The following is a 57,671-nucleotide window of genomic DNA, read 5'->3' on the forward strand; positions in this document are numbered from 1 at the left end:
GCATCGCCGTACAGCTTCAATTGGGCTGATGTACCTGTTGGAAGTTTCTCATTGACAGCAAAAGCCACTGACAACAAAGGGAGTGTTACTGTTTCAGGCGTTGTAAACATCTTTGTTAAGGGAAAAGAATCTGATGAGGATCCTGTCGAAGCAATTATTCCAGAAGTGATTATACTTAGCCCTTTCAATAGTCAGGAATTCGACCCGGATACCAATGTAGACTTGACAATCATGTTTCTGAGTTCGGAAGAAGCTGTTAAAAAGGTGGAATATTACAGTGGTAGTCAGCTTATCGGATCTTCTTCAATTAGCCCATTTGGCTTAAAGTGGCAAAATCCTACTTCGGGTAAACACATCATAACAGCAAAAGCGATTGGAGAAGGTTCGGATAAGTTTAAAGTATCACCACCTGTAATTATAACTATTAAAGAAAAAAACCAAACAATCTTCCAGATCATAGATCCAATCAAGGATGCTGAATTCATGACTGGAGATAAAATTACCATCAAGGTGGAAATCCCAGAGATCAGTAATCCTATTAATAGGGTAGATTTTTTCAACGGGAATAAAAAGATAGGCAGTTCAACTACAGCGCCATACGACTATAGATGGGATAATGCAGGTGAAGGTGATCACACTTTGGTAGCGCAGTTGATTTATATTGATGGAACAAAAAAACTTTCGACTCCTATTCCAATAAAGGTTTTGAAAAAGAAACATGCAATCGTGAAATTAGTAGTTCCCGATAATATCACAGAAGTTCAGTCAGGAGAAAATATAGACCTGAATGTAGAACTTGTTGAATTTGAAAACGAGGTAAAAATTGTAGAGTACATAGTAGAGAGTAAAAAGTTAGGAGAATCGGAGGAGAATCCTTACGGGTTCCAATGGAAAAATATTCCAGAAGGTGATCATAGGATAGTTGCACGTGCTATTGATGTCAAGGGGAAATCGTATTACTCGGAACCAGTTATTTTCAGTGTTGTTAAGGATATTGCTAATCCGCAATTGGACTATGTAATCGGCCCAAATCCTACTACAGAACACCTCAATGTAATCTTTACCAATTTAGATGGGATTTATGACTTTGAATTTAGAGTAGTTTCTATGAATGGGGAAGTTGAAAAAACTGTTAAGGTCAATTCGGAGGAATCAACTATTACAATTGATGTTTCAGACCTGATGACTGGAGTATATGTTTTGCATTTGACTTCTAATGGGAATCAACTTACAAGTAAAAAGTTTATTAAAAATTAATTGCAAAGAACATTCCTGAAATGGAATGTTCTAACGCTGGATGGCTAATGGTATCTCAAAATTATGATGATACTAACTTAGTTGATATGCAGTTGAATATAATAGTGGAAAAGGTCAAAAAGAAAGGAATTAATTTAAGAAAAAGCCTAAGTTGAACTTGGGGCCAAAATCCACAATATGGGTCAGTTTGTGGATGTGTAGGGTGAGTACCGCATTACATAGTGATTCTACGAAAACCACGCGCTTTAAACTGCTTTATAAAAAAGTAATAATTATAAGGACATAGTATGACGTTCCTACGAACGTAGAGATTCATATTTCGTGTCCTTTGAAATCTGAATGTTGAAGTGAATTCGTTAATTTGAGGGTTTTAAGGGTATTGCTTTAACAAATCAAAATGGATTTCCATTATAAATTTATAAGATTAAGAAAGCTTTTTTAATAAGTATTTTTTAGTCTATATATTATTGTTTCAGTATCATTTATGATACTCTTGCTTCGGCATGATGATTGAAAATATGCGGCTCAAGAACAGAATTTCCTTTGCCAAAAGTAGAAATTGAAGTCGAAATAATATTGTTTTATTTTTATTGAAATTTTATACAGCATCTAAATTTTGTTTCTTCCCCTGGTTACCTAGTATTCCATATCCCTAAACTATCCCCCAACTGATTAGGTCTTTATTATTAGACCTTAAAAGAAATTATTTATGAAAAAAATAGTTACTGTCAAGTTAATTCTGAACCTTTTTTTTGCATTAATAATCGAAAATTATTGTTTCGGCCATTCATTTTTAAGTTCTGATTATTATCTGATCGAGGAAAGAACAGCATCTTTAAAACGCCTTGTTGAAGTAAGCTTTTTGAAAAAAATTGAAGGGGAATCAAATCATCTACTTAGAGAGAAATCTGCTTTTTATGATGGTGAATTATTTGGTGAATCTGATGATATTTATTTGATATCCAATGGTATAGGTCGTTCCGCTCTGAGTGGTATAGAAAATGAAAGCAATGAAACAGTTTACTCGCCAGGAGAAAAAATAACTATAACTGCCGAAGCTAATCCTGGATTTAAATTTTTTAATTGGACAATAGATGGGAAAGAAGTAAGTAGAGCTCTTACTTATGAATTTATAATGCCTTCAAAAAATATAAGTATTCGGGCAAATTTTGTAAAGGAGTATGAAGTGCCTTCCAAGCCGGATACGGATGCGGATACGGATACGGATTCGGAAACCGATACGGAAACAGGAACGGGATTACTGAACGGATTGGTAGCATTTTACGAGATGAATACTAATTTGTCTTCAGTTCTGAAAGATTCCCATGGTCAAAACCACGGGATAAACTCGCAAATCAGCCATGTCCAAGGGTTCAATATTAAAGGAAATAAGTACGATCCGAAATCATCGATTTCAAGTGTACCGCATGCCAACAGTCTTAACCTTGACACTGAGTTTACCCTTATGGCTGATATTTTCAGGGAGGGAAACGGTAAGCCTGATGGCGCAGTTATTATTGGCAAAACATATTCAAGCGCTTGGCCGGAAAACCAGGCTTACTCGTTGGCGATTACAGCGGACAACAGAATAAGAATCCGTACAAACAGTTCGGGGCTCCGGGATTGGTTTTCTATCCAAACAGTTCCCATGGGAAAATGGGTGAGGGTAATCGCTACCTATAAATCGGGTGAAGGATATAGGTTGTATCTGGATGCGTTGACTCCTGAAAAATCCCCCCAGTTTTCCGGGGCCATTGCCAAATCAGATATGAAATTGACCATAGGCTCAGCGTCACTACTAAGGAATGCAGCATATGCCAGAAGGTTTGAGGGGGTATTGGACAATGTCGGGATCTGGAATAGGAAGCTTTCTCAGGAAGAAATAGCAGAACTCATAACATCTAAATTAACTTATCCTGATTTTGGAAGTGTACAGGAAGTCTCCAAAGTCAGCGTTATTTCTCCGGTCCAACACGCAGAATTTGATGCACTGAGCACTATTCAGATTGATATTGAACTAGAAAATAAAAACGGGGAATTCAAAAAAGTTGAGCTATACAGTGGAAGCTCTTTAATCACCACACTGGCTGAAGGTGTGTCCACCTATACCTGGAAAGGGGTGCCAGCCGGGCAATACAATATAATGGCAAAAGCGTTCCACAGCAATGGCACATTCACTGAATCAGCCCCTGTTGCCATCAGTGTAGTTGAAGAGGAGAATATAGTATCCAAGCCGGGAACGGGAACGGGATTGCTTGAGGGATTGGTGGCATTTTACGAGATGAATACCAATCTATCCTCAGTACTGAAGGATTCCCATGGCCAAAACCATGGAGTAAACGCAGAGATCACCCATGTGCAGGGGTTCAAAGAAAAAGGGAATAAGTACAACCCGAAATCATCAATTTCAAGTGTGCCTCATAGTAACAGTCTGAACCTTGCCACTGAGTTTACCCTTATGGCTGATATTTTTAGAGAGGGAAATGGACAAAGCGGTGGTAGCATTGTAATTGGCAAAACCTATTCAAGCACTTGGCCGGAGAACCAGACTTACTCGTTGGCGATTACAGCGGACAACAGACTTAGAATCCGGACAAACAGTTTTGGGCTCCGGGATTGGATTTCCTCCCAGACAGTTCCCTTGGGAAAATGGGTGAGGGTGATCGCCACCTACAAATCGGGGGAAGGGTATAGGTTGTACCTGGATACAGTGGTTCCGGAAAAATCCCCTCAGTTTTCCGGGGCTGTCACCAAATCAGATATGAAATTGATCATAGGCTCAGCGTCACAACTAAGGAATGCAGCCTATAATAGAAGGTTTGAGGGAGTGTTGGACAATGTTGGGATCTGGAATAGAAAGCTTTCTCAGGAAGAAATCACAGAATTGATAACAACTAAAATAACCTATCCTGACTTTAAGGGTAATGAGCTGTATAGAATTACCGTGGTTAAAACTACTGAAAATCTATCAGGTGAAATCACTGTTGCTTCGGATTCTACCCATGCAGAGGTAGGTGAAAAACTGGTGTTCTTGGTTGAAGAAGAGGAAGGAGTCGTATTTGATCATTGGAGTGTAAATGAAGTTCAGGTTGGCAACTCAACTTTTTACGAACTTGATGTACCGGAAAAAGACCTAATACTTACCCAACACTTCAGAACGTTTGTTGCTCCTGAAATCAATTTAGTGTTACCTGATGAAAGGTCTGAATTTGATGCATCTGGTGAAGTTCACATTGGGCTTGAGATAAAAAATAACGATGCTGAAATTGAGAAAATTGAGATTTTCAACGGGTCCGATTTAGTTAAGGAACTTACTCAAGACTCCTCAGGGTTTGACTGGAAAGATATACCTGAAGGGAGTCATCGACTCGTGGGCAAGATCACTGATAAAAATGGTAAAACGTATTTCTCTGACCCGGTGGTAATAAAGGCAGTGGGTTATCGGTCAAAAGACATCCCTGATGTACTCTTGGATTATGTAATAGGACCAAATCCAAGTAGCGATTATCTCAATATAATCTTTACCAATTTGGATGGAAGCTATGATTTTGAATTTAGCGTAGTCTCGATGAACGGAACAGTCCAAAAAACTTTTGAGGCTAGGCCAGAGGAGTCTAAAGTAACTATTGATGTTTCCGATTTGGTAAACGGTGTGTATGTTCTGAAGTTGACGGCAAATGGGCATGCTATTTCAAGTAAAAAATTCATTAAAAAATAAGTTGATAGAACTTAGAGTTTTGAAAAAAACACCTATAAAACGATAGGATGTCATGAAAGGAATGCAGATGTTTACTTATAAAGGTACTTGTGATCAAACTTGTGAAGTTTTTCAACAGTTTGTAGATAGGTAGCTGGATATGAAATATAATTTTATTTAATTGCAGGTTAATAAAGCCAGAATAGAAGATTGTTCATTTTAATGAAGTCAAAATTTATTCTAATCAAAAGTAAACTCGTGTGTCTAATGGGTAGTTGTCCCTAGGCACACGAACTAATAAAAAAAATAAGAAGGTAGAAAATTTAACAATAAGTTATCATGAAGTTAGTAGCGATGAATGGAGATTTCAGAGTAATGTGGGGATTTATAAGTAGAGGAGCCCATCTTTCAATGTTTATTTTATTTTGGACTTGCATTTTTAGTGTTAAGGCATCACCCATAGCGCTGTCTCCCGAAAATGATGGTGGGTCTGGGTTGTTAAAATATTTACCAAAAGAATTCGTCGAAAATCTTTATAGATTAAATGAAAATAAAAACCTGAACCAGCCTAATTCTCAGGTGAATTTGGATAATTTTATTATTATACAAAACCATGATTTTGAGAATAATACTTTAGGGAGTTATAACAAAGAAGAAAAAGTAAGAGATTGGGGGACACTCGATTATGATAACCGTCCAGGCTTCCCCCAAATAGTGAATTTTGATGGAGGGAAAAGGGCTAAACATTATTTTCCACAAGGAAGCAGCAATGGCCAAAATGGAGCTGACTTTGGAGCAGTAATCAAAAATCCTTCAGAAGAAGTTTATTATAGTTTTAGAATGTATTATGAACCTGGGTTTGATTTTTATATTTCCGGGAAATTACCGGGTTTCCGGATGTGGCCTTCCATTAAGGCTGGGTCAGGACTGAACCCGGGGGACAATGGTGGGGTAGTATATCTGCAGGTGGATGCATTTGGCCGGATGAACTGGAATGTCTATCATCACCGAATGACGACCCGATATGGCGAAAGGATGGGATCACCTTATAATTTTCATACTATTGAAACAGGTAAATGGACTGAAGTGACCTATCGGGTAGTATTAAATACGCCTGGAGTAGCTAACGGTATACTCCAGGTATGGATAAATGGTGAATTAAAAAATACGGCAACCGGTGTATTGCTAAGAACTAAAACGAGTGTTCAGAACTTGAACCAACAGGTTATTATTACCGCTATGGATTGGGATGTTCCTGTGAGGAAAAACCAATCCATGTATATGGATGATTTCTATACATGGAAATACAGTCCTGAATATCTAAATAGAAATCCTTCGGTTGCAAAGGGATTGCAAGTTCACCCTGCCAGCCATAAACTTGTCACCCCGTTGGATCCAAACGTAGCTGAACCATCAAAATATAAAATAGAGGTTTCTGCAACTCCATCTGAAGGAGGGAAAGTGTATATAAAATCCTCAGGTAATGAGTAATAGCGGCGGAGTAGATTTTGCAGGGGTAGGGACTGAATAGGCAGTAATAAAAAGCAATATTTTGTAAAAAAGGTGGCAGCCGGGACTTGATTATGCCTATTCCGCTACAATAGGCGCAGGTCAAACTCTTCTTATCCAGAAGGCACCCGGCTCCCTTCCCGGTTGGGAGTTGAAAACCGGACATTTTTGCCCGAGTAACTGTCTATGATTATGACTGAGATAATTTACGGCTCCTATAATTTCGAAATTCTGATTGAATGAAAGAAATGCTTCTAGGAGGTATTGTTCATTCCAAAGCTTTTTATCTTCGTATATCCATTCATCCAGATAATCTTTTGGGGAGAAAATATCATGAATATGGATAAAAACACCTGGGTTAAGAATAGGTAGAACTTCCAATATTTCAAACAAAACATCTCCCTGCGGCCTTATCACATGAGAAGAATCTATAAAAAGAATATCATTTTCTTTTAAGGTTTTGAAGAAAGAAAGGTCAATTTCTTCAACTTTTGTTCTTTTCAGTTCTACATCTACTTTCTCAAGCCACGGCTGTTCGTAGGGCTCTACACAAATATGCTGACATTGGTACTCCGGATGTTCTTCTTTGTTCTTTTTAATAGCGTTGATGACCATTAAGGTGGAATTTCCGCTTCCGATCTCGATGATTTTAGTTGGTTTAACTAGTCTAACCATATTGTAGAGATATTCAGAATCTCCTGAAGCATACATAGTATTGTTATAATAGTACTCTGTATCTTTCTGTTTTTCCAATGGAAACTTTGTTAATTCTTCAGAAAAATGAAATTGATTTAGTATTTCAAGTTGCTGCTGGATATTCCAATCAATTCCTTTCAGATTCCTATCCTCTCTCAAAGATTTCTTAAGATGTTTTCTGGGATTCGTGAGCGGTTGATAGTAATGATCTAAAACTGGTAGTAATCCCAATTCTGAGAATATTTTTTCATGCGATTGAAGGCGCTGTCCACTGCTGATATATCTTAACCATAATGTAGAAAAATAGGTTATTGGCAACCCTAAGGACAATAGACTTTTTTTGAGTTCCTTTTTCATATTAATTTGTTTAATAAGTGAAATCGACTTTTTTTAGTAATGTGTATAAATTTCCTCTCAAAATTTCTTGCTATGCCTACTTGATTTCTGGTTGTTGTAAAAGTGACTTATTTATGTATTAAATTTATTGTTAATTGTGGTGTGTTTTACTAAACCTTATGCGCTTTCATAATTTCATCCACTTTTAAATAAGTTAATAGCAAGGATAATTGTCCAGTAGAATAGGTGTTCAAGTTCCTGGAAATATTTTTTTCATCTAGCAGCGTGTTGACTGGAAGTAGTTTATTTATTTCCATAATATATTGTTTTGCACTGGCATTTGGTGAAGAACTGCTTTTGAAAATTGCTTTTAAGTATTCTTTAGATTTTCTCGACAGGTATCGATTAGACAGTTTTTTTATGAATGAGTATAATCCTTTACCTATTTGAAGCTTTCCTTTCGAATAATTTTCGTTTCTAATAGATGCAACATCATGGTTGATATGAGCTATAAAATCAAAATAGAAGTTTTTCTGCCTTTTTATTTCTGGATCAAGACGCATCATTAATGAGAAAAATTCTTTACTGAGGAAAGGAGTGGTAGACCAAAAATAATTTCTGTTTCTATCCTCTCCCTCAAATATATATCTCTTCATGCGTGCCCTTAAAGTAAATTGCTCCAGCTTACCCGCACTTGTTGTTGCCGGCAAATCTTTTATGTATGAGAATATTTGATTTTCTAATTCTTTTTCAGATACTCCAATGATTTTTGCTGCTTGGTTAATCGTAAATTCATGATTTTCCTTAATTATCAATTTGAATAATTTCAGATCATTATCAAATTTTAAATTTTTACTTAGATCAGGGAAAACTTTATCCCCCCCATCACCTGTAAAAAAAGTAATAGTGCTGCCGAATCTTTTACTTACTTCATTACAGAATTGATAAAGAAAATAAAATCTACAAGGTTGAATACTCATTTTTACTTTCATCAAACTGTCTATGTCGCAGTTAAACGACTCTCGGGTCAGCGATATTTTCTGCCATTTTATTGTTAGAGCATCAGCAATTTCTTTAGCAATAATTCCGTCATAAAGGGCAGTTTTTTCTGCATTTTCAAATGTCACACCTAAAAGAGGCTTTTTGCCTTTAACAAGTCCTGCTGCGACCGATCTAGAGTCCATGCCGCCACTCATGGACAGAACGTTGGTAGTCTCCGCTCTATTAGAACAGGCCTTGGTAAAAATTTCAGCCATTTCCTCTAGCAGGGCATTGGTATTTTTAGTCTTAGTTTTATCTTCGAAATTATAGGTTGTCTTTTTTTTCTTGACCTGCAGAATATTGTTGAGTGCATCAATTTGAATATAATCATCCAGTTGTAGACAGAATATATTTTCGAACCAAGTTCTGTCAGCAAGATTGTAATCGAATACCATGAATTCAGCTAGGTTCAAGCTACTTATTTTGGGTTTTAAGAAAAAATATGCAATTTTAATCTGCCTTGAAATTACCCATTGTTGGTTCTCACTCCCATAATATAAAGGTAATCTGTTAAGATGGTCTCCGAAAACAGCTATTTGACTTTTCGCGATATCAATTTTGTAAAAGTAAAATTCTCCGTCAAGATTAAAGGCATATGAACTCAGCTTTTCATCAATATTCTCGGCACTAAGTGTTTTAAGTTCAGCGACAATAGATTCAAAGGTTTCTCCATAAATCTTGCCTTCTAATATTAGAATGATATCTTGATCAACCCTTAATGTGGAAACAGGATAATTGTATTTTGTAGAATTTAATACAATAAAATTTTTATTTCTATAAATCACATCTTGATCTTCTAGAATAGAAGACAAATTGGGGCTATAAGAACAAATGGATATACCTACCATGTTTGAATTGTTGATTCTGTTTTTTTAATCAAGTTTTTTGAGATCTTTCTTTTAGCTCTATGTTTAAAAAAGTTTAGTGCCTGAAGTTTTATAAGGATTGGTAGAATGTGAAGGCCGGAGGTTTTAACAATAAATTCATCTAAGTTATCGGTATCATTTGGATCCAATCTTTTCAATCTATAAGGATCGGAAAGAATAGAATTATATCCTTTATCTATACTTAGGCAGTATTTATAACCTGCCTGCTTTGCAATTTCAATTTCCCTTTCAGTGTAATCACCATTCGGATAGGCAAGCGAATTTATTGGATATCCATATTCGTTTTCTAATGTTATTTTACAATTTGTAATTTCAAATTCAGCCTCACTATAGTCACATTTCGGAAGGCAGGGATGAAAATAAGTGTGGGATTGCATATCAACATAATCACTCATCTCCACAATCTGAGCTTTGCTTAAAGCCTGTGGATAGTCATATTCTTCATCTTGTTTGAAGCCGTGTCTATGCATCAATTCCAGTCGATCTTTATTGGAAATTTTTTTTAAACTTTCATTTGATAGAAGGTCTCTGTTATATCGAAACCAATAATGCCGATTGGTGTTGATGATTCCTGAGTTTAAAAATATAGTCACTGGTATTTTAAGCTTTTTAAAAATTGGTAAAAGGCTATAGTTACTTATCCTGCCATCATCGAAGGTGATGATCAATGATTTTTTTGGTAGGAGGTTTGAATCATTATTTTCAATTGCTTTATAGAAATTTTGTAAGGATATGATGTTGTAATGCTTTTTTAGATAAGTGAAGTTCATTTCGGCAACTTCTGGGGTCATTTCGTGGAAAACAAGTATAGTTACTTTCTTTCTTTGAAAAAGCATTCTCATCATAGCAGGAAGTCCTGAATAGCGCAAGATCTTATATACTAATGCGGCCATAGCTTAAATGCTTTCTGTGAAATCTATCCGGTAAAAACTTGCGAGTCTTTTTGTAATTGCTCTGCTGCTAAAGTGTTTTTTTAGTAAAAAAGATTCTCTTATTCCCGTTGTACCATTGTTGAAACTTTTATCTACCAATTTTGCCAATTCTTTAGCGTTATGGGCAGAGGATACGTAACAGTTGGGTACTTCTTTTACCATTTCCGCTACATCGCCAACAGGAACTGAGACTACAGGTAAACCGCAGGATAGCGATTCTTTTATAACCTGAGGTGACCCCTCTGTTGTTGAGGTAAGCAACAGACAATCCGATCCGTTGAGCAGTTGCTTTACCTGAAACCGATTGACATTTTCTAGTGTTTGGATAGCTATTTTGTGGTGGTATTGTTCTTTCAATTCTTTGATTACCTGAAGAAACAGCGGATAATTTTTAACATTTCTTAAGGGGCTGCTCGGAAACAGGATCGTTTTTTTATTCTGTTCTATCTTTTTTCCTTCAGGCTTAAAAAAGTCTGTATCTACACCACAGGTAAGTATTTCTACGCTTTTATTATATTTTAAAGCATTATCTCTCATGGTAGCATTTTGGACAAATACGGTGTCTACTCTCGAAATTATCCTTCTACTTAACCATACCTGTAGGTAGTTGCTTCCCCTGTTATTAAAGTCACTGCCGTGCAGAGTCAAGAAAGTTTTGGCTTTAGGCTTGAAGAAGAGTAAGAAGAAACCTGAAATTCCGTAATGGATATGGATGATGTCGGGACGGTATCTGTTTATATGTCTGGAAATTGAAAATACACTTTTAAAATATTCCAGTTTAGTTTTATGTACAGAATTTATCAAAAATATTTCATAGCTAAATTTACAAAATTTAGTTAAATGGTCTATTTGTTCTTTTATAAAAATTCCGTCATTAGGATTACTATCCGTAGGATACATGTTTGTTATGAAGAGTATTTTTTTCATTCAGCCTTGTTAGGATTTGATTTTACTGTAAAGAACTAGCAGGATTTAATTAAAAGTTTTGTATAAAGCTTATTAAATGATGTCTTTTAGGATTTTGTATATTGCGTTTTTCTCTATACATCCAGTGTCTTTGGTGTTATAGTTTTTTAATGTAGTTAGTTTTTATCGAGATACTTTAAATAAACTTTTTCATGGTGTTTGCTGCATTTATTTATAGAGTAGTTCTCTGTGAAATATTCCATTAGCTCATTTTTTTTGATCTTATCAGGTCTCCGTAGGTATTTGTGCATCTCTTGGTAATAACTATCTTCGGATGTGTCGCTGGATAAATAACCGGTTTTATCGGGTTGAATGATATCCTTTATTCCCCCCACCGGGGTACATATGGGTATGCAGCCGCAGGCAATGGCTTCCAATAGCGAGATCGGTAGGCCTTCAAAACGGGAGCTTAAACAAAAGACATCGCTCTGATAAAGGTAATCACCGATATTGCTTCTTTCGCCCAGGAAGTATATTCCGTCTCCGGCTATTTTTTTTAGAAAATCGGCCTGTTCTGATTCATATTCTCTACCAATAACCAATAGGATGACATTCTGGAAGTCGCTTCTGATTCTGTTAAATGCGTTTATTAAGACACTATGTTGTTTTTGATTCTCATTGAATCTTGATAGATGGATAAAGACCAGGTCTTGCGGGTTTAGTTTTAATGAATCTATCTCTTTTTGGACTTCTTCAAATTTTTCTGTTTTATTGGGTTTTAAACATCCATTATATATTAATTCAGGGTTATTTATTTTATAATATCTTTCATATGAACTTTTGCTCTCATGCGATATAGTGATTGGAATTACTAGATTTTTTTTATAGAAAAAATTTCGTATTAGGAATTGATGCTTAATAATACCATCAAATGATGCGTCATTATGGATTGTGTGAAAAACAATGTTTTTTTTCTTAGAAAGAGTGCGTAATAAAAAGTAAAAGACAACTTGGAGATGCGTATGGATTATGTCAGGATCTATTTTGTCAATGAATTTGTTTAATCTATAGACGTCCGTAATTCTAAAACCATTTCCTATAGGGAAATTAATGTAATTTACCTTGCTACTTAATTGGTTCTTAAAGAGATCAGATGAGCTTCCTCTAAGTGTTATGATATATACTTCGTGGGTTTCCGCCAATTTGTTTGACAAGTCTACAACAAATTTTTCTGCCCCTCCCTGTATAAGTGCATATATTACCTGTACTATTTTCAATTTTTTCTGTGTCATTGCCTTAATTTAATTTTGAATATACAGTTATCAAATCTTTGGCTATAATGTCCCAACTTAGATTTCCATTAGAATTTAGATCATTGATATTGTTTTTCATTTCTTCGACAGAAGCTGGATTGCTCAACATCCATTTTATACTATCGGCTAATTTAGTTATATTGTTTGGCTCTATAAGAATTCCTGAATGATTGTGTATTATCATCTCCTTCAATCCTCCTACATTTGTTGCTATTACAGGTTTGTTTAATGCGAATGATGTCATTATAACACCGCTTTGAGTAGCATCTTTGTAAGGGCATACCACAAATTGTGATTCCTCTATGAGTTGAACTAACTCAATATTTGTTATGTATCTGTTTATGAATATGTAATTTGAAAGTGAGTGATAGGGGGTAATATCAAAGTTGTACTCTCCGCTACCTGCTACTATTAACTTTGCATTTGGGAATTCATTTATGACAAGTTTAAATGCTTTGCAAAGTTCTTCGATCCCTTTATACGGAGAGACTCTTCCAAAAATCAATAGTTGTTGGTTGTTTGTTACGTAATGTTTCTTAGAATTATATTTTTCTAAATAGGTATAAGAGCCTAGATGAGAAAAATATACATTTTCTGTTTTTTTTCCAGAACTGGTTAGAAATACATCTGTTTGACTTTTATTTAACAGGATGATATTGTTAAAGAATTTGTAGTTAAATTTTCGGATCGCATTGTCTTTTTTTGAAGTTTCCCCTGAATGGGGTAAAGGGTCATGAACAGTTAAGACTCTGGGTGTATTGTCAGTTGCCAAAAAATAGGAGAAATTAAAGTTTAGAAAGTTGTTTGAATGGATTACATCAGGAGCTGTTTTTTTGATTGCCTTAGCAAGTTTGTATTGAAGCAATATATTTGAAACTGAATAACTTTTTTCTGAAGTCCTATATATTACTGAGGTTCTATTTAAGTCAATGTATTCAGAAAACTCTTTTAGTTCCTTAAAGATTGTTGCAGGATAGATTCCCGCTTTTTTTAAAGTAGTTTTAAATTTTAGTGCTGTGGAATTTCTGGAATAGGGGGGAAGGTCCAGAAAATAATGTAAATCGGCTTGTCTAAATAGTTCCTTGGTAAGAGATAAATCCATGTCAAAAAACGAAGGATTAGATAAGTAGGCTATTTTCATGTCTTACAGAGGGGATATGATGTCTGGCTGGTTAGTAAGCTGTCTGTTTTTGACTAGTTTTCCGGCAAGTCTCTTTTTCAAGAGAAGTTTTAGAATTCTTTTTAGCTGATTTTTTTTGTTCAGCTCTACTTGATTAAAAATGAACAAAACCAATGCGGTGCTGATCGCATAACTTACATTATAGATACTTCCAGATGTGAGTGAGGTAAATAAGATCATCCAGAGGTAATATTTACAATAGTAGTATTCTTTGGGCAGTCTGACTGTAAAAGATTTGTACCAGATTAATATCCAGGCAATAACGGCAAATATTCCTGCCTGGGAATATAGACCAATAATTCCTACATCTTCAAGGTACATCCCCTTGTCTATCAGTCTGTTAGTTATTGTTCCGTAATAACTTTTTTCGCTTGGCACTCCATTACCTAAAATTTGGGAAAAAAGCGTATCAGAAAATTCAGTCAGGTAGTAGGCACCCGTAATAAACCTGATGTATTTGGTTCCTTCGCTTTTTGAATCCATGCTCTGTTGGTAGATTCCTTCAAAAACAGGTAAGTTTAAGGTGCCTATATAAATGGCCGAAATTACTATAACAATAGAAATAATTACTTTTTTTACTACAGAGAGCTGGAATCCAAAATGCAGAAAATATAAAAGCATAATAAATGCAATTAATTGTCTGGTTGCCTGCAGTACCGGTACTACCAGTCCATAAATTGCAAGCGGTATCAATACAAATTTATTCCCACGGTTTGAAATCAATTTGCTCAGGGAGATAAAACAGGCGAGCCAGAATATTCCCCCACCAGGAAATATAACCCTGGTAACTCCTCTGCTTTCGGCATATCCTCCATTTTCGTCCACGAGCGCATACCCGAAATAGGCTGTTTCGGGATTTAGAAGCTGAAATATATTGAGCACAAAATAGAGATATCCGAAAATTATAATAACGTTTTCTAATACTTTCACCTGAAATTTGAATGCCTGGAGCAGAAAAAAAACAGGCACTACAGTGAGGGGAATAGTCCTGACAAGGCTATCCATCAGACCTTGTTGCCAGATCAGATAGGCACTGACCACAGAAAAAAGCATAGAAAATGTCAGCAGTTGAACAGGTAGAACAAAGCTGCCCTTACAAGAAAAGAAATATCTTATTGAAATTATTACTAGTAGAAAGACGAACAGGAAGGGTAATTTAATACCAATTAAATCCCCCAGAAACCTTACCTCAAAGAATTTAAGTGAGAGGAGAATAATTGCAAAAGCAATACTGGCTTGTAGGTATTTATTCATTCTGGTAATCCCTTTTATAGTTTTTAACGAAATATAATCCTACTAAAATGCAGATTAGAACTGAAAGGATAATTTTTAATTGTACGTTCAAGTCATTGATGAGAAAAGTACTGATTAAAAATAAAGCTAAAGCACTTGCCCAACAGGTAAACTCTTTCTTTATTTTTATATTCAATTGTTTTCTGAATGTCATCCATAGTATTATTTCAAAAATTGCAAAGGATAATACATAAGCAACGGAAAGGCCGTATGCTCCAAATTGGCTACCATAATACATCATGGGGATGGAAATAACCCCGTTCATGACAGCAAGGTTAAACATGAGTTTCTCTTTGTTGATTGCGCCCAATACAGTGGAAATAGTGTAATTGACGGCCATTAGAAAAGTGAACCAAACCTGCATTTGGGTAACTCGTACTGCAGGAAGATATTCTTGGGAGAACAAAAGTATCACGATGTCTTCTATAAAAAGATTAAACATAAAAGCCAGAGATATCCCGATTATCAGAAAGTATTGAAATCCATTGGTCAATAGATAATATAATTTTTTTTGATCACTTACCCAGAGGGCTGACAAGCTAGGAAAAGCTGCAAGTACAGCATAGTTGAGAATCATTTGAACAGGAGCTAATAACCTCCTTGCGAGGTTGAAAAAACCAATTTCATCAACCGTAGAGTTTAATTCCAGGTATATGTTATAGAATTGCTGAACTGGAATCATGATTAGCATAACGCTGAAATATGGCCAGCTTTGGATCAATAATCTTTTTGTGGAGGTAAGAAATGATGATTTTTTTCCCCTCATTATTCCATTTTTTTTCAGATAAATTCCTAGCCCCAGCCCCTGCAAAATATTGAGGATAACAAATATGAAAATTAGATTATAGACAGTGAAGGACTCTTCAGGAAGTAAGAAAACAGACCCAAACCACAGAAGACCATAGATGATTTTGATTGCAGAAGCAAAGAACATTTTTTGATTCCCCAAAAAAGCATATTCTAAAACAGTCCAAAGTGCATTGACAAGCCCGCATAAGCTTACCAATAAAACTTCCTGAATTGTTAATGTTCCGAGAAAATGATTGTATAAAATGTAAAGTCCGGTTAGTATAGCTATTGTCAATATTCTTAGCAACAGTCCATTCAGGATCAAATCATTTGTCTTATTGGAATCCCTGGCTATTGATCTGACAATTATAGGTTGAATGCCTAAATCGCTTATACTTAAGAGCAATAATCCCTGCGATGTAATGAATGTATATAGCCCATAATCATCCGGAGCAAAATGTTGTGTTATTTTAAGAACAGTAATAAGCGCCAAAACCTGGGAAACCATGTTTCCCACAGTCATAAACGAAAAATTTTGTACGACTTTATTAGTGGTGATTTTTGTAATCGAGACCATTAAAATTAGCTTAACTGATAGTATCGATTATATGTTGAGTTTTTTTATTTTTTATTTCCATAATGGTAGTTGATATTCTGAAGGAAAAAGTGTTGCTGATTTTAAGTTCATACTACTAAATGTAAAGTCCTTAGAAGCTGGCCTTTATTAGATCTTTTAGGGCTCGTTTTTTAGTCAATAATGATTTATTCTTAAAGTAAAATCTGAGATTTTGAATTAAATTTCCTGATTTCGCATGGAATTTAAAGACCAGGTCATTTTGTCCCTGCGTTCTTTTTCGGTTCAATTCCAGCATATAATCCAAAGGATAGATTGATTCAGTTCCATTACAGGTTTCGCGTATTATTCTTTCGAAATTTGAATGCATAACTTCAATATCCTTGAATCTTTTTCTTAGATTTTCAAGCGAAAGACTGAAGTTTCCGGGGAATATTCTATAATTCAGCAATAACTTATTGGAGAATCCGACCCCATTATAGGCCAGCGTTGACCAGGTGACTTCATCTACGCCCCAGCCGGAGGTTTTATCAGAAAATCCTCCGATCGCTTTTAATGCTTTTGTGTCCACAACGAAGTCAGATAAAAAGAAGTCACGCTTCTCATATATTCTTTGGAAAACGAAATCTTCCTGTTTTTCCCATTCCGGACATATTTCGGTTATGCCAATAAATTTGCTTTCTCCATCAATCAATTTTACTCTACAATGAAAAACCTTAGTAGAAGAATACTTTATGGATAAACTATTTATCTCAGCTAAAAACTCTTTATCCATCACATCATCATCACTGAGGATTGTGAAAAAGTCCCCTTTGGATTTTTCTACTATTTTATTGAAGTTGGCCGGCATAGTTAGTTGCTCTGTGCTTTCTTCATAGGTCACGTTCGGTCGGTTAATCCAATCCTTGCACAGCTCCTTTATTTCTGCTTTTATCTCCGGTGTATTGGCGTTATTTCGAATGATTACTTCAAAATCTCTAAAAGTTTGGGCATCAATGCTATCCAATGATTCTTTTAAATATTTTGTTTTTGTGATGGGCAATCCTATTGTAAATCTCATTTTGAAAATGATTTATAAAACAAATCTTATTTTATATTGTGCTGTTCTAACATCAATTTATCAATTAATCTGCCTTGTGGAATTTCTACATCGTTATATGTAATAACCGTATCCTTTGGAACAGCTTTTTTCATGCTGCAGCCTTCTGCTATTCCCATAGTCAATAGATTTTCCTTAACAACAACTGAATGGTTTTCACAGAGTCCGTATGATTTGAATCCTCCGATTCCATCTAGGCTGTCACCTGGAAAAAGATCTGTTTTGGCTGTAGCTACCACATCTACAAGCGATGGACCTAAGGGCACGATCACAGGATCATCAAAATCTATTAATCTTGAAATAGAACTTGCAATATCAAAAAACAGCAGATGATAGGGTTGGTAAAAACTGTATAGGGGTCCTTCTCCTAATTTCCCATACTTTAGATATTTGATAGCGTAGGGATCATTGGTTGTGGCATATACAAATACTCCGGGTCCGGGTTTTGCCCCTACAATATACTCTACAATTCCGCCCCATTCTCTGAGTTGATCCACATCATATAAATGGGTCAGGTTGTCTACATGGTCTGTGGATTCATAGCCATACATGCCTCTTTTTGATACGCGCATTCCTGTCGCATTTGCAATACAGGATTGTTCGAATGCCACTTTGGTACCATCTGCGAAGTTGGTTGCCATTTCGGGAAGCATTCCCCAAGAATCCGCAAAACCTTTTTGGGTGGCAGGGGTACGGTAATAATCCAACATCCCTTTGATATTTCCACAGACCAAGGGCTCAAAACCCATTCCCTTTACATACCTGTAGAGGTTCATAGTCACTCCGGGCTGATCTCCGTCTCCCAGCGCATACTTTACACCGGCTTGTTTTGCTTTGCGATATAAAATCGGACCTAGGGTAGAGTCCAGCTCTGCATTAAAAGATAGTACATGCTTACCCTTTTCAAAGGCTTTAAGGATGGTCTCTGCTCCAAAGTCAATTGCTCCTGTGGATTCCACAACAACCTCTACGTCACCCAAACTTAAAAAAAGATCCATATCTCCGGTGATGACGGATTTTCCTTTGGAAATTGCCAGATTGGCCTGTTCCAAATTGTCTGTAAGCAGGTAGTTGTCAATTTTCAGATCCTTATATACTTCCACCACCCGCTCCGGGGTGCGGTTAAAAGTGGCAGCTACAGTCATCCCAGGGGTATGGTTCATAATTTGGTTTATCATACCCTTGGCCATCTCACCAGAACCTATCATCCCGACTTTGAGAATTTTCCCTTCTTTTTCCCTCTTTTTGAGTGATGTGTCAACGATTATCATATTGTTTCCTGGTAGCTAAAAGGTGAGTTAAATGAACTAAATTCTATGAGGTTTTTGTCCTTTTTAGAAACGATCGGATCTTTGGTTGGCCAGTCAATTCCGCAGCTGTCCCATCTGATTCCCATATCATGCTCTTGGCTGTACATGGTGGAGGTTTGGTTTAAAAAGATTGATTTTTCTGACAGGGAATAAAATCCATGGGCACATCCTTCAGGAATATACAGCATATTGGCCTTATCGGGGTTGAGTTCAATGATGATATGCTCCCCATAGGTCGGTGATCCTATGCGAAGATCCACCACTGCATCCAATATGCTCCCTTCCAGGCAAAGAACGACTTTGATATGATGCTGGGACGGCACCTGGAAGTGTAGCCCCCTGATCACGTTCTTTTTAGAGACTGAATAGTAAACCTCAGGAAAGTCTTTATGAAGTCCCAATTCCTGAAAAGTTTTTTCATGAAAGGTTTTTACCAATTTGCCCCGGTCGTCTTTTCGCACCTTATGCTGGATTTCAAAACATCCAGGGATTTTAGTTTCTGTTAAATTCATACTGGTCTATCAAATTCTCTTTTGCGTGTCATAGTCAAGAAATGACATGTCTTTTTCTGAAATTGTAGTTATTTCTTCAGGCCATGGAATCGTAAAAGCCGGATCATTGTATCGGATTCCTCTTTCCTGGCCAGGATTGAAGAGCGCATTAACCAAATAATTCACCTCAGTATTGTTTTCCAATGTTAAGAAACCATGGGCACATCCAGGAGGAACATATAATAATTGGCTTGTTGTGCTGTCTAGTTTATTGCAGGATGTTTTCAGATAGGTCTCTGAATCAGTTCTCATATCTATGACAACGTCAAAAATTTTCCCCCGGGGACATCGGACTAATTTGGCTTCTTCTGTTGGTACCTGGTAATGCAACCCTCTGAGTGTCCCTTTTAATTTGCTAAAGGACATGTTGGACTGGATAGGGGAGAACCTGATACCATGAGCCTCAAATTCATCTGTACAAAAAGTTCTGGCAAAATATCCTCTTTCATCATATTTCTTTTCCAGATCAATTACATACATGTTTTTAATGCTAGTCTCGGTAAACAGCATAATGTTTAATTTAAAGGGTTAAAAATTGTTTTTCCTGTGCCCATCTAATGTTCTTATCGGATGCTTTTTGCTCATAAGAAAAAATCTGATTTTTAGTAAACTCAATTATATCTCCCTGATTATGGTAGTACATATAATACCAGTCTCCGGTAAAGCGGATCAGCTCATCTATAGTAAGAGTGGGTTGCCATTTAAAATCATACAGCGCTTTATCACAGTTTAATTTGAGCAAACCTGCCTCAGAAAATTTAAGTTCTCCTGTTTGCGTGTAGATGTCCTGGGAGTTTTTCAGTCCCCAGCTTTCCCCAAGTTTTTGGAGGAGCTCCATTACGGTAATATTATTTTCAGAAGGAGGACCGAAATTATAGCTCTCCCCATTAAACTCACCACCGTTCCATAGCTCGGCAGCAACAGCGAGGTATCCGCTTAAAGGCTCCAGAACATGTTGCCAGGGCCTGGTGGCACCAGGATTCCGGATTTCAACTTTTTGCTGATTACTCCAGGACCGTACACAATCCGGAACAATCCTGTCGGCAGCCCAATCCCCTCCTCCAATGACGTTGCCGGCTCTGACAGAGGCCAGCTTAATATTTGGCATTTTCTTGATAAAAGAATGGTAATAAGAATGGATGATTATTTCAGCTGCCGCTTTTGACCCACTATAAATATCTTTTCCGCCTAGCATATCGGTTTCCTTGTATCCCCAGACCCATTCCACATTTTCATAACATTTATCCGAGGTAATGCAAATGACCACACATTTATTTTCGAGATCGCGCACAGCCTCCAGGACATTGGCCGTGCCTATGGCATTTGTTGTGAATGTCTCTAAAGGATCCTGATAAGATAAAGAAACGATAGGCTGAGCAGCCATATGAAAAATAAAATCAGGTTCTATTCTTCTTATTTCGGATTTCAAAGAAGTTAAATCTCTGATATCAAGTAAAATATGCTCCATTTCCTTTTCGAGACCAAGGGACTCAAACAAGGAGGGGTGGGTGGGAATGTCTTTTGAGATGCCATATAATTTCGCGCCCTTCTGGTTAAGCCAAAGTGATAACCATGACCCTTTGAAGCCGGTGTGGCCTGTTATTAAAATTTTCTTACCTGAAAATACTGCTAATGAATTTGTGTCTGACATGTTATTAAATAGTTAACTTACCAAGTTTTCCAAGGGGCGGAACCGTTATTCCAAAATTCTTCCAGTAGATTTTTATCCCGAAGAGTATCCATTGGCTGCCAAAATCCATCATGTCTGAAAGCGGCCAGTTTATCGGTTTTGGCCAATTCTTCTAAGGGCTCTTTTTCCCATACAGTCTGATCATCAGTAATGAAATCCAGCGCTTTGGGCTCAACTACGAAGAAACCACCATTAATCCATGCGTTGTTTGTCCCATCTCCCTTAGGCTTTTCCCGGAAATTAGTGATCTTGGTGTCTCCCGAGTCAAGTGTAAAGGCGCCAAATCTTCCGGGTTGCTGTACTGCAGTCAGCGTTACTATAGCATTTTGATCCCTATGGAAATCAATGGTTTTTTTGATGTCAATGTCACTCACTCCATCACCATAAGTAAGGCAAAAAGTCTCATCTTTTATATAGTCTGCAACCCGTTTGATCCGACCTCCTGTCATGACATTTTCACCTGTGTCGATTAACGTCACCTTCCAGGGCTCCGATTTTCTGTGGTGTACTTCCATTTGATTGTTTTGAAGATCAAAAGTGATGTCGGTAGTATGCAGAAAATAATTTGAAAAATATTCCTTTATCATGTGTCCCTTGTATCCACAGCATATGACAAAATCGTTGATCCCATGAGAGGAATAGATTTTCATAATGTGCCACAGGATGGGTTTTCCACCTATTTCGACCATGGGTTTTGGCCTAACACCACTTTCTTCGCTAATTCGGGTTCCAAAACCTCCGGCTAGAATTACTGCTTTCATAATATTTTAGTTATTAAATAGTATCAATATAATTTATCAGGTAATTGACGATTTCCTTGTTGCTTGATTTATAAGGTTGGAAGTCAAAATGATTGGCCGTTGAGATGATTTCTTCTAAATTATCGTTCTCGTACCAGGGGAGAATATAACGTGCCCCTGCAAATTCTTTAACAAGTTCCAATTGATGGTCATCCACACACTCTTTATACTTTGCTAAGCGGGCCACAGCAATTATTTTTTTATTCATTTTTAATCCCTTAATTATAGACCCTGTTCCTGCTTGGGTTATGATTAAGTCTGCTTCTTGGTATAATTTCAACAATTCATCTAAAGGAAGAAATGGCTTAAAAGTCATGTATGAGCTGTTAAAATCAGTATGTCCGTTTTGAACAATGACCTGGTCAGTAATTTTTCCTTCTTCAAGAAGCTGCTCCAATGCAATAAGCGGTCTATCGAAGCGAAGGGGAAAAGTGCCTAGTAAAACAAGTATCATAGAGGAAAATGCTGTTTTGGTAGTTAAATTATTTTTGTCTTTTATAAAGACCAAACTCTCGAAAATGTAAGCATCAGTAGATAGAACCCAAATAAATAGAATCTTTATAAAGGTTTTTCATAGTGGGCCACTGTACTAAAAATCTGTCGGCTATGGGATATATCAAATTTGCTGACGCAGCCTTTGAATTGATTCTGGCATAAGATAATATCCAAACTACCTTTATGCCCATCAATTTGCCAAGCAGACAAAAAGGTATTGCCGTGTGGCTTCCCGTTGTGATTATAACTTTTGGTCTATGGGACAAAAAGATACGCAGGGAAGTAAATGAGTTTCGCAAAAGGGATAAATAAAAACCCAACTTTCTGTTTTTTCCCTCTGGCCGGGCTTGGACGAACTTTACGTTGTACTGTTGAGCCAGCGGAATAGTGGAAGGGGCTTTTTCAGTCACCAACAAGTAGTCGTATTGTTCGAATAATTCTTTTAGTTCAAGAATCTGCGCCAAATGTCCCCCATCCGAACATACCAGTAGGATTTTTCTTTTTTGATCTATCATACATTTTCTAGCTAATGCGAAAAATTACTTCTGGTAGTAATTTTTTCCATAGGTGGCACTATAACCGTAAGTCATTTCCAGTTTGGCATCATTCAATACAATCAATGGCATCTTGAATTTTTTGTTTTTGCGAATATCTTCGATGGTCTTTACCTGTGCTTTGGTAGAGTAATTGTAGCGCAACATAAAAACAGTGGTATCCGCAATTTCCGATAAGATGAATGAGTCTGAAACAAGTCCGATTGGAGCAGTATCTATAATGACATGGTCATATCTTTCAGAAAGTTCTGCTATCATTTGGTGAAGCCTATCGCTCATCATCAATTCAGCAGGGTTTTCAGGTATCTTGCCACATCCCAGAATTGAAACATTTTCACCTAACGGCAAGGGATTGATGATATCATCCAATGTGTATTGGTCATTTTCCAGGTAATCTGAAATCCCGACCGGAATTTTCATTCCAAGGGCTGATAGCATGGCAGGCTTCCTAAGGTCAAATTCCAGAACCGCCACTTTTTTACCCACCAGACCCAGGCTGATTGCCAGGTTGATACTAAAAAAGGTTTTTCCTTCACCGCTGATTCCTGAAGTGACCATGGTTACTTTGTTGGATTGCTTGTAGGTGGAAAATGCCAAATTACTTCGGATGAACCTGAATTGTTCCGCAATCAGCGTCCGCTTACTTTTTGATATAGCAACCACCCCTTCACTTCCTTTGTTTCTGGAAATTTCACCAAGAATTTTTGTTGATGTAATTCGTTCAACATCAGATTTGAGCTGGATTTTTTCCTGCCAGAGATCTTTTATAAATATTAATCCAAACGGTACAGCCAATCCTACCATCAGACCAAAAGCAAAGATCAGTTTTTTCTTCGGTGAAACAGGATAATCAGATGGCGTAGGAGGGTCGATTATTTTGGTATTGCTCACAGTAGTTGCCGCCAATGTCAAAACAGCTTCTTCTCTCTTTTGTACCAAGTATTGGTAATGTTGCTGTTTTATCCCCTGCTGTCTGCTGATATCCATTAATTCCCTTTCCATAGTAGGAACCTGAGATGCTCTGTTTTGAAATTGATTTGCAGTTGCCTGCAAATTGTCCCGTGAAATTATCAGACCGTTTTTTATATTTCTTAAATTTTCAATTATGCTGGACCGTAGGCTGGTCAATTGCTGATTGATATTCAGGACAATTGGGTTATTGGGTTGTGTGGTTCTCAGCATTCTCTCCCTTTCCCTTTGCAGCTGGTTGAAGTTTGCGATCAGCCCGGTAAGTGTCGGATCTTGGATACTTAAAGTACTCGGGACCATCTCATAGTCTGTCCCTTGGTTTTTCAAATAAGATTCAATGGACTCCAAAACATCAATTTGTATGGAAAACTCACTTAATTGTTGTCTGTTAACAGTTGCACTGCTTAAATACAGCTGAGCCTCTGAATTGACGTCGGTAATTGAGTTGTTGAGTTTATATTGCTCACCTTCCTGTTCAATGGTTTTTAGTTCTTCTGTAAGTCCTACCAGCTGGTCGTCAATAAAAGTAATTGTGTTTCTGGCAATCGTATTTTTTTCATTTTCTGCTTCCTGATTGTAAACTTCAATCAGTTTTTGCATGATATCTCTCCCCTTTTGGGGATGTGCATCCGGCAGGCTTAAAACAACAACACTAGCCAGTTTATTTACGATGTCCACACTGAGATTTTCTGCATAAAATTTCCCGACTACAGTTGGGTCATAGAATTCAACCTTAATTGGTTCACTGTCTATAATAAGGGGTGTTTCCAGCGAATCTGTTGAGTTTACCAACAATGGATTCTTAATGACTGAAAATTCGCCATAGAAATTCACCAGTTTTTGACCGAAAGCATACGTTTTTTTTGTCCCTCCCGGGGTTTCTAACTCAAATTCATCTTGGTTCTTTATATGGATAAGTACCGAATTATCTTCAACCTCGTAATACTCATTTTTTCTATGGATAACCACTTGAATGGGTACTTCAGTGCCATATATTTCTTTATATCGAAACTTTCCATTTTGTATAAAATAGCCATTTGAGATATTCAATTCCTTAAAGACCTTTACCATTAGGTTCTCTGCCTTCAAAACTTCAGCTTCGTTTTCAACCGAGGAAGAAGATCCAAATCCCAGCATATCAGAAACAACAGCATTGGAGGTAAAATCCGCTCCTTTTTTCTCGTCTTTTAAAAGCAATTTACTTGTTATCAGATATTGGGGAGTGGAAAAATAAGTGTATACAACGGCAATGCTTAAACAAATAAATACACCGGCAGCAAACCAATACCACTTACTGAAGTATTTAAAGAAAAGCATTTTATAATTGATGGACTGCTCGTTAGAAGAGTTACTTTCTTCCTCTTCCAACTCATTCAATAGATCTGATAATTTCATATTTCGCGCTTTGAATTAGAATTTTGATTTAAGTTTTACTAATTACCAATTTGAAATAAGGCTATCGTTAGTAAAGTTACTATGCTTGTAAATATTGCGAAGGTCCTTGGATTGGAATCCGATTGAATGGCTTTGGTTTTATAGGGCTCCACATAAATAACATCGTTTTGTTGCAGGTAGTAATAGGGAGAGGCCAAGACATTTTTAGCGTTGAGGTTTAATCTGGTAGTGGTTCTCACCCCCTCTTTTTCCCGTATGACCAGTACATTTTCTCTACGGCCAAAAGCCGTCATATCACCTGCAAGCCCCAAGGCCTCCAATATTGTCACTTTTTCAGTCGGGATAATAAAGGTGGATGGTTTTTGAACCTCCCCGATGACAGTTACTTTAAAATTCATTAACCGGATGTTGATGATCGGATCTTGAACATATTCATCTAACAAGAGTGCCATTTTATTAACCGCTTCCAATTTGGTCAATCCCTTTAAGTTGATCTGTCCAATCACTGGATAATTGATAAAACCGTCTTTATCTACCAGATAGCTTTCATTAATTGGGGTGGATACTACTGTATTTACATTTCCCCCTGAAGGCATCAATACACCTGCATTGAACAGCATATTTGATTCTGCATTTAAACTGGTAACTGTGATACTCAACAGATCATCTTCTTGGATTCTTTGTTCGACTAAAGAGTCAATTGGAGTGGTGTAGACTGTATCTGTACCAATATCACTGAAATACACTAAGTCTCTTTTTGAACAGGAAAAGCTAAGTAGTGAGATAGCTAGTAGTAGGAGGAGATTTTTCATGAAAATATGGTTTGCTATTTATTTTTTGAGATTGATAGTTTTTCTGATTTTACAGCTTCGCCCTTTCAGTCACACGTTTCTGCACTTAACGATTTTGAGTAAAACATTTAAAATCCTCAAGAAACTGAATCTGTTTGTTCTGCGAGAACTAATCCCACATCTGGTTCCTCCGATCGCTCAGAAAGGAATGTATTGATGTGTATTGCAAATATATGTATTTAAAATACATTTTTACAAATTTGAAATTTTTATTTTTTACGAATTTCAAATTTTAGCCTTTCTATTCTCCTGCTTAGGGTGCAGACGGCTGACAAGCCAGGTTTTGCGGAAGTTTTGATAGGGAAGCAGTACCGGATCGAATCATAAAGAAGTCGTGGGCGTAACATTTTACGATGAGTTGTCACTGACTTACTGGTTGGTCGTGATATTTTCGGGCTTTTTCAGGCATTCTGCTACAAAAAGCAGCTTATCAGGAGAAAAAGTTAAATTGGGTCTATTTTGTTGATAGACCTTTTAATACTTGGGGGCTTTTTTCGCACACGGTGAAACGGGTTACGTGCCCTTGTCGCTGATGAACCTTTTGTGGATTGCCTATGGACAATTAGACAAACCGAATGGCTTAAATAGGCCCTGATCGGCCTAATGATCTCATGAGTCAGACTTGGGGAAAATTTTGACTTTATAGGCAAACGGAAATTGGACAAAACCTATTAGTGCCCTCTGCCTCTGAGGGTATATTTCAAAACAAAAGAACTTGCAGGTAGAGGTGCTGGTGAAAATACAATGCAGGAATTCTTAACATCCTGGTCTGCAGCATAAGGATCCTGGTCCTCTACACTTACAACAAACGTCCGCCTGTCTTAACTACCTTACGATGGTCAAGACAGGCGGACGTTGTGGGATTAATTTACAGCGCTGACTGGCGAAGCATATTGATCCTCATATTCATTATACCTGGTGATTAATCGTTCCTTATTTTTCTGATCGTGGTATTTTATGGTTTCCACAGTATTTTCGATATTTTGTTTAGATGAGGCTCCAAACAGTATTGACTCGATATTGGGTAAATTACTTACATATTCCAATGCCTCACTTGCCGGAATTGCCCCCCCGCCAAGAACTTGCATTGCAATGACCCTGCACCTTCCTTCCCTTAGGGTTTTTTCGTATATTTCCTTCCCTCCAGACATTCTAAAATTCACTTTGTTTATGGAAGTGCAAATAATCGGGTTTGTAATTCCCCCTTTTTCCAGCACATCCAAAAGCTTAGGTAGATTCATTGTGATAAAACCAGGCTCTGCATTGTATTTTTGTCTTACATAGTTTGCGAACCCGATTAGAAATTCATTCATTCCAAGTCCCAATAGAAGATCTGTAATTACATTTTGGAGAAAAATAACAGGTGTATTGATCCCTTTAAACATCTTCATTTCTGCATCAACCATTAATTCCATGATTGAGATGAAATCCTTGGATACATAGGCCATTCCTCCTTTAAACAAAGAGCTTACAAAGTTGCCTGGTACATATTGCTTCAACGTACCGGCAATGCCCAATTCAGTTACAGCATTGGCATATTTGTGTGCATAGGGCATGCAAGGATAAATCTTAAAATCCTGGTATTTTTCAGGATCTTGTCGGATGATTTCACAGATATTGGCAATTCTATCGTGGGTTGTACACATGAAGGTGTTGATCCCTGAGGCTATTGCAATATCCAGCGTTTTGATGATTGCAGAATCATCCTTGAATTTAATTGACTGGGCGCGTGATTTTTCGTCTGAAATATGATTAACAGCAAAAAACTGATTGTCTCCAAAAATTATTCGTTCCATATTATACGTAGCTTGATTGTTTCTTGATTAATGAAATGGATTTATCTGTTTTCCAGGCACTATCAAATGTGTTGATGTCATGACTGTTTTCTCCTGTCACAGATTTTATGAAGTAATCTATTTGGGCTGAATATTCTTCTCCCCTGAGGTAAAAGGCCACCTCATCTGTAAGATCTGTCACGTACTTTACATTCCATCCTTTTGAATAGCCTTTTGGGAATTTGTCACCTTTAAAGTATACTTTCAATTCATTCGCATCAGATTCTATTTTTCCTTCAGTGCCTATAATTGTGACCGAAGTTGACATTTTTCGGTAGGTTTCATCACTCCAGTTTACCGAAATGACACCTGATACTCCTGACTCAATGCCAACTAAAGCATACACGGAATCGTCGACATTTTTTGAATAAATGGATTTAAGGATGGATCCCTTACATGATTCAATTGGTGCGATGATATCGTTAATTAAGTCAATTACATGAGAGGCGTAATCCATAAGGCACCCTCCTCCTTCGGTAGGGTCGGATCTCCATGTTTCACTCTTTTTCTTCACAACTACAGGCCCGTAAGCCTCACCCTGAAAATGAGTGATTTCTCCAATAGCTCCAGCTTTTACAAGTCTTTTGACTTCCCTGAAAGTCCCTACAAATTTATTATGGTAACCTACCTGATTTATGACGCCTGCTGCCTTGGCAAGCTGAGCCAGTTCAATACTTTCTTCAGGATTCAGACAAAAAGGTTTTTCAGTAAAGACATTAATCCTTCTCTTTAAAAGTTCCTTGACCATCGGATAATGGTACTTGGTCGGTACTGAGACAAATACTGCGTCAGGATGGGTTTCCTCAACCATCTTTTGGTAATCAGAAAAACATTTATAGCCACTGTATCTTTCAAGAACCTGCACAACCATTTTTGAGGTATCACAAACTCCTACGATTTCTACATTAGGGTGAGCTCCTAAAATTGAAAGATGGGATAACCCCATTTTTCCTGCCCCGATCAAAGCGATTTTTACCATTTTTTCAAGTGTATCTTAATTGTTATTAAAAGTCAATCCGTATAGCTGTAAGCATAATCCGGCTTACAAGAATCAAAGTACTTTAATTAATATTTAAAAAGCAAGAAATTGTATGTAAAAAATATTTTGAAACGAAATGGTATATAAAAATGAAAATCTTCATTCCCCTGTCCAACTTGTTTTTGAGGGAAAAAGGAGAGCTGATCAATGAGTTGGAACCTGACATGGCGGTAAGGGACCCCATTTGGTGGAAATCCATTGGTTAAGTAGTTAGTTATTCATTAAAAACGTATTTCAAATAAAAAAAAATGTAATTCATTTGGAATATCAGTCATTTATTCCATAGATTTATAGCGAAAAATAACGACAAAATTTCCACACGTCGTAGAAGGTAATTTTTCAATAAAAAAATCGCTTTGGCCATGGCTACTATTTCAAAACTTAATAACATTCAAAACTTTTCGATTAGTCCTGATTTTTTCATTAACAGCTATTCGATCAATCTATTGGATAGCTCGCAGACAAGCGCGAAAAGGATATTTGAAATTTTGCTTGTAAGTGTTTTCCTCATTCTAATCGCGAGCTGGCTGTTTCCAATAATCGCTTTATTGATAAAGTTAGAATCAGATGGCCCAGTTTTTTACAAGCAGCTTAGGCATGGGCAGAATAATGTCCCCTTTTATTGTCTGAAGTTCAGAAGTATGAAATTTGAACCTGAAAGTGATTTCAAACAAGCTACAAAAGGGGACAGAAGGGTTACGAAAGTTGGGGCCTTTCTTAGAAAGAGTAGTCTGGATGAATTACCTCAGCTTTTGAATGTATTGGTAGGAGAAATGGCGATAGTCGGACCTAGGCCCCATGCAATTCCTATGAATAAAGAATTTGCTGAAAAAATCGAGAATTTTATGTTCAGACATATGGTGAAGCCAGGAATTACAGGTCTTGCACAAGCAAAGGGCTATCGAGGGGAGATTCGGGATACATTCGATATGAATGCCCGCTTGAGATATGATTTATTCTATATTAAGAACTGGAGTTTTTTACTTGATTTAAAAATAATAATCCTGACTTTTCACAGTTTGTTTTTCAAGAATAAGAACGCATATTAAGTTAAGGGACAGACTCACATAAACTACCCGTTAAAAATTAACTTAAACGTTGTGCCTTCTTCTGGTGCAGAGCGAACCTGGATATTTCCTTTATGGCGACGCATTATTTGCTTTGATAAACTCAAACCAATTCCAGACCCTTTGGATTTGGTGGTAAAGAACGGAATGAAAATCTTGCTTAATGCTTCCTCTTCAATGCCTTTTCCCGTATCTGCTACTTCTAAAATTATTTTTCCCGCTTCATCTATAAATGCCCGTAGGATGATTCGCTTTACCTCGGAATCCTCTACAGCCTGAATGGCATTTTGGGTTAGATTGATGAGCACTTGCTCGATCTGCGTCTGGTCTCCGAATAGAATTAGTTCTTTTGGATTGATTTCTTTAACCAGATCAATCTGATGTTTTTCAATCTGATTCTGTAATAAAACTTCCAGTTGATGGAAAAGCTTGGCGATAGCAATACTGCTGAATTTAGGGGCCGGGATATGGGCCAAACTTCTGAAGTCAGATACAAAACTGATCAGACCCTGGCTGCGCTTCTCTATTGTACTGATTCCCATCAAGTAGTCTTCCATGTCCTGTGGGCTGATCTGTTCCAAATGCTCTATTTTGCTCTCCATTTCCCCTTGGATAGTTCCTGCCAAAGAGGAAATGGGAGCGATGGAATTCATAATTTCGTGGGTAAGGATTTTTACAAGGTTTTGCCAAGCTTCCATTTCCTTTTCCTCGAGTTCGGACTGAATGTTCTGTAGGGACACCAATTTGAATTTCTCCCCGCGCATCAGAAGTTCAATCACATAGACTGAAATTTGCATGATTCCGTCAGGGTGTGCTATCTTAATCAACTCACTTCCGCCGGTTCTCAGGTTATTAATGGCCAGATGCAGTTCCTTGTTTATACCTTCGATTTCTCCGATGTTTTTCAATTCTTCTACATCCAGAATTCTCTTGGCTGCGGTGTTCACAATCTGGATGCCTCCGTTTTCCCCAAAAGTGATCAGTCCTATACTTAAATGTTTAAATACTGATCTGAAATATTGATAGTTGGCTTCCTTTTCTGCTTGGTCTTCTTTAAGCTTTGCAAGAATGGCATTGAATTCAATATGCAGATCATCGGTCTCCGTACCATCAAATTTTACAGGATAAAGTTGCGAATATTTATCCTGCTTGATGTTGTCCAGAAAAACGCGTACTTTTTTGAATGAACCTTCGGAATAGCGGAGTAGGAAAATGATTTGAAATATCACCAACACGAGCAAAAGGGAAATCATAAATACTCCCCAACTGGCGATGATAGCGTAGGAAAGCAGAAAGAGAGAAGCCGCCAGAAAGACGATTCTCCCAAGTAAGCCAACTTTATAGTCCATATTTTTCCAGCCTTCTGTACAGGGAAGCCCTGGTCAGTCCAAGTTCCTTAGCTGCTTTTGAAATGTTGCCTCCGTTTTTGTCAATCGCACGCTGAATCGTGTTGCGCTCCATATCATCAAGATTCAGCGTCACTGATGTAGGAGCCTTGTCCGACGCTGGCTTGGCGGAAAGGAAGAAAAAATCCCGGGAATCCAGCACTTCACCTTCAGCCATAATGATTGCTCGCTCAATGGCATGCTGAAGCTCACGGATATTGCCTGGCCATGCATAATGTTGTAAAAGATCCATACCTGCTGGAGTGAATCCAGTAAAGTTTTTGCGGTATTTCTGACTATAGTTTTTTAGGAAGTGATTTGCCAGAACAGGAATATCATCCTGCCTTTCACGAAGAGGGGGCAAGAAAATCTCTACTGTATTGATTCTATACAATAAATCCTGCCTGAACGTATTGTCAGCAATACTCTCGTGCAGTGGCATATTGGTAGCGCATATCAGACGAATGTCCACAGGAATTGCTTTGTTGGTTCCTATTCTTGTGACTTCTCTTCTCTGAAGTACTGTCAGCAGCTTGGATTGAAGGGGGAGAGAAAGATTCCCGATCTCATCCAAAAAAAGGGAACCTTTATCCGCTATTTCGAACCGTCCCGAGCGGTCATCCTTGGCATCTGTAAATGCCCCTTTTTTATGTCCGAAAAGCTCAGATTCAAACAGAGTCTCTGTGATAGCGCCCATATCTACCCCTACAAAAATCTCATCCTTCCGAAGGGAACGATCATGAATAGCCCGGGCAATAAGTTCTTTACCTGTTCCGTTTTCTCCCAAGATCAATACGTTTGCATCCGTCTGGGCTACTTTGTCTATAATGGAGAAAATGTTCTTCATGGAAGCACTTTGGCCAATGATATCGGTGTAGGGCTTTTTCATGTCCGTCTGCAGCTGCTTTTGCTTTTTCTGCAGCTTATCGACTTCATTGTAGCTTTCCTTTAGCCTTATAGCAGCAGAAAGCGTTGCGATCAATTTCTCATTTTGCCATGGCTTCAGGATGAAATCTGTCGCTCCTTCTTTTAATGCTTGCACCGCCATTTCCACGTCACCAAATGCTGTAATCAGAATTACCACAGCCTTTGGATCAATTTCTTTGATTTGCTTCAGCCAATGAAATCCCTCCTTACCAGAAGTTGTATCCTCACGGAAATTCATATCCAGGAGAATGACATCATAATTATTATTATTGATCAAAAAAGGAATTCTACGCGGATCCTTTTCTATCATGACTTCTTTTGCATGCTTCTTCAAAAGCATCTTTGCGGCAAAGAGTAAGTCTTCGTTATCATCGATGATAAGAATCTTGCCTAAATCTTGAGTTTCCATGGTGAATTGTTTGGTATCCCTAAGGGGAAAATGATGCCAACGCTAATATAAGCTCATATACGAGCTTTCTGTGTAAAAAGTGTTCAATAATGTACGTTTTCATAGTGAAATCGGACATTATTGCCAAGGTTTTCATCCCTAAGAGATTTTTGTACCTTTGTACTTTACTAAAACAAAAGACTATGCAAGCTAAAAAAGGAGATGCAGTCCAAGTGCATTATACCGGTAAATTAGAAGATGGAAGCGTATTTGACTCTTCAGCAAATCGTGAACCGCTGGGATTTACCTTAGGCGATGGAAATATGATTAAAGGTTTTGATACAGCTGTTGATGGAATGACCTTAGGCGATAAGGTAACAGTGACTATCCCAGCTGCAGAAGCCTATGGTGAGCGAAGAGATGATATGATAATTGAAGTGCCGATTGAGCAGGTTCCTGCTGATATCAAACCTGAAATCGGGATGCAATTGACCTTGCAAGGTGGAAATGGACAGCCAATGCCTGTGGTCGTGAGCGATTTAGATGAGAAGAAAATCACATTGGATGCGAATCACCAATTGGCAGGAAAAGACTTGATCTTTGATATTGAATTGGTGAAAGTCAACTAAATATCTTGTTTCATTAGCATGTGAAAAGGCTGTTTCAGAAATGGGATGGCCTTTTCTGTTTTTCTTTACTCAAAGTGCTTAAGCCAAGTTGGAATTGTGTATAGGCTTACCTTGTCGTTGGATACGATAGCAAGTCTTTCTTGGCCGATCTGGAGATATTTTGCCCCAACTTCATCAAACTGAGAGAGGTTGATGACCTCGTTGGTCAACAGAGATACCGCCATTAAATTGACACCTTCCAGCCAAAACAGGTGCTCTTTGTAATAACACAGTTTTTTGATGCCATTAGCAGCTATTTTCCGCATCAGATTTCCTTGGTTATCGAAGATAAATATTCCCGATGCAGGCACGTTCATAAATAGCCGGTTCTTAAACTCTCTTATTTCAGAGACTTCCAGATTTGCCGAATTCAAAATTAAATTCAAGGGCTGCGACTGAATGATCAGATTCCTTAGATAGTCAAGTGACTTCAGATTCAAGTCAGATTCATCCCAGACCCATACTACGTTGTTATTACCCAGTGTTGCTGCTTTGGCAAGATTTACGTCTGCGGGCAGGAAACCATTTTCTGCCAGGGGATTAAGAAATCTGTCGAGGATCCTGTACTCTTGTAGGTCTGCCGAAAAGCTAAAAATATTGACAGTCCAGGCTGCTTCAAGCTGGTTTAGTCTTCCTTGTCGGGCTGGAGAAAAGAGGTTGAGTTGCTTTCCATCCTGACTGTAAAGGTAAATATCCCCTGATGTGTTACTGACAAACAATTGATCCTTAGTATCAAATGAAATCAAGTCTATATTTTCTATCCGGATTTCTGCAATAGGTGCACCTAAGCTGCCCAGAATCTGCGACATAGCTAAATGAGGCAGTAGAAAAATCATAAGAATTGCCACAAGCGACCTCATCCTTCGAAGGTAATGAGCTTTGCTTTTTTTCCATCAAATTCCAAGTAGGTATTTTGGGTAACCCATTCTCCGAGGTTGAAATAGACGGAGTTTTGACCTACTTCCAGCTCCAACGGTAAATGTCTGTGCCCGAAAATATAGAGATCGTGATGCTTCTTTTCTTCCAATTCCTTACAGAAAGTCCAAAGCCACTCGTCGTCTCCCAAAAAATGGTTTTCATCTTTTTCCATATTGCTGATGCGACTGTGGCCAGACCATCCTTTGGCAAGTTTTATGCCCAGATCAGGATGTACCCAACGGAATAACCATTGTGCTAGAGGATTTGTGAAAACTTTCTTCAAAAATTTATAGGAACTATCCCCAGGTCCCAGGCCATCTCCATGGCCTACCAAAATTGATTTCCCTTCTACTTTCAGTTCAATGGGATGGGGGTATACCGGAATTCCCAGCTCAAGCGTGAAATAGTCCTTCATCCATAAATCATGATTTCCGGTGAAGAAGATGACAGGAATACCGCGATCTCTGAGTTGATGGAGTTTCGAAACAAATGGGATGAAACCTTTAGGAATCACTTGTTCATATTCAAACCAAAAGTCAAAGATGTCGCCGACTAAAAAAATCGCTGCTGCATCATTGGAAATAGAATCCAGCCAGCGGATGATCCGTCTTTCCCTAACCTTACTTTCAGCTTCATTGGGAGCTCCTAAATGAAAATCTGAGGCGAAATAAAGCCTTTTTCCATTTAATGGAAAATCCAGTGGGGTTGATTGCATGATTAAAGATATACTGGCAAATACAAAAAGAAAAAAGCCCCGAACTATCCGGGGCTTTGATTATAAGATTTGATTATCTGAATTCGGCTCCGGGATAGGGTCTGTCAGAGGGTCTGATGATTCAGGTTTGGTTTCTTCCTCTTTAGATATTAATCCAGGTTCTTTCCGTCCTTCTTTTTTATTGGTAAATGCCTGGTAGGTCGTCTCTTTATCAAAAGGTCTTTTGCCAATCAATCGCTCCAAATCTGATTGGAAAAGGATTTCTTTTTCCAAGAGTTCTTTAGCTAATATTTCCAGCTCCTTGATTCGGTGAGTTAGCAATTCTAAGGTTCTGTCATAAGCTGACTGAATTAGTTTTCTAACTTCATCATCGATCACTTCTGCAGTCGTTTCTGAATAAGGTTTGGTCATTTTATAACCATCCCCCTTAGAATCATAGAAGGAAACATTCCCGATTTTATCGTTCATGCCGTACACTGAAACTATGGAGTAGGCCAATTTAGTGACACGTTCTAGATCGCTCAAAGCACCGGTAGATATTTTATTAAAGATGATTTGTTCTGCAGCACGACCTCCCAATGTCATGCACATCTCATCCATCAGCTGCTCGGTTTGGTAGAGAAACTGTTCTTTTGGAAGATATTGGGCATACCCTAAAGCAGCCACTCCACGGGGAACTATGCTTACTTTGACCAATGGATCCGCATGCTCCAAGAACCAGCCGGCTACTGCATGACCAGCTTCGTGGAAGGCAACGATTTTCTTCTCTTCAGGCGAAATAATTTTGTTTTTCTTCTCAAGGCCGCCGATTACTCTATCGACTGCATCTTGGAAATCCTGCATATCCACTGCAGTCTTATTTCTTCTGGCTGCAATCAAAGCAGCTTCATTACACACATTTGCAATCTCCGCTCCGGCAAATCCAGGAGTCTGCGCTGCACACTTTTTAGGGTCCACATCTTCAGCCGTCTTGATAGGCTTTAGGTGAACTTTGAAAATGGCCTCACGTCCGTTGATATCCGGTTTATCAATGGATATTTGTCTGTCAAAACGTCCAGGTCTTAGCAATGCGCTATCCAGTACGTCTGGTCTATTAGTAGCAGCGACTACGATAACTCCTGTGTCAGTTCCGAAACCGTCCATTTCCACCAATAAGGAGTTGAGCGTGTTCTCCCTTTCGTCGTTTGAACCAGGCATTTGGCCTTTTCCTCTTGATCTACCTATGGCATCGATCTCATCTATAAAGATGATACAAGGAGCTTTCTCTTTTGCTTGCTTAAAGAGGTCACGAACCCTGGCCGCACCGACACCAACAAACATTTCTACAAAATCAGAACCTGAAAGTGTAAAGAACGGAACGCCCGCCTCACCTGCAACCGCTTTAGCTAATAATGTTTTACCTGTGCCTGGAGGACCTACCAGCAAAGCACCTTTAGGTATTTTCCCACCTAACTTGGTGAATTTGCCAGGGTTTTTCAAGAATTCAACGATTTCCTGAACTTCCTCTTTTGCCTCGTCAAGCCCTGCCACATTGTCAAAAGTGATTTTAACTTTGTTTTCAGCATCGAACAGCTGGGCTTTGGACTTCCCAACATTGAATATCTGTCCACCTGGCCCAGAAGGTCCCGCCATACGGCGCATCATAAACCAGAAAAGCACAAACAGCAAAATCAAGAAACCAAAGCTACCAAAATAGCTGCTCCAGTTTTCTTCTGTCGCTACGGATAATTCTATTCTGTCCTCTTGAGGAACTTCTTCTTTTAGCACATCAAAGTCGTTTGCGAATTTATCCACAGATGCTACCTGAAAAGAATAGTGAGGGCCTTGAGGGTTAAAGAAAGTAGAATTAGACTCCAGCTCTGTTTTGTATTTATCGGTAGCTAAAGCTGTTGATTTAAGGGTGACATCCACACGCTCCATGTTTTTAACCATGGTGACTTTAGACACATCTCCAGCCAAATACATGTCTTCAAATCTCTTCTGAGTGATGTCAACAACCGCATTTCTGTTTTGAACCCAGGTAAGACCAAGGAGAACAGCTACTGCGGCTATAATCAGCCAAAGCTGAAATTTGGGAAAATTAGGCTTTTGGGGTGTCTTTGGTACGAATTTTTTGTTTTTATTCTTAGTGTCGCTCATTTCTTATAACGGTAATTTCATAAACTTATGGTAAACGGAGAGTAAAGCTGAAAGTTCTTTGTATTTACCCAATTCGGGTGACTTTTGCATCTCCCCAAAGGTCTTCTAATCCATAGAATGCTCTTTTATCTTTAAGGAAAATATGTGCCACAACGTTCACATAATCTACTAATATCCACTGACGGCTACTTTTTCCCTCACTTTTCCATGGATTTCCCTCTCCGGTTTTTATCACTTCCTCTTCAATGGAATCTGCGATAGCATCTAATTGGGAATCAGAGTTGCCTGAGCAAATAACAAAAAAATCAGTAACTGTGTTTTTTATATTTCTTAAATCCATCAATACAATATCTGAAGCTTTTTTTTCCTCCATTCCTTTGATGATTACTTTGCTCAGCTCTTCTGCTGTCATATTATTCATTTAATTTTGCAATGTCATGGATAAAAATATCCTTTTTTGACGAATTTAAAATTTATGTATAAAATTCTTGCCAATACGATTTTTTTAGGGAAAGATGTTCATTTCCTGCCAGAGTGTCACTCCACTAATGACACTGCATTGAGTATGGTCAGGCGAAATGTGGCGATGGAAGGGAGTGTCGTGATCTGTGGACATCAGACTCATGGAAAAGGTCAGCGAGGAAACCACTGGAAGTCACAGCCAGGACAGAATCTGACATTCTCTCTGGTACTACGTCCGGATTTCATGGATATCTCTGAGCAGTTTTATTTGAATATGACTGTCTCAAATAGTATCAGACGTTTGCTACATGACTACGTCCCTAATTTGGAAGTTAAATGGCCCAATGACTTGATTGTTCCCGGATTTGGGAAAATAGGAGGGATTTTGATCGAAAATACCTTTTCTGGCAAGAAGTGGGAATATGCAGTTGTGGGAATCGGGTTAAATATTAATCAGCAGGTTTTTGAATCGCCCACTGCCGCTTCCATCCGGTCTATTACGGGTAGTCACTTCGGGTTAGAAGAATTGTTTCGTCTCTTGATCTCCCAGCTTGAGCAAGGTTATATTCAGTTGAAAAAAGGGAGGTGGAATGAGATCAGAGCTGAATATATGATGCATTTATACAGAATGAATACTTGGGCAACTTATGCCGCGAACGATAAACAATTTGCAGGGAAAATAGTTGGAATAACAGCAGATGGGAAGTTGGAAATGGAATTAAAGGATGGAGAAAAAGCTAGTTTTGGACTGAAAGAGGTCGTATTTCTGTAGATTGAGTAATTTTAAATTCCAAAATTTATGCGGTACCTTTGCCCAGGTTTTTTAGTGAAATTAATACATTAACTATCAATATTATGTCAGAAACTAAATCTGAGAAATTTATCCAATACAAGGTAAAAGACATTTCCTTGGCCGAGTGGGGGAGAAAGGAAATTAAGTTGGCAGAGGCTGAAATGCCAGGTTTGATGGCTCTTAGAGAAGAGTACGGTGCTTCCCAGCCTTTGAAAGGTGCAAGAATAGCAGGATGTCTTCACATGACTATCCAGACTGCAGTCTTGATCGAAACGTTGGTTGCTCTTGGTGCAGAGGTTACATGGTCGTCATGTAACATTTTTTCTACTCAGGATCATGCTGCTGCTGCTATAGCTGCTGCAGGTATTTCTGTGTATGCCTGGAAAGGCCTGAATGAAAAGGATTTTGATTGGTGCATTGAGCAGACCTTATTTTTCGGGGAAGATCGTCGACCACTGAATATGATCTTAGATGATGGTGGTGACTTGACCAACATGGTTTTGGATCAGTATCCAGAGCTGGTTGCCGGTATCAAAGGTCTCTCAGAAGAGACTACCACTGGTGTTCACAGGCTTTATGAGAGGATGAAGAATGGTACGTTACCAATGCCGGCTATCAATGTGAACGACTCAGTGACTAAGTCCAAGTTCGACAATAAATACGGATGTAAGGAATCATTGGTGGATGCGATCAGAAGAGCAACTGATGTGATGATGGCCGGAAAGGTAGCCGTAGTGGGTGGATATGGTGACGTAGGAAAAGGGTCTGCCGCTTCATTGAGAGGTGCAGGAGCAAGAGTGATTGTCACGGAAATCGATCCAATCTGTGCGCTTCAGGCTGCTATGGATGGTTTTGCTGTGAAGAAAATGGTAGATGCCGTAAAAGAAGCTGATATTGTTGTCACTGCTACAGGCAACAAGAACATCATCACCGAGGAGCATTTCAGAGTGATGAGAGATAAAACAATCGTATGTAACATCGGGCACTTCGACAACGAAATCGATATGGCTTGGCTGAATGGTACTTATGGCAATACTAAAGTAGAAATCAAACCTCAAGTCGATCTTTATACTATAGAAGGTAATGAGATTATAGTGCTTGCTGAAGGCCGTTTGGTGAATTTGGGCTGTGCGACTGGTCATCCATCATTTGTGATGTCCAACTCCTTTACAAACCAAACTCTGGCTCAATTGGAACTTTGGAATAATACTGATAAATACAAGCCAGGGGTTTATGTTCTGCCAAAGCATTTGGATGAGAGAGTAGCAGCTTTGCACCTAGCCAAGTTGGGAGTTGACCTAGAAGTTCTCTCTCAGGATCAGGCGGAATACATCGGCGTGACTGTAGAAGGTCCTTTCAAGCCTGATTATTATAGGTATTAATACGACTTCAAAAGTAACAAAAAGAGCCCTCGTTTTCGCAAACGGGGCTTTTTTTGTTACTCAGTGACAGGGTTTAGCAATAGTTTTCTTCCATCGGGCAAAATCGTATTGGCGGCCACTTTACAATCCTCTGGCAGTGTTTCGTAGGTTGTCGTATAACTAACTTCAGAATTTTCACCTCGTGATACTTGCCAATTTTCTATTCCAGTGCTTGGCAGGATTTCGTTTTGGGTATAGCAGAGAATAGAATGTGTTAAGGGATTGGCAATAGTAATTTCAAACTCACGTCCTGCAGCATTTATACCCTTTATTCCGCCTACTGAAGAAAAACTTATTAGTTTTGGACTGGTTGATAATGAGTCAATTGTCAGTGAATCGGTTGTCAGCGAATCTATAGCATAGTATTTTGTATGAAGAAATTCCCCAGAGAATGTTGTACTAAGCTCATTTTCTGTTCTTGCTGTGAGCGCTATGAATTCTTCTGAAATTTGGAGTGAATCATCACTTGAGAAATTCCGGATGCCTTCTATGGTGGTTGAGCCAAATCGATAATCTTCGTATTCCATCGTCCATTTTTTAGTTGGACTTTGGGCGGTAGTGTCATATTTGATAATCAATTTCCCACTTCGGGTATATTCTCCTGTCTGTACGCATATAGTACTCGAAAGAAAATCCAGGGTGACTTCTTTGGTATACTCGTCTAATAAAATATCAGGACAATTTGGAAGCCCCAACGTGTCCATTTGTTGATATTCTTCCCAAGAGATCATGGCAAAATATAGACTTTCATTCCAGTTGGAGGAAGTACTGAACAATTGAGCTGCCTCTACAGGTAAGTCAGTTTGAATTACTTTATCTTCATCTTCTTCACAACTCATTAACATTGGTGTCAGCAGGATGAGTCCGAAAATTAATTTTCTCATTAAGCGGCGGTTAAAAATAGTGGAGTCGGTTTAGTATTCTTCCTTCAATTACCAAGCCGAAATAACTATATTCACAATCAACGATAAACCACAAATTTATGATTTTAGCAGAAGGTATGCTCAAACCCGGAGCATTGAAAGGTAAAAATATTGTGATTACCGGAGGTGGAACAGGACTCGGGAAATCGATGGGAGAATATTTTTTGGAGTTGGGAGCCAACCTGGTAATCACTTCCCGTAAACTGGACATCTTGGAGGAAACCGCAAAAGAAATGATGGCTACAAAGGGAGGTAAAGTAATTCCATTGGCCTGTGACATACGGGAGATTGATCAAGTTGAGGGTATGTGGAAAGATGCCACAGGCCAGCTGGGGCAGATTCACGTAGTGTTAAACAATGCCGCAGGAAATTTTATAAGTCCAACTGAACGCCTTTCTACAAATGCCTTTAATACTGTGTTGGATATAGTACTGAAAGGCTCTTCTCAAGTGACTCTTACAGCAGGCAAAGATTGGATTGCAAAAAAGCAACCAGGGACTTTCCTCAATGTAGTCACAACTTATGCATGGACAGGTTCGGGTTACGTTGTCCCTTCTGCTGCTGCAAAAGCAGGAGTGCTTGCGATGACACGCTCATTGGCTGTTGAATGGGCAAAATACGGGATTCGCTCAAATGCGATTGCACCTGGGCCATTTCCTACAGAGGGAGCTTGGAGCCGATTATTGCCAGGGGATTTGGTGAAGAAATTTGATCCGGCAAAAAAAGTACCCTTAGGAAGAGTGGGGTTACATCAGGAGCTTGCAAATCTGGCAGCTTACCTGGTTTCTGATTATTCCGGCTATGTAAATGGTGAAGTCATGACAATAGATGGAGGAGAATGGCTGAAAGGAGCCGGAGAATTCAACAACCTAGATCAGATACCTGATCAGATGTGGGACATGATGGAAGCCTCACGAGGGAAAAAAGTGTGAGCCGCAATTTAATTTGGGACTACCTGAAAGCCAAATGGAGGTTCAGGAACCTTTAAGTTACTGAAATTCTAGTTCTAAATGGGCAGGGCGTTCATATCATCTGACAGATCTATTTCTAGAGATTTATTTTTTTTGACAGATTCTTTGATGCTTTTCTTAAGCGAATGGTCCAGCAATTTGGTTTCGTTTTTAATCAGCTGCACCAGACGTTTTGATTCGTTGTATTGCGGTTCGCTGTCAAGAATTTCCAAAATCCCTAATATGTTAGCCACTCTAGCCCGAAGGGTATGGGATTGCTCGAAAGCAAGCTCCTTAAGGAAAAAATGGTGTTCTTTGAGCCAAATCTCTTGCTTTTTTCTGTCAGAAATATCCAAAATGCATCCAAGAATTTTAATAGGACGGCCGATAGTTGACCATTCAATTGTTTTGCCAAACCCCAAAGCCCAAATAGTTTGATTGTTTTTTTGATTTATCCTGAATTCCTTTTTAAAAGGGATATTTCCGGGTGTTTTAAAGTGATTTCCTAAATCACTTAGTAAAGTAGGAAAATCTTCTGGGTGTATATGTTCTTGCCAAGAAATAGCGGAAGTTCCAAGTAGTTCGCCTTGAGTATACCCCAGCATTTGTCCTAAGCCATTACTGATTTTGTTTCCTTTTTTTGTCAAATCAAATTCCCAAAAACCAAGTAATTTATCTTCCAATATACTGTCGATGATTTCTTTGCCTTCACCAGTAGCACTGTCAAAAAAATCACCTAACCCCATAGGTTGTGTGACTGGGTGTCCTATTCCAAGGCAGGTACCAAAGTCCTTTGTAGTAAAAAAGAACTCCCATTTAGTGTCTATGACATCGCCTTGGGGATAAATTATCTTTTGAAGACTCACCGTAAAGGACCGATGGGATTTTTTCCATGCTTTTATGCGCTGGCTCTCATATTTTCCCCAATTAGACGCAACAAAGCAGTCGGAAAAATAAATAGGCTTCTCCTTATTATCTTTATCGAAGTAAGACGGAATCGGGCCTATACTAGGGTCAGGGGTGATAATCCGTCCAGTTTTATCTAGGGTAACCTGTAGAAAGTAATCAGATACAACCGTTAGGTGACGCAGTGCCTGAATAGCATCGTAGTTATTCATGGGTCAAAGTTAAGAAATACTCACTTCAAATTATTTAAAATACATAAAAAATTATTTAAAATACATAAAAAGATATTGTAACGGCAAATTAGCATTCCCTACTTTTGAAAAAAAAACGGTAGTTCTTAATCATACTTAAGAAAGGTTACCTAGGGATTAGACTATGTAAAACATGTTAGAAAACAATTCTGCTCAGATAATCATCAAATCTTAATTTTAAATTCTTTGATGATCCCAATTGTTTATTCTTTTTGTTATATTTATCTGTCATTTTTAATCAAATTCTACAGAGGCTTTATGATCAAGAAAATTTGTTTAGGCGTATTTTTGATCCTTTCGGGTCATTTTGCGCAAGCCCAGAAGGGAAAAATGGATACCACCGCTTTGATGATATTGGACAAGATGAGTGGAATGTTTGGTGATTTGAGCTCGGTAGGGTTCACTTCCGAAATTTCTAGGGACGTTGCCTATGCTGAGGGTTTTTTCATCAAGGAATTCAGCTCAAGCAAGGTGAAATTTGTAGGCCCTGATAAATTTTCCGTTCGTGTATCTGGAGAGGAAAAAGAGGATTTGTATAACTATAATGGGTCTCAGGTCATTTATTATTCCTTTGCTAACAATATCTATACAGTTGCGGATGCTCCGAATAATTTAATCGAAACGATCGACTGGCTCTATCAGGATTTTGGAGTTGAACTTACAACTGCTGATCTTTTTTATCCGACTTTTTCCAAAGATTTTGTGGAGGAAATGGATTATATCGAGTTTTTAGGTGTCACTCATATTAAAGGTGATCGAGTATTTCATATAGGTGCTGCCAATGAGCATGCAACCATCCAATTATGGATCGCTGATGATGGGTATTATTTGCCGAGGAAAACGCTGATTACCTATTTAGACGGAGCGCAATCCTATCAGCATGAAACAGATTTTTCTGACTGGGAGGTAAATAATGTATACCCTGAGGCTATGTTTGAGTTTCTACCACCTCCCGGTGCAAAACAAATCACTTGGATCAAAAAGGACTGAAATAACTTTAAACTGGTATTATGAAAGCAAGTAAAATAAGAATTTTGTTTTTATCTGTTGGGATTTTAGCAATGCTGACCCTGCCTGAAATGGCAGAAGCTCAGCGAATGAGAGGGGCAGCTGCAGGACGGGGAGGAGCAAGACCTACCACCACGCGTCAGGCTCCATCCCGTGTACCAGGTAGAACTGCTTCTCGGCCCACTCCATCCAGGCAGATTAGCCAGCCTGCAGTAAGAAAGGCGTCAAATTCAAGCTCAAGATCTACTGTCAACGGTGGATCAAGTAGAGTGACAAACAGGACTTCGAATGCTAGCAGGGTAGCCAATATTAAAGATCATAAAGCAGGGAATAATTCAGGAAACAGTATTGGGAATAGAACTAATGTGGGCAACAAAGTCAATATTGACAATAGCAGAGATGTCAATATCAATGTAAATAACAGAAATAATATAAATGTAAGGAACAACCGAAATATCGGTTATAGACCACCATATCGTCCATATCCCCGCCCTCCAATGATTTATGGTGGCTTTGGTTTCTCTTGTTTCAGACCTTATTACTACCATCCGTACACGCCTTTTTACTGGGGGCCTATGTGGCATCCTTGGGGTTTCTTTATCGCAACTTTGGCTACGACTGCAATTATAGTCTCTGTAGAGAATCAAAAATATCATTATGACCAAGGCGTATTTTACGAAGAGTCTGATGGAGGTTATGTTGTAGTAGAAGCTCCCCAGGGGGCTACGGTAAAAGTAATACCAAGTGATGCCCAAACGGTTGAAGTGAGTCCTACGGTAAATAACTATTATTATGGAGGGACATATTATGAAAAAGAAAATGGTGAATATACCGTCGTAGCGCCCCCTGCCGGTGCTACTGTAGATAGACTGCCTGAAGGGGCGGAAGAAGTGAAAGTAGGTGACCAGACCTATGTGAAGTATGGAGATACCTATTACTTACCCGTACAGGTAGATGGAAAAAACGCCTATGAAATTGCCCAAGTAGAAGAATTAGATCAGTAAATGAATTCGCTTAAAACAAAAGAGACCGAAAATGCGGCCCCTTTTGTTTTAAGCTGAATTTATAAAGGTTCTATTCTTCGTCCTGAGTAATTTCTTCGCTCTGTTTGACTTCTGATACAGGCCTAAAGTTACCTTCAGGAAGCTGCTCGGCTACTTCGTCTCGCTCAAATGGAAACACTTCCACAATTGGGCTTTCTACAATGTCAGGTACTCTGAAGCTTACGAGCATGTTTCCTAAGCTTTCCTGGATTCTGTCGTAGGCTTCTTTGACGTCATTGGCGGTGACGATCATATATTGCGTGACTTTTTTCTCTTTACCACTTTCGCCATCAGCGACCATGTAAGAAATCTTACACTTATGCCAGATGTCTGCATCTTCATAGAAGAATACATCTACAATATTGCTTTTGCTGATTCCGGTAACTTGGAAATCCCCTCGAATCTGAGAGGCTAGCCTATCGTAAAGAATTGCCTCTGCTTCGGTAAAGGATACCGCATCCACTAGGTATTGTTCAGAAATATTCTTCAGCAATCCTTGTTCATTTTCTTTCGCGTACTTGACTTTGCACAAAAACCAGGTTCTCATATCTATCTATTTGAATTTCGAAGGTAAAATTTATCCTTAGAAGGACAAGAGAATTTTCCTTCAAAGAAATCGCTGTTCTACCGTAAGGAATAATAAGTCGCTGACTGTCAGGTTAATTTATTTGGTACTAAAATATGCTTGAAGATTGAGGCTGCCAAAGATTTCCAGAATTGTGGAGAGTGAAAGAAAAGCAGTAAATTATCGCAAAACTAATTACATGAGAGACAAAATCTGGTACAGTTTTCCGATACAGTTGTTTCTGCTTCATCTGAGAAAAAATCTGGGACTTGTCCTCATTTGGATAGCATTGGTAGGGGTGATTTTGGAATACTTTGGTGTGGTATTGGGAATCCCATTTCTGTTCCTTGATCCTGAATATCTGCATCAGGTTTCGTGGGTAAGTTTTTTTTTGATGGGTATTGGTTTTGCGTGTTTGACCATGGGTTTTCATATGGCCACTTATATTATGGATGGGAGGCATTTTCCATTTTTAGCCATAGTAAAAAGGCCTTTTATCCATTATTGTGTGAATAATGGACTTATCCCACTTATTTTCTATATAATCTATATCATCAAGTTTGTAAGTTTTCAGCTTGGCAATAATCCGCAGAATGATTGGGAAGTTCTGTATTATTTTCTTGGATTTGTAGGAGGTGGGGTGGTTACCTACTCGGTTATTTTTGGCTATTTTTCATTAACAAATAAGGATTTCTTTATTCTTTTTGCAGGGACAGTGGATAAAAGACTCCGAAAAGTCCGCCTGACAAGAGCCAACGTCCTAAGCCAATACAAGGATTTAAAAAACCAAAACTATAAGGTCTTATACTATTTGGGTACTAACCTTCGCCCTGAGAAGGTAAGACCCGATATTTCAAGGTTTGAAGGAACAAAATTACTTCGGGTGTTTGATCAGAATCATTTGAACCTATTTATTATTCAGATAGTTTTAATCCTCTTTATCCTGTTCTTGGGCTTTTTCAAAGAGAATCCATACCTCCAGCTACCTGCAGCGATGAGCGCTACTTTACTGTTTGCAATTTTGGTGATGTTGGTGGGAGCAATAAGCTTTTGGCTAAGGAGATGGGCAACTTTCGCAGTTTTTTCCTTTCTGGTTTTGGCCAATTATTTCAGTAATTTCAATTTGCTCAATCGCCCGCACGAGGCTTATGGATTAGATTATACAGTACCTCCAGTTGTCTATAGTCTTGCTCATATGGATTCTCTTTTGACTCCGGAAATAGTCGAAAAAGACAGAAATAATATCTTGAATATTCTGGAAAATTGGAGAGCAAAATTTCCTGATGAAAGCAAACCAAAACTAGTGATGATTGCAGCAAGTGGTGGGGGGCAGCGATCTGCACTTTGGACGGTCAAGATTTTGCAGAGTATTTATACTATCGGGAAGGGAGAGGTGATGAAGCATACAGAACTGCTGACAGGAGCTTCCGGTGGAGTATTGGGTGAGGCTTTTTTCAGAGAAGTCTACCTGAGATCTTTGACTGATTCTTTAATTAACCCTACAGATGAAAAGTACCTTGATCAGATTTCTGCTGATAATCTCAATCCGATTATTTTCACTTTGCTTGTAAATGATTTATTGATACGCAGTCAGAATTTTCATTATAATGGACATAAGTATCTTAAAGACAGGGGATTTTCCTTTGAAAATCAATTAAATCAGAATACAGAAGGAATTCTGGATAAGCCCATTTCTGCATACAAGGAACCGGAGTTTTTAGGTACTATTCCTTTGCTTCCAGTTACTACGCTGATCACCAATGATGGGAGAAAACTCGTCATTTCCCCACACTCCATGTCATTTTTTGGTACATCAATGCTAGGGAGACTGGGGGCCGATGAAAAGAAGCAGACGATAGATTTCCTCAGGTTTTTTGCAGCTCATGATTCTGAAAATCTTCGATTCCTTACTGCATTGAGAATGAGTGCTACATTTCCTTTCGTCACTCCCAATATTCAATTGCCTACCCAGCCAATCATGGAAACAATGGACACAGGGTTGTCTGATAATTTTGGAATTCAGGATGCACTTCGTTTTATGTATGTTTTTCAAGTATGGATCAACGAGAATACAGATGGAGTGGTACTGATCACAATTCGGGATTCTGAAAAAGTTACCGAAATAGCACCTAGCTTTCCCCCTAGGATTTTTGAGAAAATTTTCACTCCACTGAAAAATATTTATGCCAATTGGGATAATGTGCAAACAATTCAGAATGAAGTGCTATTCAATTACATGGCGGAGTCTATGCCGTTTGATCTTGAAAGAATCGAATTTGAATATGCACCTGAAAAGGTTCAGGTGGAGGATTTGACGGTAAGCCAAGAGACTATGCAACGCGCTTCTCTAAATTGGAGATTGACCTCGAGAGAGAAAAAATCAATATTGGAAAGCGTCTATACCCTCAAAAATCAAAGCGCGCTGAGACGGTTGGAAGAGCTTTTTGCCAAAAACCAGCCTATTGTTGAGGATAGTGTCCAGCTAAAGGATGATAACGCTCAATAGCCCCCTATCGACTTAGAAAATAGTAATCGAGGTAGGGAGGGATCTGTTCAGTTGAACCCTCAATAAGAGAAGCCCCATTTTTTATAAATAAAATGCATCAGCCAAGCAGGCCCTATCAGAAGAAACTGAAGGTCTTTTAAGAAAGTCGGCTTTTTACCTTCTATCTTATGTCCATAAAACTGTAATATCCAAGACAACAAAAAAATCCCCAGACTAATCATCCACAGCTTTCCCGGAAAATAAAGGTCAATGAAATTGGCAACAGCCAGGCACAGTGCTGAGAAAAGAAACATCCCTAAGGTAAGAGGGGTAGAGAGTAAGAGATAGTAGAATAGGACAAGTGCCAAGACTATTGTGGCCCAATTGGCAAAATTCTCAAGGAATGGCATGAGCGTAGGAAGCGGGCCGGGAGGAATACTAAAAAGTAATCCCACAATACTGAAGAAGATAGCAGGCACACAGAACCAGTGGATGAGCTTATTTGTTACATTTTGATGGCTCATGCCATATTCGAGGAATAACGCATCAATTTTTCTCATGGTATTTTGGGATTATATCTCTTAGATTTATTTAAAATACTAAATCTATTTTAATTCCTTTTTCTAAAAATCGAAATGTTCAGTTATTGGGAGAAAAAACACTTTTTTCACTACGACCTTATTGTGGTCGGCTCTGGATTTGTGGGACTTTCCACCGCCATTCATTATAAGGTAAAATATCCTCGGGCAAGCGTACTCGTTTTGGAGCGTGGCGTTTTTCCTACGGGAGCTAGTACTAGAAATGCAGGTTTTGCTTGCTTTGGGAGCTTGACAGAGGTTTTGGATGATCTACACCACATGACGCATGAAGAAGTATTTGGACTCGTAGAGCGACGATACAGCGGTTTAGAATCAATCAGAACGCACTTTGGAGAGAAAAAGCTGGGATATTCTCACTCAAACGGTTACGAACTTTTAGGAGAAAGCCAGCTAGAGACAATTGGTGAGCTGGCCAGTGTGAATAAACTTCTCAGGCCTATTTTTGGAGATGATGTGTTTTCGCTCATTAAGAAGCCTGAGAAAATGGGTTTTGCAGACCGAGTCAAAGCAGTTGTCAAGAATAAATTCGAAGGGGAACTGGACCCGGGTTTGTTCATGATTTCTCTTTGGAAGTTGGCACAGCAGGAAGGGATTCAACTATTGACCGGCGTTTCAGTTTGTGAAGTTCAAAAAGATCAAGGGTTGATCTTGGCTAAAGATGCTTCCGGAGCGACAAATTTGGAATTCGAGGCAAAGAAAATTGCCTTATGCACCAATGCATTTACAGAGAAACTTTGGCCAGGTTTAGATATTGTGCCAGGCAGAGGATTGATCCTTTTGTCGAAGCCCTTGGATTTTAAGATTCCTTGGAAAGGAACATTCCATATGGATAAGGGGTATGTATACTTTCGTCAAGTGGATGGACGACTCTTACTGGGAGGTGCTAGAAATAAGGATTTTGAAAGCGAAAAATCTACGGGTTTTTCAGTAAACCCGAGAAAAGTATCATTTAGAAAGGTTAGCTACTGAGGTTATTTTTCCTGATAAAAATATTGAGTGGGATACTGAATGGACTGGGATTATGGCATTTGGCAAAATTAAATCTCCCATTGTCCAGCAGTTAGGGAATAAAACTGTGGCTGCGGTACGACTTGGCGGAATGGGGGTGGCAATAGGTTGGCAAGTAGGCAAGGAGTTATCAATAATTTTGTCCAAGATGTAATTGATAATTTTTCATTAGATTCAAACTCTTAACTCACCAAACCCCGATTAATGCAAGGTATTAACCGTACTCCTAAAGTTTTTGAGGCACTGATTCCGCTGGTTTTTTTGATCGTTCTCCTGGTAGTGAATATTCAAGTTTTTGGTACAGATGGGCTTTCCGGTTCCAATCAAATTGTGCTTATCCTTTCCTCTATGGTTGCTGCAATGGTAGCAATCTTTCGTTTAGGTATTAATTGGGAAAGTCTTCAGGATGGGGTCATTAAAAGTATAAGTGCGGCGATGTCCAGTATTTTGATTCTGTTTTTAATCGGTGCGCTTGCCGGCACTTGGTTACTCAGTGGAATTGTGCCGGCCATGATTTATTATGGGCTTCAGATTCTAAGCCCTGCGATATTCTTGGTTGCAGCATGTCTTGTGAGTGCCATTGTTTCGGTAGCCACCGGCAGTAGTTGGACGACTGTTGCCACGGTGGGGGTTGCTTTACTTGGTATAGGTAAAGCATTGGGATTTGAAGAAGGGATAATTGCAGGAGCGATTATCTCGGGCGCTTATTTTGGAGATAAAATGTCGCCGCTTTCCGATACAACCAACCTCGCCCCAGCCATGGCAGGAACAGATTTGTTTACTCATATTCGCTATATGGCAAAAACTACCGTTCCGTCCATTGCCATTACGCTCCTGATTTTTGTGGTGATCGGACTCAATTATGAGACCAACGGTACAGTAAATGATGTGCAGGCAATTTCTACTGTGATTGCCGGGAAATTCAATGTGACAGGTTGGCTTTTTATTGTTCCAATACTGGTGATTATCATGATTGTACGAAAAGTCCCCGCAATTCCGGCTTTACTTACAGGAGCACTGCTAGGAGGGCTTTTTGCCTTGATTTTCCAGCCTGATATTATTAGACTAATTGCAGATGAAAATGCATCATATGCTTACCAAAGTTTCAAAGCTGTCATGATGTCTCTCTATGGAGAAATTAGCATTTCTACTACCAATGAGGTGGTCAATGAACTGTTAATTACCAGGGGTATGGGAGGGATGATGAATACTATTTGGCTAATAATTGCAGCAATGGTCTTCGGTGGAATTATGGAAGAAAGCGGAATGCTAAGGGTACTTGCGGAAGCTGTGATACAGAAAGTACATAGCATTGGTTCCTTGATCGCATCCACGGTCGCTACATGCGTCTTCTTCAATATTACCACTTCTGATCAATATTTGGCAATTTTAGTACCTGGAAGGATGTATGCAGATGTATATAAAAAGCGCGGTTTAGCACCTGAAAACCTAAGCAGAACATTAGAAGATTCAGGAACAGTGACCTCGGTTTTGGTTCCTTGGAATACCTGTGGGGCTACACAAGCTTCGGTATTGGGTGTTGCTACTTTTACATACGCACCCTTTTGTTTTTTTAATATTATTAGTCCCTTTATGACCATTTTATATGGTTATTTCAAAATCGGGATCACCTATTATGATGACGTTGAAGAAGAAAAGTTGGTATGATTCCATTTAAGATTACAAAGGAAGAAGTAAACGCCCTTCCGCTGGGACAGTTTGAAGGCGAAATGTTTTTAATAGATAAAACGGAAGATGTTGAGGAGGTTGCGGAATTTCTTGTTCAACAGCGTGTTATTGGCTTTGATACCGAGACGAAACCTGCTTTTCAAAAGGGAATAATAAATCAGGTCTCCCTACTTCAGCTTTCTACCTCTACGCAGGCTTTTCTATTCCGCTTAAATGAAATTGGTTTTCCTGAACCCATCCGGAATATTCTGGAAAAGGAGAATATTGTGAAAGTGGGCGCTGCTGTACACGATGATATAAAAGGATTGGCGAAACTTACGGATTCTTTCTATCCCAATTCTTTTTTCGATCTTAATGATGAGTTGAAAAGAGTAGGTTTTATAAATATTGGTGTCAGAAATCTATGCGCTATGGTGCTAGGGATGCGTATTTCCAAATCCGAACAAGTTTCTAATTGGGAAGCCGAAACGCTTACCATCAAACAGCAGCGTTATGCGGCCACAGATGCCTGGGGCTGTCTGGAGATTTTCAAAAAACTGAGAGACCAAGGCTATTTGGATGAATTATTTAAGTGATTGTCAATTCCAATCCCTCAATTTCCTCCAGTGAGCTGACGATTGACTTTTCCAGACCTTTTCTGAATTCTAGCTGCATTTTGCAATCCAGCATCATTTCCTGAGCAGAAATCGTTAATTCATGGAGTTTGATTAGCTTCATAACATCATTTAGCATAGGGTAGGGAAAACGAATGTTCACAGAAGTTTTTACATGATCTTGCACCAGGATATTTTCCTCAATTGCTAACGCTGCTGATGTCTTGTAGGCATTTATCAAGCCACTTATTCCAAGTTTTGTCCCTCCAAAATATCGAACTACAACAATCAAAATATTCGTCAGGTTAGTTGACCTGATCTGTCCGAGTATTGGATCTCCGGCAGAATGGTTTGGTTCACCATCATCATTTGCCCTAAACTGATCTCCGTCTTTTCCAAGCATCCATGCATAGCAATGATGCCTCGCATCAAAATATTTTTTTCTTAACTCAGTCAAGTGGATTTTGATTTCTTCCTCATTTTTTACAGGAAAGGAAAAATAGAAAAACTTGCTGCCTCTGTCTTTAAAAAGCCCTTCGCTACTTCGGGAAACAGTAAAAAATGTATCTTCGAATGTTGACTCGTCACCGAAGGCTGACATAGGATAGTTAGAGTTGATGAGCTGCGAATTTAGAAAATTAACAAATGGGTAACAGTTTATCCATTCGAATTATCTTAATTTTAGCTAGAGGAAATTTTGTTCAATGCCCGAATCTATTAGTACACATGCTCCTTACCTGTTTACCTTACCTGGAACCAGGAATGGGACAGGATGTCTTCACTTTTGGGAAAATTTAGCGCTTTTTCCAGAAGGGATTCAACGGTGTTTTTGGATTTCAAATGTTCAGGAAGGTGAAACGCGTGGCAATCATGCGCACTGGCAAGAATCTCAGGTAATTGTTGCACTAGCCGGGAAACTTCTATTGGAGATTCTTTCTTCAGGGGGTGAGGTTTTTAATTTCGAACTCAATTCGCCAGATCAGGCAGTTTTTGTTCCTCCTTTAAATTGGTTAGTTGCCAGGTTCTACCCAGACTCAGTATTGCTTGGGATGTCGGATCGGGCTTTTTCAGAAGATGATTATATCAGAGACTTAGATTACTTTGGAAAGCTTCAAGAAAGAAATAAGTGAATCCCATGTACTTCGGGTGATTTCCGCCTTGAAGGAGGGTAAGGATTATTTCTTGAGCAATTTTCCTGTGGAAGCTTATCAGGACCAACTGGATTTCATTTGGGAGAAAAAGCAAAAAACCAAAGCAATAATCACTTTTGCGATTTCTTCGAGAGGTGAAGCAATCTCACTTCCTCAATCGCCCTTTGGCGGCCTGTGGATTTATGACGGTTTGAGTTCAGCTTCTATGGAAGCTTTTATCAGGGCAATTGTCGATGAATTAAATCATCGCGGGATCAATTCCATTACGATTACCCAGCCACCAAAACCCTATGAGGAACAGTTTGATTTGGTGAATTATTTATTGTTCAAAAGCGGTTTTGAACAGGAAAAAATAGTAAGTCATCATTTTTTCATGGGTAAAAAGAAGATCAAGAAGCTTGTACAAAAAGAGTCTGCGAAACTTCAGAAGAAGAACAAGAACTCAGGACTGAAATCCAGCTATTCTTCTATTTCGAATTTTGGGTTTTTAAAAGAAATCCGTTCATGGAACGCCTTAAAAGGCTATGAAGTAGCAATTGATGAAAACAGAATTGTGCAGCAAGTTTCAGAATATCCGGATAGGTATTTTTTGATTACTGTAAGCAAAGATAGTGTTGTGATCGGGTATTCTCTCGGTGTCAAGCTCACCTGCGATTCTCTTTATTATTTTCTTTCAGCCATCAATCCGAAAACTCCAGTGAAGAACGGAGGTGAGCTTATCCTGAGTGAACTGTTTCAACTTGCAGTGGATCAAAAGGTGAATTTTATAGACTTGGGCTCGTCAGACCTTGACGAGCGTGCAAATCACAGCTTAATGTTCTTCAAATCCCGCTTTTCAAATGATATCTGTAACAAAATCACTTGGGTAAAAAAGCTATAAATGAAATCCAATGACCGAGTTACCGTTATTTGTATTGCTTTCAACCATGAAAAGTGGATAGAAAAGGCTTTAGTCAGCGTCCTGTTGCAGGATTACCCACAGAAGGAATTAATCATCGTTGACAATGGAAGTAAGGATTGTACCCCGACTATCATAGGAGACTGGGTGGCAAATCATTCGGAGAAACTTCCTATCAAAGTCAGTTATAAAAGCGAATCTGAACCCTATTGTCAGGTGTTTAATGAAGTTTTGGATAAGGTGGAAAGTCCTTTTGTGATCGATCTGTCCGGTGATGATTTTTTGTATTCCAATCACCTATCCCATTCCGTATACAGCTTGCGTCAGAGGCAAAATGCGGCTTTTGTCTTCTGTGATGCTGTTATAATGGATGAAAATGGCAATGAGAAATCTTATTATAAAAATGAGGATTATAAAGAATTAAAGGAGAGAATTTTTACCGATGACTTGTATGAAATCCTTATTCGTAGAAGCTGTATTTCCGCCCCAACCGTAGTGTTCAATGTTGCGGTTCTGAAGAAGGTTGGAGGATATGACGCGACACTTTCCTATGAGGATTTTGATATTCAACTTCGCCTAGCTAGAAGTTATCCTGTAGTTTTTTCAGATCACGTAGGTGTTTTAAAAAGAAAGCATGCAAACTCTTTATCTGCTAGCCAATATCAGAGGTACCGATCCCAGATGCTTCCAAGTACCCTGCGTGTCTGCGAAAAAATCAGGAAAATGAACAGGGATGCAAGAGAAAATGAGGCGTTATCAATACGCATTTTATACGAATTGAAGCATGCGCTTTGGTCGGCGAATTTTCAGGTAGCAAAAGGCTTTATCCTGCTTGCGAATGAAATGAAGATCAAAGGAGCCGAATTCCGTTTGTATAAGCTTTGGTTTTTTTTGCGTCTGGATATCTCCTGGCTTTATGTCAGATTAACCTGACTAACCAATAACTACTTCAATAAATGGTGGGTTTGAAAAGTATTTCTGCCCAATCCGAAGCATGTCCTGAGAGGAGAATTTTTTCAGATAAGCCAACTTCTCAGTGTAATAGTCAAAATCCATCCCTGAATGATGAACGGCTTTGAATCTGTCAGATAAATCAAATGAAGTACTGAACTGTTTTAGCATTTGGCCTATCAAGTAGTTTCTAACCACTTCAAGCTCATCCTTGTCTATTTCTACCTGGGTCAACAGCTGGATTTCATGGTATATTTCCTTGATCACGGATGGATAAAATGCCTTTTGAACATCAGCAGCAATTACCCAATAGTCAGAGTCACCTATTTCAGCAAGAGAGGAATAGATCCCATACGTATGTCCTTTGTCCTCACGGATATTTTTGATTAGTCTAGAACCAAAATAACCTCCTAAAATTGTATTGAAAATACTAAGTGCGATAAAATCAGGATGGGTCTTTGGAATAGACCAACTACCGATCCGAATACTGCTTTGTACCGACTTTTCTCTTGGCTCAGTTGCTGCCAGAAGTGTATTTATTCCAGGTAAAAGAACGGGTTCAGAAATTGGTCTATTAGGTATATAACCAAATTGGATCGAGAGATTTTCCAACTCCTTTGCATCAAAATTCCCGGTAACGAATATTTCCAGATTTTGCCAAAGCATTAGCTCATAATACGCAATCAATTGGCTCCTAGTGATTTTATCCACATGAGATTCTGTGACTTCAGCTCCATAAGGATGGCTGGCTCCAAACAGGCATTTTCTAAATACCTGACCGGCGCGGGAAGCAGTTTTTTCACGTTCCAATCGAATGCTGAGTTTTCGCTGCGATTGCCGTTTTTTCAACATATCTTCCGGAAAGATAGCCTGGGTAAATAGGGAGATAAATAATTCTACTACAGTAGCAAGGTGTTTCTTGGTAGATAAAAGACTGAGCCCTTCATGGGAGAAGGTCAATATAGGATGAACTTCAGAGGCATAAAAATCAAAGAATTCGGCGATTTCCCCTGCATTTTTTTGTCTAGTACCTTCCAACAGCATCTGAAGAGTGAAGGAGGGCACAAGGGTTTGCTCCAGTGGAAGCGAAGCCCGTTGACCCTTGCATAGTATTTCGATTTTAACAGCCTCTATACCGGGAGTTGGAATGTAAAAGAACTTCGCGCCATTGGAAAGATTGAATTCCTCTGGTGGCAATAGTTCAAAATCCTCTGGAATGTTGAATTCCGGAGCTTTTGACCTGTCTACACGCATTTTTAATTAGGAATATTGTACATCAGAGTGAACCTCAAGGTCTCTGCAAGTGGGTGGTTTTGTTTTTGAGGAACAAGGTATGAGAAGTCGAATCCAAGTTTTTTCAGATCAAAGCCAACTCCCATGGTAAAATATTTTCTACCCCCTTTGGTTGGGTTTTCGTAAAAATAGCCTGTCCGAAGTGCAAATTTATCGTCGTAGGAATACTCTACTCCAAATGAGATCATGATTTCTTTCATTTCCTCAGAAAATCCTCCTGGAGCATCAGTAAAAGAACCAAACATACCTGAAAGCAACGGTCTATTAGGATCTTTTCCATTGCCAGGTTCTATGATGAGATTTCCGTTCTCATCTGTTTGCAACGTTCCATCTTCATTTGTCGCATAGATCGGAGGGGTAGGGACGAGTAGCTTGTTTAGATCCAAAGCAAAAGTAAGTGAATTCACCGGATCAAGATCAATAGAATAAGCTGCTCCTACTTTAAGGTTTGTGGGAATATAATCCAAATCATCGGCTGAATTGTAAGTGATTTTTGGACCTATATTGGAGATGTTAATACCCCAGGAAATGTTGGCATCCTTTACCCCGGCATATACGGGGCGGGAATAATAAAGTCCCACGTCAGTACCAACGCTAATTCCAGGTTTGGCTTCACTACCACCTACTGAAGATATATTTCCAGAAAGATTTGAATAGATGAATCTCGCAGAAATACCTAAGCCTAGGTAAGTGGAAAGTTTTCTGGAATAGGTCCCTCCGATAGCAATGTCTCTAGGATTGAATTCACCCAAAGGATTTCCTTTGCCGTCAGTCAGTTGGATATTGCCCATATTGAAGTAGCGCAGGTCAAACCCAAATGCTGAAACCTCGTCAATCTTAAAAAAACCGGTTAAATAGCTCAGAGACATGTCATTGACGAGCTTGCCAAGCCATGGGGAATAGGAAAGTGAAAAGCCCATTTGATCCTCAATGAAGGCGAGTTGCCCTGCATTCCAGTGAGCAGAGCTTCCATCAGGAGATAGCGCTACTCCCACATCTCCCATGCCGGAGTGCCTTGAGTCTGGGGCAAAATTCAAAAATGGAACAGCAGTTGTGATCACTCTTCGATTCTCATCCTGCCCGGAGAGCACAGTGCTGTTCTGCGCATGCACAGATAAAGTAGCCAGGGTAAAAACTGCTATGAGTAAGTTTTTCCTATTTATTGTGGCTATTTTTTTCATTGAATCACGATTAGTCCGCTCACTGAATCTGTAGAATTATCAAATTCTGACCGTAGCGTTAATTTGTAAATATAAGTTCCTTTTGCTGGATATTTGGTTTGGTTTTGTAAAAAAAACCAAGACAAACCCCCAATATGAGTGTTAGCTTTGACTAAACGTCTGCTCTCTGAAATTAGTGTCTTACCGTCTGTTTGGTAAACAGTAAGGGTTAACATCAGGTTTTCTTCTGGCCGATTATGCTCAAGCTCGAAATTACTTTCAATTTGGGCTGGATTTGGATAACTTTTGTGGTTTAA

Annotated in this window: 51 protein-coding genes (1 of these 51 running past the window's edge); 17 read left to right on the forward strand and 34 right to left on the reverse strand. The window is 38.7% G+C overall.

The annotated features are described in order from the left end of the window. The 3 genes from AS141_RS15715 to AS141_RS15725 form a co-directional block, all read left to right on the forward strand. The coding region (locus AS141_RS15715) for a T9SS type A sorting domain-containing protein (RefSeq protein WP_157243499.1) at positions 1-1,257 on the forward strand (1,257 nt) is incomplete at its 5' end. A 709-nt stretch (positions 1,258-1,966) separates the two neighbouring features. Further along, complete coding sequence (locus AS141_RS15720; RefSeq protein ID WP_057938642.1) at positions 1,967-4,975, forward strand: LamG-like jellyroll fold domain-containing protein; 3,009 nt, start codon at positions 1,967-1,969, stop codon at positions 4,973-4,975. Between the two features lie 318 nt (positions 4,976-5,293). Next, a complete protein-coding gene (locus AS141_RS15725; RefSeq protein WP_157243500.1) occupies positions 5,294-6,445 on the forward strand; it encodes a polysaccharide lyase in 1,152 nt (383 codons plus the stop codon). 120 nt (positions 6,446-6,565) lie between these two features. On the opposite strand, the gene AS141_RS15730 is transcribed toward AS141_RS15725, so the two are convergent. The 20 genes from AS141_RS15730 to AS141_RS15830 form a co-directional block, all read right to left on the reverse strand. Further along, positions 6,566-7,516: a class I SAM-dependent methyltransferase gene (locus tag AS141_RS15730; RefSeq protein WP_057938644.1), complete on the reverse strand. Its 951-nt coding sequence runs from the start codon at positions 7,514-7,516 to the stop codon at positions 6,566-6,568. Between the two features lie 149 nt (positions 7,517-7,665). After that, on the reverse strand, positions 7,666-9,384 hold the full coding sequence (locus tag AS141_RS15735; RefSeq protein ID WP_057938645.1) for an asparagine synthase-related protein: 1,719 nt from the start codon (positions 9,382-9,384) through the stop codon (positions 7,666-7,668). Then, positions 9,378-10,316, reverse strand: coding sequence for a polysaccharide deacetylase family protein (locus tag AS141_RS15740; protein WP_057938646.1), 939 nt, complete (start codon positions 10,314-10,316; stop codon positions 9,378-9,380). The genes AS141_RS15735 and AS141_RS15740 overlap by 7 nt, the downstream gene beginning before the upstream one ends. A gap of 3 nt (positions 10,317-10,319) precedes the next feature. After that, entirely contained in the window at positions 10,320-11,282 is a 963-nt protein-coding gene (locus AS141_RS15745) for a glycosyltransferase family 4 protein (RefSeq protein ID WP_057938647.1), read from the reverse strand. A gap of 155 nt (positions 11,283-11,437) precedes the next feature. After that, the gene (locus AS141_RS15750) at positions 11,438-12,553 is read right to left on the reverse strand and encodes a glycosyltransferase family 4 protein (protein WP_057938648.1); all 1,116 of its coding nucleotides are present in this window, start codon (positions 12,551-12,553) and stop codon (positions 11,438-11,440) included. A gap of 4 nt (positions 12,554-12,557) precedes the next feature. Further along, positions 12,558-13,715 (reverse strand): glycosyltransferase family 4 protein, encoded by a 1,158-nt coding sequence (locus tag AS141_RS15755; protein WP_082632327.1) that lies wholly within the window; start codon positions 13,713-13,715, stop codon positions 12,558-12,560. Positions 13,716-13,718: 3 nt separating this feature from the next. Continuing rightward, a complete protein-coding gene (locus tag AS141_RS15760; protein WP_057938650.1) occupies positions 13,719-15,008 on the reverse strand; it encodes a hypothetical protein in 1,290 nt (429 codons plus the stop codon). Continuing rightward, the gene (locus AS141_RS15765) at positions 15,001-16,413 is read right to left on the reverse strand and encodes an oligosaccharide flippase family protein (RefSeq protein WP_082632328.1); all 1,413 of its coding nucleotides are present in this window, start codon (positions 16,411-16,413) and stop codon (positions 15,001-15,003) included. Before AS141_RS15765 ends, AS141_RS15760 begins: the two co-directional genes overlap by 8 nt. 130 nt (positions 16,414-16,543) lie before the next feature. Further along, positions 16,544-17,470, reverse strand: coding sequence for a glycosyltransferase family A protein (locus AS141_RS15770; protein WP_057938652.1), 927 nt, complete (start codon positions 17,468-17,470; stop codon positions 16,544-16,546). Positions 17,471-17,496: 26 nt separating this feature from the next. Beyond that, positions 17,497-18,780 (reverse strand): NAD(P)H-dependent oxidoreductase, encoded by a 1,284-nt coding sequence (locus AS141_RS15775; RefSeq protein ID WP_057938653.1) that lies wholly within the window; start codon positions 18,778-18,780, stop codon positions 17,497-17,499. Beyond that, positions 18,777-19,331, reverse strand: coding sequence for a dTDP-4-dehydrorhamnose 3,5-epimerase (gene rfbC, locus AS141_RS15780; protein WP_057938654.1), 555 nt, complete (start codon positions 19,329-19,331; stop codon positions 18,777-18,779). Before rfbC (AS141_RS15780) ends, AS141_RS15775 begins: the two co-directional genes overlap by 4 nt. 9 nt (positions 19,332-19,340) lie before the next feature. Further along, the gene (rfbC, locus tag AS141_RS15785) at positions 19,341-19,880 is read right to left on the reverse strand and encodes a dTDP-4-dehydrorhamnose 3,5-epimerase (protein ID WP_057938655.1); all 540 of its coding nucleotides are present in this window, start codon (positions 19,878-19,880) and stop codon (positions 19,341-19,343) included. A 10-nt stretch (positions 19,881-19,890) separates the two neighbouring features. Next, a complete protein-coding gene (gene rfbG / locus AS141_RS15790; protein ID WP_057938656.1) occupies positions 19,891-21,021 on the reverse strand; it encodes a CDP-glucose 4,6-dehydratase in 1,131 nt (376 codons plus the stop codon). A 17-nt stretch (positions 21,022-21,038) separates the two neighbouring features. After that, positions 21,039-21,821 (reverse strand): glucose-1-phosphate cytidylyltransferase, encoded by a 783-nt coding sequence (gene rfbF, locus AS141_RS15795; RefSeq protein WP_057938657.1) that lies wholly within the window; start codon positions 21,819-21,821, stop codon positions 21,039-21,041. A 13-nt stretch (positions 21,822-21,834) separates the two neighbouring features. After that, the gene (pssE, locus tag AS141_RS15800) at positions 21,835-22,314 is read right to left on the reverse strand and encodes a PssE/Cps14G family polysaccharide biosynthesis glycosyltransferase (RefSeq protein WP_057938658.1); all 480 of its coding nucleotides are present in this window, start codon (positions 22,312-22,314) and stop codon (positions 21,835-21,837) included. A 73-nt stretch (positions 22,315-22,387) separates the two neighbouring features. Continuing rightward, positions 22,388-22,870, reverse strand: a complete 483-nt coding sequence (pssD, locus tag AS141_RS15805; RefSeq protein ID WP_057938659.1) for a PssD/Cps14F family polysaccharide biosynthesis glycosyltransferase — start codon at positions 22,868-22,870, stop codon at positions 22,388-22,390. Between the two features lie 24 nt (positions 22,871-22,894). Next, positions 22,895-25,273, reverse strand: a complete 2,379-nt coding sequence (locus AS141_RS15810; RefSeq protein WP_057938660.1) for a GumC family protein — start codon at positions 25,271-25,273, stop codon at positions 22,895-22,897. A gap of 38 nt (positions 25,274-25,311) precedes the next feature. Then, positions 25,312-26,085, reverse strand: a complete 774-nt coding sequence (locus tag AS141_RS15815) for a polysaccharide biosynthesis/export family protein (RefSeq protein ID WP_057938661.1) — start codon at positions 26,083-26,085, stop codon at positions 25,312-25,314. Positions 26,086-26,987: 902 nt separating this feature from the next. After that, a complete protein-coding gene (locus AS141_RS15825; protein WP_057938663.1) occupies positions 26,988-27,920 on the reverse strand; it encodes an aldo-keto reductase family protein in 933 nt (310 codons plus the stop codon). A 1-nt stretch (position 27,921) separates the two neighbouring features. Continuing rightward, complete coding sequence (locus AS141_RS15830) at positions 27,922-28,938, reverse strand: Gfo/Idh/MocA family protein (protein ID WP_057938664.1); 1,017 nt, start codon at positions 28,936-28,938, stop codon at positions 27,922-27,924. A 422-nt stretch (positions 28,939-29,360) separates the two neighbouring features. Here AS141_RS15830 and AS141_RS15835 point away from each other — a divergent pair, with 422 nt between their 5' ends. Beyond that, positions 29,361-30,047: a sugar transferase gene (locus AS141_RS15835; RefSeq protein ID WP_057938665.1), complete on the forward strand. Its 687-nt coding sequence runs from the start codon at positions 29,361-29,363 to the stop codon at positions 30,045-30,047. Between the two features lie 23 nt (positions 30,048-30,070). Here AS141_RS15835 and AS141_RS15840 read toward each other — a convergent pair whose 3' ends face one another. Next, on the reverse strand, positions 30,071-31,414 hold the full coding sequence (locus tag AS141_RS15840; RefSeq protein ID WP_057938666.1) for a sensor histidine kinase: 1,344 nt from the start codon (positions 31,412-31,414) through the stop codon (positions 30,071-30,073). Next, positions 31,404-32,786 carry a sigma-54-dependent transcriptional regulator gene (locus AS141_RS15845; protein ID WP_057938667.1) on the reverse strand — a complete coding sequence of 461 codons (1,383 nt, stop codon included), beginning with the start codon at positions 32,784-32,786 and terminating at the stop codon, positions 31,404-31,406. The genes AS141_RS15840 and AS141_RS15845 overlap by 11 nt, the downstream gene beginning before the upstream one ends. Before the next feature lie 182 nt (positions 32,787-32,968). Between AS141_RS15845 and AS141_RS15850 the strand changes: the two genes are divergently transcribed. Next, positions 32,969-33,394: an FKBP-type peptidyl-prolyl cis-trans isomerase gene (locus AS141_RS15850; protein ID WP_057938668.1), complete on the forward strand. Its 426-nt coding sequence runs from the start codon at positions 32,969-32,971 to the stop codon at positions 33,392-33,394. A 65-nt stretch (positions 33,395-33,459) separates the two neighbouring features. Here AS141_RS15850 and AS141_RS15855 read toward each other — a convergent pair whose 3' ends face one another. The 4 genes from AS141_RS15855 to rsfS all read right to left on the reverse strand — a co-directional run bounded on the left by AS141_RS15855 (position 33,460) and on the right by rsfS (position 37,617). Beyond that, a complete protein-coding gene (locus tag AS141_RS15855) occupies positions 33,460-34,242 on the reverse strand; it encodes a hypothetical protein (protein WP_157243502.1) in 783 nt (260 codons plus the stop codon). Between the two features lie 47 nt (positions 34,243-34,289). Next, positions 34,290-35,066: a UDP-2,3-diacylglucosamine diphosphatase gene (locus AS141_RS15860; protein WP_057938670.1), complete on the reverse strand. Its 777-nt coding sequence runs from the start codon at positions 35,064-35,066 to the stop codon at positions 34,290-34,292. Between the two features lie 60 nt (positions 35,067-35,126). Beyond that, complete coding sequence (gene ftsH, locus AS141_RS15865; RefSeq protein WP_057938671.1) at positions 35,127-37,205, reverse strand: ATP-dependent zinc metalloprotease FtsH; 2,079 nt, start codon at positions 37,203-37,205, stop codon at positions 35,127-35,129. 64 nt (positions 37,206-37,269) lie between these two features. After that, entirely contained in the window at positions 37,270-37,617 is a 348-nt protein-coding gene (gene rsfS / locus AS141_RS15870; protein WP_057938818.1) for a ribosome silencing factor, read from the reverse strand. Positions 37,618-37,680: 63 nt separating this feature from the next. Between rsfS and AS141_RS15875 the strand changes: the two genes are divergently transcribed. Together AS141_RS15875 and ahcY are read left to right on the forward strand one after the other, a co-directional pair. Next, complete coding sequence (locus tag AS141_RS15875; protein WP_057938672.1) at positions 37,681-38,439, forward strand: biotin--[acetyl-CoA-carboxylase] ligase; 759 nt, start codon at positions 37,681-37,683, stop codon at positions 38,437-38,439. A gap of 83 nt (positions 38,440-38,522) precedes the next feature. Continuing rightward, entirely contained in the window at positions 38,523-39,842 is a 1,320-nt protein-coding gene (gene ahcY / locus AS141_RS15880; protein ID WP_057938673.1) for an adenosylhomocysteinase, read from the forward strand. Between the two features lie 56 nt (positions 39,843-39,898). On the opposite strand, the gene AS141_RS15885 is transcribed toward ahcY, so the two are convergent. Next, on the reverse strand, positions 39,899-40,765 hold the full coding sequence (locus tag AS141_RS15885; protein ID WP_057938674.1) for a hypothetical protein: 867 nt from the start codon (positions 40,763-40,765) through the stop codon (positions 39,899-39,901). A 98-nt stretch (positions 40,766-40,863) separates the two neighbouring features. Between AS141_RS15885 and AS141_RS15890 the strand changes: the two genes are divergently transcribed. Then, entirely contained in the window at positions 40,864-41,736 is an 873-nt protein-coding gene (locus AS141_RS15890) for an SDR family oxidoreductase (RefSeq protein WP_057938675.1), read from the forward strand. Positions 41,737-41,810: 74 nt separating this feature from the next. On the opposite strand, the gene AS141_RS15895 is transcribed toward AS141_RS15890, so the two are convergent. Next, positions 41,811-42,872, reverse strand: coding sequence for a PAS domain-containing protein (locus AS141_RS15895; RefSeq protein WP_057938676.1), 1,062 nt, complete (start codon positions 42,870-42,872; stop codon positions 41,811-41,813). A gap of 297 nt (positions 42,873-43,169) precedes the next feature. Between AS141_RS15895 and AS141_RS15900 the strand changes: the two genes are divergently transcribed. Both AS141_RS15900 and AS141_RS15905 read left to right on the forward strand, forming a co-directional pair. Then, positions 43,170-43,901, forward strand: a complete 732-nt coding sequence (locus AS141_RS15900; RefSeq protein ID WP_157243503.1) for a DUF2092 domain-containing protein — start codon at positions 43,170-43,172, stop codon at positions 43,899-43,901. 20 nt (positions 43,902-43,921) lie between these two features. After that, on the forward strand, positions 43,922-44,923 hold the full coding sequence (locus AS141_RS15905; RefSeq protein ID WP_057938678.1) for a DUF6515 family protein: 1,002 nt from the start codon (positions 43,922-43,924) through the stop codon (positions 44,921-44,923). A 70-nt stretch (positions 44,924-44,993) separates the two neighbouring features. Here the strand turns inward: AS141_RS15905 and AS141_RS15910 are convergent, their stop codons facing one another. Then, a complete protein-coding gene (locus AS141_RS15910; protein ID WP_057938679.1) occupies positions 44,994-45,509 on the reverse strand; it encodes a DUF4494 domain-containing protein in 516 nt (171 codons plus the stop codon). A gap of 217 nt (positions 45,510-45,726) precedes the next feature. Between AS141_RS15910 and AS141_RS15915 the strand changes: the two genes are divergently transcribed. Beyond that, complete coding sequence (locus AS141_RS15915) at positions 45,727-48,033, forward strand: hypothetical protein (RefSeq protein WP_057938819.1); 2,307 nt, start codon at positions 45,727-45,729, stop codon at positions 48,031-48,033. Positions 48,034-48,092: 59 nt separating this feature from the next. Here the strand turns inward: AS141_RS15915 and AS141_RS15920 are convergent, their stop codons facing one another. Beyond that, positions 48,093-48,572, reverse strand: coding sequence for an Mpo1 family 2-hydroxy fatty acid dioxygenase (locus AS141_RS15920; protein ID WP_057938680.1), 480 nt, complete (start codon positions 48,570-48,572; stop codon positions 48,093-48,095). 75 nt (positions 48,573-48,647) lie between these two features. Here AS141_RS15920 and AS141_RS15925 point away from each other — a divergent pair, with 75 nt between their 5' ends. The 3 genes from AS141_RS15925 to AS141_RS15935 all read left to right on the forward strand — a co-directional run bounded on the left by AS141_RS15925 (position 48,648) and on the right by AS141_RS15935 (position 51,883). Beyond that, positions 48,648-49,580, forward strand: a complete 933-nt coding sequence (locus AS141_RS15925; RefSeq protein ID WP_232424944.1) for an NAD(P)/FAD-dependent oxidoreductase — start codon at positions 48,648-48,650, stop codon at positions 49,578-49,580. A gap of 243 nt (positions 49,581-49,823) precedes the next feature. Beyond that, positions 49,824-51,287, forward strand: coding sequence for a Na+/H+ antiporter NhaC (gene nhaC / locus AS141_RS15930; protein ID WP_057938681.1), 1,464 nt, complete (start codon positions 49,824-49,826; stop codon positions 51,285-51,287). Further along, positions 51,284-51,883 (forward strand): 3'-5' exonuclease, encoded by a 600-nt coding sequence (locus AS141_RS15935; RefSeq protein WP_057938682.1) that lies wholly within the window; start codon positions 51,284-51,286, stop codon positions 51,881-51,883. Before nhaC ends, AS141_RS15935 begins: the two co-directional genes overlap by 4 nt. Here the strand turns inward: AS141_RS15935 and AS141_RS15940 are convergent. After that, the gene (locus AS141_RS15940) at positions 51,876-52,502 is read right to left on the reverse strand and encodes an IMPACT family protein (protein WP_057938683.1); all 627 of its coding nucleotides are present in this window, start codon (positions 52,500-52,502) and stop codon (positions 51,876-51,878) included. The two genes, AS141_RS15935 and AS141_RS15940, sit on opposite strands and share 8 nt — an antisense overlap. A gap of 103 nt (positions 52,503-52,605) precedes the next feature. Between AS141_RS15940 and AS141_RS15945 the strand changes: the two genes are divergently transcribed. Genes AS141_RS15945 through AS141_RS15955 form a run of 3 tightly spaced genes read left to right on the forward strand, consistent with a single transcriptional unit; the run spans position 52,606 to position 54,883 of the window. After that, a complete protein-coding gene (locus AS141_RS15945) occupies positions 52,606-53,031 on the forward strand; it encodes a sugar 3,4-ketoisomerase (protein WP_057938684.1) in 426 nt (141 codons plus the stop codon). Further along, the gene (locus AS141_RS15950) at positions 53,003-53,932 is read left to right on the forward strand and encodes a hypothetical protein (RefSeq protein ID WP_232424945.1); all 930 of its coding nucleotides are present in this window, start codon (positions 53,003-53,005) and stop codon (positions 53,930-53,932) included. The genes AS141_RS15945 and AS141_RS15950 overlap by 29 nt, the downstream gene beginning before the upstream one ends. After that, complete coding sequence (locus AS141_RS15955) at positions 53,933-54,883, forward strand: glycosyltransferase (RefSeq protein WP_057938685.1); 951 nt, start codon at positions 53,933-53,935, stop codon at positions 54,881-54,883. On the opposite strand, the gene AS141_RS15960 is transcribed toward AS141_RS15955, so the two are convergent. The 3 genes in view from AS141_RS15960 to porU are tightly spaced (at most 2 nt apart) and all read right to left on the reverse strand, a layout consistent with a single transcriptional unit that may run on beyond the window. Continuing rightward, positions 54,884-56,155: a M16 family metallopeptidase gene (locus AS141_RS15960; protein ID WP_057938686.1), complete on the reverse strand. Its 1,272-nt coding sequence runs from the start codon at positions 56,153-56,155 to the stop codon at positions 54,884-54,886. Between the two features lie 2 nt (positions 56,156-56,157). Beyond that, on the reverse strand, positions 56,158-57,375 hold the full coding sequence (porV, locus tag AS141_RS15965; RefSeq protein ID WP_057938687.1) for a type IX secretion system outer membrane channel protein PorV: 1,218 nt from the start codon (positions 57,373-57,375) through the stop codon (positions 56,158-56,160). Further along, positions 57,372-57,671 carry the 3' end of a type IX secretion system sortase PorU gene (gene porU, locus AS141_RS15970; protein WP_057938688.1) on the reverse strand. It continues 2,955 nt past the right edge of the window, so the window shows 300 of its 3,255 coding nt (coding positions 2,956-3,255); its start codon lies off the right edge, out of view; its stop codon occupies positions 57,372-57,374. The genes porV and porU overlap by 4 nt, the downstream gene beginning before the upstream one ends.

The organism is Algoriphagus resistens, from assembly GCF_001442615.1.
Lineage (GTDB): Bacteria > Bacteroidota > Bacteroidia > Cytophagales > Cyclobacteriaceae > Algoriphagus > Algoriphagus resistens.

What these genes read in the sequence shown, in the direction of transcription:
- AS141_RS15720 (WP_057938642.1), top strand. Translation starts at nt 1,967, where the DNA reads ATGAAAAAAATAGTTACTGTCAAGTTAATTCTGAACCTTTTTTTTGCA.
- AS141_RS15725 (WP_157243500.1), top strand. Translation starts at nt 5,294, where the DNA reads ATGAAGTTAGTAGCGATGAATGGAGATTTCAGAGTAATGTGGGGATTT.
- AS141_RS15730 (WP_057938644.1), bottom strand. Translation starts at nt 7,516, where the DNA reads ATGAAAAAGGAACTCAAAAAAAGTCTATTGTCCTTAGGGTTGCCAATA.
- AS141_RS15735 (WP_057938645.1), bottom strand. Translation starts at nt 9,384, where the DNA reads ATGGTAGGTATATCCATTTGTTCTTATAGCCCCAATTTGTCTTCTATT.
- AS141_RS15740 (WP_057938646.1), bottom strand. Translation starts at nt 10,316, where the DNA reads ATGGCCGCATTAGTATATAAGATCTTGCGCTATTCAGGACTTCCTGCT.
- AS141_RS15745 (WP_057938647.1), bottom strand. Translation starts at nt 11,282, where the DNA reads ATGAAAAAAATACTCTTCATAACAAACATGTATCCTACGGATAGTAAT.
- AS141_RS15750 (WP_057938648.1), bottom strand. Translation starts at nt 12,553, where the DNA reads ATGACACAGAAAAAATTGAAAATAGTACAGGTAATATATGCACTTATA.
- AS141_RS15755 (WP_082632327.1), bottom strand. Translation starts at nt 13,715, where the DNA reads ATGAAAATAGCCTACTTATCTAATCCTTCGTTTTTTGACATGGATTTA.
- AS141_RS15760 (WP_057938650.1), bottom strand. Translation starts at nt 15,008, where the DNA reads ATGAATAAATACCTACAAGCCAGTATTGCTTTTGCAATTATTCTCCTC.
- AS141_RS15765 (WP_082632328.1), bottom strand. Translation starts at nt 16,413, where the DNA reads ATGGTCTCGATTACAAAAATCACCACTAATAAAGTCGTACAAAATTTT.
- AS141_RS15770 (WP_057938652.1), bottom strand. Translation starts at nt 17,470, where the DNA reads ATGAGATTTACAATAGGATTGCCCATCACAAAAACAAAATATTTAAAA.
- AS141_RS15775 (WP_057938653.1), bottom strand. Translation starts at nt 18,780, where the DNA reads ATGATAATCGTTGACACATCACTCAAAAAGAGGGAAAAAGAAGGGAAA.
- rfbC (WP_057938654.1), bottom strand. Translation starts at nt 19,331, where the DNA reads ATGAATTTAACAGAAACTAAAATCCCTGGATGTTTTGAAATCCAGCAT.
- rfbC (WP_057938655.1), bottom strand. Translation starts at nt 19,880, where the DNA reads ATGCTGTTTACCGAGACTAGCATTAAAAACATGTATGTAATTGATCTG.
- rfbG (WP_057938656.1), bottom strand. Translation starts at nt 21,021, where the DNA reads ATGTCAGACACAAATTCATTAGCAGTATTTTCAGGTAAGAAAATTTTA.
- rfbF (WP_057938657.1), bottom strand. Translation starts at nt 21,821, where the DNA reads ATGAAAGCAGTAATTCTAGCCGGAGGTTTTGGAACCCGAATTAGCGAA.
- pssE (WP_057938658.1), bottom strand. Translation starts at nt 22,314, where the DNA reads ATGATACTTGTTTTACTAGGCACTTTTCCCCTTCGCTTCGATAGACCG.
- pssD (WP_057938659.1), bottom strand. Translation starts at nt 22,870, where the DNA reads ATGATAGATCAAAAAAGAAAAATCCTACTGGTATGTTCGGATGGGGGA.
- AS141_RS15810 (WP_057938660.1), bottom strand. Translation starts at nt 25,273, where the DNA reads ATGAAATTATCAGATCTATTGAATGAGTTGGAAGAGGAAGAAAGTAAC.
- AS141_RS15815 (WP_057938661.1), bottom strand. Translation starts at nt 26,085, where the DNA reads ATGAAAAATCTCCTCCTACTACTAGCTATCTCACTACTTAGCTTTTCC.
- AS141_RS15825 (WP_057938663.1), bottom strand. Translation starts at nt 27,920, where the DNA reads ATGGAACGAATAATTTTTGGAGACAATCAGTTTTTTGCTGTTAATCAT.
- AS141_RS15830 (WP_057938664.1), bottom strand. Translation starts at nt 28,938, where the DNA reads ATGGTAAAAATCGCTTTGATCGGGGCAGGAAAAATGGGGTTATCCCAT.
- AS141_RS15835 (WP_057938665.1), top strand. Translation starts at nt 29,361, where the DNA reads ATGGCTACTATTTCAAAACTTAATAACATTCAAAACTTTTCGATTAGT.
- AS141_RS15840 (WP_057938666.1), bottom strand. Translation starts at nt 31,414, where the DNA reads ATGGACTATAAAGTTGGCTTACTTGGGAGAATCGTCTTTCTGGCGGCT.
- AS141_RS15845 (WP_057938667.1), bottom strand. Translation starts at nt 32,786, where the DNA reads ATGGAAACTCAAGATTTAGGCAAGATTCTTATCATCGATGATAACGAA.
- AS141_RS15850 (WP_057938668.1), top strand. Translation starts at nt 32,969, where the DNA reads ATGCAAGCTAAAAAAGGAGATGCAGTCCAAGTGCATTATACCGGTAAA.
- AS141_RS15855 (WP_157243502.1), bottom strand. Translation starts at nt 34,242, where the DNA reads ATGTCGCAGATTCTGGGCAGCTTAGGTGCACCTATTGCAGAAATCCGG.
- AS141_RS15860 (WP_057938670.1), bottom strand. Translation starts at nt 35,066, where the DNA reads ATGCAATCAACCCCACTGGATTTTCCATTAAATGGAAAAAGGCTTTAT.
- ftsH (WP_057938671.1), bottom strand. Translation starts at nt 37,205, where the DNA reads ATGAGCGACACTAAGAATAAAAACAAAAAATTCGTACCAAAGACACCC.
- rsfS (WP_057938818.1), bottom strand. Translation starts at nt 37,617, where the DNA reads ATGACAGCAGAAGAGCTGAGCAAAGTAATCATCAAAGGAATGGAGGAA.
- AS141_RS15875 (WP_057938672.1), top strand. Translation starts at nt 37,681, where the DNA reads ATGTATAAAATTCTTGCCAATACGATTTTTTTAGGGAAAGATGTTCAT.
- ahcY (WP_057938673.1), top strand. Translation starts at nt 38,523, where the DNA reads ATGTCAGAAACTAAATCTGAGAAATTTATCCAATACAAGGTAAAAGAC.
- AS141_RS15885 (WP_057938674.1), bottom strand. Translation starts at nt 40,765, where the DNA reads ATGAGAAAATTAATTTTCGGACTCATCCTGCTGACACCAATGTTAATG.
- AS141_RS15890 (WP_057938675.1), top strand. Translation starts at nt 40,864, where the DNA reads ATGATTTTAGCAGAAGGTATGCTCAAACCCGGAGCATTGAAAGGTAAA.
- AS141_RS15895 (WP_057938676.1), bottom strand. Translation starts at nt 42,872, where the DNA reads ATGAATAACTACGATGCTATTCAGGCACTGCGTCACCTAACGGTTGTA.
- AS141_RS15900 (WP_157243503.1), top strand. Translation starts at nt 43,170, where the DNA reads ATGATCAAGAAAATTTGTTTAGGCGTATTTTTGATCCTTTCGGGTCAT.
- AS141_RS15905 (WP_057938678.1), top strand. Translation starts at nt 43,922, where the DNA reads ATGAAAGCAAGTAAAATAAGAATTTTGTTTTTATCTGTTGGGATTTTA.
- AS141_RS15910 (WP_057938679.1), bottom strand. Translation starts at nt 45,509, where the DNA reads ATGAGAACCTGGTTTTTGTGCAAAGTCAAGTACGCGAAAGAAAATGAA.
- AS141_RS15915 (WP_057938819.1), top strand. Translation starts at nt 45,727, where the DNA reads ATGAGAGACAAAATCTGGTACAGTTTTCCGATACAGTTGTTTCTGCTT.
- AS141_RS15920 (WP_057938680.1), bottom strand. Translation starts at nt 48,572, where the DNA reads ATGAGAAAAATTGATGCGTTATTCCTCGAATATGGCATGAGCCATCAA.
- AS141_RS15925 (WP_232424944.1), top strand. Translation starts at nt 48,648, where the DNA reads ATGTTCAGTTATTGGGAGAAAAAACACTTTTTTCACTACGACCTTATT.
- nhaC (WP_057938681.1), top strand. Translation starts at nt 49,824, where the DNA reads ATGCAAGGTATTAACCGTACTCCTAAAGTTTTTGAGGCACTGATTCCG.
- AS141_RS15935 (WP_057938682.1), top strand. Translation starts at nt 51,284, where the DNA reads ATGATTCCATTTAAGATTACAAAGGAAGAAGTAAACGCCCTTCCGCTG.
- AS141_RS15940 (WP_057938683.1), bottom strand. Translation starts at nt 52,502, where the DNA reads ATGTCAGCCTTCGGTGACGAGTCAACATTCGAAGATACATTTTTTACT.
- AS141_RS15945 (WP_057938684.1), top strand. Translation starts at nt 52,606, where the DNA reads ATGCCCGAATCTATTAGTACACATGCTCCTTACCTGTTTACCTTACCT.
- AS141_RS15955 (WP_057938685.1), top strand. Translation starts at nt 53,933, where the DNA reads ATGAAATCCAATGACCGAGTTACCGTTATTTGTATTGCTTTCAACCAT.
- AS141_RS15960 (WP_057938686.1), bottom strand. Translation starts at nt 56,155, where the DNA reads ATGCGTGTAGACAGGTCAAAAGCTCCGGAATTCAACATTCCAGAGGAT.
- porV (WP_057938687.1), bottom strand. Translation starts at nt 57,375, where the DNA reads ATGAAAAAAATAGCCACAATAAATAGGAAAAACTTACTCATAGCAGTT.